Source organism: Pseudarthrobacter sp. AB1 (assembly GCF_014926485.1).
GTDB lineage: Bacteria > Actinomycetota > Actinomycetes > Actinomycetales > Micrococcaceae > Arthrobacter.
Genome location: NZ_PZKO01000013.1, coordinates 57,025 through 113,034, shown reverse-complemented (window position 1 = coordinate 113,034; position 56,010 = coordinate 57,025). Strand labels below are relative to the sequence as shown.

The 56,010-nt window shown below is 65.8% G+C and carries 54 protein-coding genes and 1 pseudogene (2 of these 55 cut by a window edge); 26 read left to right on the top strand and 29 right to left on the bottom strand.

All coding sequences use genetic code 11. The features are described 5' to 3' along the window. Positions 1–355, top strand: partial view of an McrB family protein gene (locus tag DAD99_RS04290; RefSeq protein WP_193340487.1) — the 3' portion only. It extends 1,892 nt beyond the left edge of the window; only the last 355 of its 2,247 coding nucleotides appear in the window; its start codon lies beyond the left edge, outside the window; the stop codon is at positions 353–355. Positions 356–476: 121 nt separating this feature from the next. Further along, a complete protein-coding gene (locus DAD99_RS04285; RefSeq protein WP_193340534.1) occupies positions 477–1,712 on the top strand; it encodes a restriction endonuclease in 1,236 nt (411 codons plus the stop codon). A 45-nt stretch (positions 1,713–1,757) separates the two neighbouring features. Here DAD99_RS04285 and DAD99_RS04280 read toward each other — a convergent pair whose 3' ends face one another. Beyond that, entirely contained in the window at positions 1,758–3,413 is a 1,656-nt protein-coding gene (locus DAD99_RS04280; RefSeq protein WP_193340486.1) for a cell wall metabolism sensor histidine kinase WalK, read from the bottom strand. Positions 3,414–3,514: 101 nt separating this feature from the next. Between DAD99_RS04280 and DAD99_RS04275 the strand changes: the two genes are divergently transcribed. After that, positions 3,515–4,288, top strand: coding sequence for a response regulator transcription factor (locus DAD99_RS04275; protein ID WP_193340485.1), 774 nt, complete (start codon positions 3,515–3,517; stop codon positions 4,286–4,288). Here the strand turns inward: DAD99_RS04275 and DAD99_RS04270 are convergent. The 3 genes from DAD99_RS04270 to DAD99_RS04260 form a co-directional block, all read right to left on the bottom strand. Then, positions 4,261–4,671: an Hpt domain-containing protein gene (locus DAD99_RS04270; protein WP_185262691.1), complete on the bottom strand. Its 411-nt coding sequence runs from the start codon at positions 4,669–4,671 to the stop codon at positions 4,261–4,263. The two genes, DAD99_RS04275 and DAD99_RS04270, sit on opposite strands and share 28 nt — an antisense overlap. A 205-nt stretch (positions 4,672–4,876) precedes the next feature. Further along, positions 4,877–5,383 (bottom strand): very short patch repair endonuclease, encoded by a 507-nt coding sequence (locus tag DAD99_RS04265; protein WP_193340484.1) that lies wholly within the window; start codon positions 5,381–5,383, stop codon positions 4,877–4,879. 19 nt (positions 5,384–5,402) lie between these two features. After that, positions 5,403–5,837 (bottom strand): pyridoxamine 5'-phosphate oxidase family protein, encoded by a 435-nt coding sequence (locus tag DAD99_RS04260; RefSeq protein ID WP_185262693.1) that lies wholly within the window; start codon positions 5,835–5,837, stop codon positions 5,403–5,405. A 232-nt stretch (positions 5,838–6,069) separates the two neighbouring features. Here DAD99_RS04260 and DAD99_RS04255 point away from each other — a divergent pair, with 232 nt between their 5' ends. The 3 genes from DAD99_RS04255 (at position 6,070) to DAD99_RS04245 (ending at position 8,911) form a co-directional block, all read left to right on the top strand. Continuing rightward, positions 6,070–6,729, top strand: a complete 660-nt coding sequence (locus DAD99_RS04255) for a DUF6318 family protein (protein ID WP_309233197.1) — start codon at positions 6,070–6,072, stop codon at positions 6,727–6,729. Between the two features lie 371 nt (positions 6,730–7,100). Then, positions 7,101–7,697 (top strand): PKD domain-containing protein, encoded by a 597-nt coding sequence (locus DAD99_RS04250; protein ID WP_227007637.1) that lies wholly within the window; start codon positions 7,101–7,103, stop codon positions 7,695–7,697. A gap of 143 nt (positions 7,698–7,840) precedes the next feature. Further along, positions 7,841–8,911 (top strand): alkene reductase, encoded by a 1,071-nt coding sequence (locus tag DAD99_RS04245; RefSeq protein ID WP_193340482.1) that lies wholly within the window; start codon positions 7,841–7,843, stop codon positions 8,909–8,911. A gap of 215 nt (positions 8,912–9,126) precedes the next feature. Here DAD99_RS04245 and DAD99_RS04240 read toward each other — a convergent pair whose 3' ends face one another. Further along, a complete protein-coding gene (locus DAD99_RS04240; RefSeq protein WP_104062760.1) occupies positions 9,127–9,423 on the bottom strand; it encodes a hypothetical protein in 297 nt (98 codons plus the stop codon). 137 nt (positions 9,424–9,560) lie between these two features. Here DAD99_RS04240 and DAD99_RS04235 point away from each other — a divergent pair, with 137 nt between their 5' ends. Beyond that, a complete protein-coding gene (locus tag DAD99_RS04235; protein ID WP_193340481.1) occupies positions 9,561–12,026 on the top strand; it encodes a Tex family protein in 2,466 nt (821 codons plus the stop codon). 55 nt (positions 12,027–12,081) lie between these two features. Here the strand turns inward: DAD99_RS04235 and DAD99_RS04230 are convergent, their stop codons facing one another. From DAD99_RS04230 to DAD99_RS04215, 4 genes are read right to left on the bottom strand one after another with little or no spacing between them, the layout of a single operon-like run. Continuing rightward, positions 12,082–12,822, bottom strand: coding sequence for a YqjF family protein (locus tag DAD99_RS04230; RefSeq protein WP_227007658.1), 741 nt, complete (start codon positions 12,820–12,822; stop codon positions 12,082–12,084). A 42-nt stretch (positions 12,823–12,864) separates the two neighbouring features. Further along, entirely contained in the window at positions 12,865–13,248 is a 384-nt protein-coding gene (locus DAD99_RS04225; RefSeq protein WP_193340480.1) for a DUF1622 domain-containing protein, read from the bottom strand. A 60-nt stretch (positions 13,249–13,308) separates the two neighbouring features. Next, entirely contained in the window at positions 13,309–14,169 is an 861-nt protein-coding gene (locus tag DAD99_RS04220) for an SDR family oxidoreductase (RefSeq protein WP_193340479.1), read from the bottom strand. 4 nt (positions 14,170–14,173) lie between these two features. After that, a complete protein-coding gene (locus tag DAD99_RS04215; protein ID WP_185262699.1) occupies positions 14,174–15,088 on the bottom strand; it encodes an MSMEG_6728 family protein in 915 nt (304 codons plus the stop codon). Between the two features lie 252 nt (positions 15,089–15,340). On the opposite strand from DAD99_RS04215, the gene DAD99_RS04210 reads away from it, so the two are divergent. Further along, positions 15,341–15,877 carry a hypothetical protein gene (locus DAD99_RS04210; RefSeq protein ID WP_375372173.1) on the top strand — a complete coding sequence of 179 codons (537 nt, stop codon included), beginning with the start codon at positions 15,341–15,343 and terminating at the stop codon, positions 15,875–15,877. Between the two features lie 198 nt (positions 15,878–16,075). On the opposite strand, the gene DAD99_RS04205 is transcribed toward DAD99_RS04210, so the two are convergent. Both DAD99_RS04205 and DAD99_RS04200 read right to left on the bottom strand, forming a co-directional pair. Next, complete coding sequence (locus tag DAD99_RS04205; RefSeq protein ID WP_193340477.1) at positions 16,076–16,723, bottom strand: transglycosylase family protein; 648 nt, start codon at positions 16,721–16,723, stop codon at positions 16,076–16,078. A 217-nt stretch (positions 16,724–16,940) separates the two neighbouring features. Next, positions 16,941–19,559 (bottom strand): excinuclease ABC subunit UvrA, encoded by a 2,619-nt coding sequence (locus tag DAD99_RS04200; RefSeq protein ID WP_193340476.1) that lies wholly within the window; start codon positions 19,557–19,559, stop codon positions 16,941–16,943. Between the two features lie 48 nt (positions 19,560–19,607). Here DAD99_RS04200 and DAD99_RS04195 point away from each other — a divergent pair, with 48 nt between their 5' ends. From DAD99_RS04195 to DAD99_RS04180, 4 genes are all read left to right on the top strand, one after another. Further along, positions 19,608–20,714: an adenosine deaminase gene (locus tag DAD99_RS04195; RefSeq protein WP_227007636.1), complete on the top strand. Its 1,107-nt coding sequence runs from the start codon at positions 19,608–19,610 to the stop codon at positions 20,712–20,714. A 240-nt stretch (positions 20,715–20,954) separates the two neighbouring features. Next, positions 20,955–21,848 (top strand): glycosidase, encoded by an 894-nt coding sequence (locus DAD99_RS04190; RefSeq protein WP_193340475.1) that lies wholly within the window; start codon positions 20,955–20,957, stop codon positions 21,846–21,848. 162 nt (positions 21,849–22,010) lie between these two features. Beyond that, positions 22,011–22,556, top strand: coding sequence for a YceI family protein (locus DAD99_RS04185; protein ID WP_193340474.1), 546 nt, complete (start codon positions 22,011–22,013; stop codon positions 22,554–22,556). Between the two features lie 5 nt (positions 22,557–22,561). Then, a complete protein-coding gene (locus tag DAD99_RS04180; RefSeq protein WP_193340473.1) occupies positions 22,562–22,906 on the top strand; it encodes an acylphosphatase in 345 nt (114 codons plus the stop codon). Here DAD99_RS04180 and DAD99_RS04175 read toward each other — a convergent pair. The 3 genes from DAD99_RS04175 to DAD99_RS04165 form a co-directional block, all read right to left on the bottom strand. After that, complete coding sequence (locus tag DAD99_RS04175; protein ID WP_193340472.1) at positions 22,893–24,098, bottom strand: MFS transporter; 1,206 nt, start codon at positions 24,096–24,098, stop codon at positions 22,893–22,895. The two genes, DAD99_RS04180 and DAD99_RS04175, sit on opposite strands and share 14 nt — an antisense overlap. Before the next feature lie 19 nt (positions 24,099–24,117). Then, positions 24,118–27,858 carry a TM0106 family RecB-like putative nuclease gene (locus DAD99_RS04170; RefSeq protein WP_193340530.1) on the bottom strand — a complete coding sequence of 1,247 codons (3,741 nt, stop codon included), beginning with the start codon at positions 27,856–27,858 and terminating at the stop codon, positions 24,118–24,120. 191 nt (positions 27,859–28,049) lie between these two features. Then, on the bottom strand, positions 28,050–29,246 hold the full coding sequence (locus DAD99_RS04165; RefSeq protein ID WP_193340471.1) for a TerC family protein: 1,197 nt from the start codon (positions 29,244–29,246) through the stop codon (positions 28,050–28,052). Positions 29,247–29,383: 137 nt separating this feature from the next. Here DAD99_RS04165 and DAD99_RS04160 point away from each other — a divergent pair, with 137 nt between their 5' ends. Next, positions 29,384–31,711 carry an FdhF/YdeP family oxidoreductase gene (locus tag DAD99_RS04160; protein WP_193340470.1) on the top strand — a complete coding sequence of 776 codons (2,328 nt, stop codon included), beginning with the start codon at positions 29,384–29,386 and terminating at the stop codon, positions 31,709–31,711. Between the two features lie 62 nt (positions 31,712–31,773). Here DAD99_RS04160 and DAD99_RS04155 read toward each other — a convergent pair whose 3' ends face one another. Then, positions 31,774–32,100 (bottom strand): DUF6457 domain-containing protein, encoded by a 327-nt coding sequence (locus DAD99_RS04155; RefSeq protein ID WP_185262709.1) that lies wholly within the window; start codon positions 32,098–32,100, stop codon positions 31,774–31,776. A 253-nt stretch (positions 32,101–32,353) separates the two neighbouring features. Between DAD99_RS04155 and DAD99_RS04150 the strand changes: the two genes are divergently transcribed. Both DAD99_RS04150 and fdhA read left to right on the top strand, forming a co-directional pair. Next, positions 32,354–32,701 carry a GNAT family N-acetyltransferase gene (locus DAD99_RS04150; protein WP_193340469.1) on the top strand — a complete coding sequence of 116 codons (348 nt, stop codon included), beginning with the start codon at positions 32,354–32,356 and terminating at the stop codon, positions 32,699–32,701. A gap of 264 nt (positions 32,702–32,965) precedes the next feature. Further along, on the top strand, positions 32,966–34,177 hold the full coding sequence (gene fdhA / locus DAD99_RS04145) for a formaldehyde dehydrogenase, glutathione-independent (protein WP_185262711.1): 1,212 nt from the start codon (positions 32,966–32,968) through the stop codon (positions 34,175–34,177). A gap of 126 nt (positions 34,178–34,303) precedes the next feature. On the opposite strand, the gene DAD99_RS04140 is transcribed toward fdhA, so the two are convergent. Then, entirely contained in the window at positions 34,304–35,488 is a 1,185-nt protein-coding gene (locus DAD99_RS04140) for a metallophosphoesterase family protein (RefSeq protein ID WP_193340468.1), read from the bottom strand. A 154-nt stretch (positions 35,489–35,642) separates the two neighbouring features. On the opposite strand from DAD99_RS04140, the gene DAD99_RS04135 reads away from it, so the two are divergent. Both DAD99_RS04135 and DAD99_RS04130 read left to right on the top strand, forming a co-directional pair. Continuing rightward, on the top strand, positions 35,643–36,110 hold the full coding sequence (locus DAD99_RS04135) for an SRPBCC family protein (RefSeq protein WP_193340467.1): 468 nt from the start codon (positions 35,643–35,645) through the stop codon (positions 36,108–36,110). Between the two features lie 279 nt (positions 36,111–36,389). Then, entirely contained in the window at positions 36,390–36,713 is a 324-nt protein-coding gene (locus DAD99_RS04130; protein ID WP_193340466.1) for a hypothetical protein, read from the top strand. A gap of 20 nt (positions 36,714–36,733) precedes the next feature. On the opposite strand, the gene DAD99_RS04125 is transcribed toward DAD99_RS04130, so the two are convergent. Further along, on the bottom strand, positions 36,734–37,051 hold the full coding sequence (locus DAD99_RS04125; protein ID WP_185262715.1) for a hypothetical protein: 318 nt from the start codon (positions 37,049–37,051) through the stop codon (positions 36,734–36,736). 114 nt (positions 37,052–37,165) lie between these two features. Next, on the bottom strand, positions 37,166–38,323 hold the full coding sequence (locus DAD99_RS04120; RefSeq protein WP_193340465.1) for a glutamate--cysteine ligase: 1,158 nt from the start codon (positions 38,321–38,323) through the stop codon (positions 37,166–37,168). 338 nt (positions 38,324–38,661) lie between these two features. Between DAD99_RS04120 and DAD99_RS04115 the strand changes: the two genes are divergently transcribed. Further along, positions 38,662–39,057, top strand: coding sequence for a VOC family protein (locus DAD99_RS04115; protein ID WP_193340464.1), 396 nt, complete (start codon positions 38,662–38,664; stop codon positions 39,055–39,057). A gap of 105 nt (positions 39,058–39,162) precedes the next feature. Beyond that, a pseudogene (locus tag DAD99_RS04110) lies at positions 39,163–39,498 on the top strand (iron chaperone); the annotation flags it as partial. Positions 39,499–39,671: 173 nt separating this feature from the next. On the opposite strand, the gene DAD99_RS04105 reads toward DAD99_RS04110, so the two are convergent. Further along, positions 39,672–39,851: a hypothetical protein gene (locus DAD99_RS04105; protein ID WP_193340462.1), complete on the bottom strand. Its 180-nt coding sequence runs from the start codon at positions 39,849–39,851 to the stop codon at positions 39,672–39,674. 168 nt (positions 39,852–40,019) lie between these two features. Between DAD99_RS04105 and DAD99_RS04100 the strand changes: the two genes are divergently transcribed. The 5 genes from DAD99_RS04100 (at position 40,020) to DAD99_RS04080 (ending at position 43,047) form a co-directional block, all read left to right on the top strand. Next, positions 40,020–40,523, top strand: coding sequence for a DinB family protein (locus DAD99_RS04100; RefSeq protein ID WP_193340461.1), 504 nt, complete (start codon positions 40,020–40,022; stop codon positions 40,521–40,523). An 11-nt stretch (positions 40,524–40,534) separates the two neighbouring features. After that, positions 40,535–41,398: an alpha/beta fold hydrolase gene (locus tag DAD99_RS04095; RefSeq protein ID WP_193340460.1), complete on the top strand. Its 864-nt coding sequence runs from the start codon at positions 40,535–40,537 to the stop codon at positions 41,396–41,398. Positions 41,399–41,418: 20 nt separating this feature from the next. Further along, positions 41,419–41,925 (top strand): GNAT family N-acetyltransferase, encoded by a 507-nt coding sequence (locus DAD99_RS04090; RefSeq protein WP_193340459.1) that lies wholly within the window; start codon positions 41,419–41,421, stop codon positions 41,923–41,925. A gap of 2 nt (positions 41,926–41,927) precedes the next feature. Continuing rightward, positions 41,928–42,647 carry a hypothetical protein gene (locus DAD99_RS04085; protein ID WP_193340458.1) on the top strand — a complete coding sequence of 240 codons (720 nt, stop codon included), beginning with the start codon at positions 41,928–41,930 and terminating at the stop codon, positions 42,645–42,647. Between the two features lie 64 nt (positions 42,648–42,711). Next, positions 42,712–43,047, top strand: a complete 336-nt coding sequence (locus tag DAD99_RS04080; RefSeq protein ID WP_193340457.1) for a cupin domain-containing protein — start codon at positions 42,712–42,714, stop codon at positions 43,045–43,047. A 113-nt stretch (positions 43,048–43,160) separates the two neighbouring features. Here DAD99_RS04080 and DAD99_RS04075 read toward each other — a convergent pair whose 3' ends face one another. The 6 genes from DAD99_RS04075 to DAD99_RS04050 all read right to left on the bottom strand — a co-directional run bounded on the left by DAD99_RS04075 (position 43,161) and on the right by DAD99_RS04050 (position 52,203). Next, on the bottom strand, positions 43,161–43,379 hold the full coding sequence (locus DAD99_RS04075) for a hypothetical protein (protein WP_193340456.1): 219 nt from the start codon (positions 43,377–43,379) through the stop codon (positions 43,161–43,163). An 84-nt stretch (positions 43,380–43,463) separates the two neighbouring features. Then, positions 43,464–45,329, bottom strand: a complete 1,866-nt coding sequence (gene atzF / locus DAD99_RS04070) for an allophanate hydrolase (protein WP_193340455.1) — start codon at positions 45,327–45,329, stop codon at positions 43,464–43,466. Then, positions 45,326–49,072: an urea carboxylase gene (gene uca / locus DAD99_RS04065; RefSeq protein WP_193340454.1), complete on the bottom strand. Its 3,747-nt coding sequence runs from the start codon at positions 49,070–49,072 to the stop codon at positions 45,326–45,328. The genes atzF and uca overlap by 4 nt, the downstream gene beginning before the upstream one ends. Next, positions 49,069–49,758 carry an urea amidolyase associated protein UAAP2 gene (locus DAD99_RS04060; protein WP_193340453.1) on the bottom strand — a complete coding sequence of 230 codons (690 nt, stop codon included), beginning with the start codon at positions 49,756–49,758 and terminating at the stop codon, positions 49,069–49,071. The genes uca and DAD99_RS04060 overlap by 4 nt, the downstream gene beginning before the upstream one ends. After that, a complete protein-coding gene (locus DAD99_RS04055; protein ID WP_193340452.1) occupies positions 49,755–50,630 on the bottom strand; it encodes an urea amidolyase associated protein UAAP1 in 876 nt (291 codons plus the stop codon). Before DAD99_RS04055 ends, DAD99_RS04060 begins: the two co-directional genes overlap by 4 nt. A 55-nt stretch (positions 50,631–50,685) precedes the next feature. Then, the gene (locus tag DAD99_RS04050) at positions 50,686–52,203 is read right to left on the bottom strand and encodes an amino acid permease (protein ID WP_193340451.1); all 1,518 of its coding nucleotides are present in this window, start codon (positions 52,201–52,203) and stop codon (positions 50,686–50,688) included. 227 nt (positions 52,204–52,430) lie between these two features. Between DAD99_RS04050 and DAD99_RS04045 the strand changes: the two genes are divergently transcribed. After that, positions 52,431–53,102: a TetR/AcrR family transcriptional regulator gene (locus DAD99_RS04045; protein ID WP_193340450.1), complete on the top strand. Its 672-nt coding sequence runs from the start codon at positions 52,431–52,433 to the stop codon at positions 53,100–53,102. 13 nt (positions 53,103–53,115) lie between these two features. Here DAD99_RS04045 and DAD99_RS04040 read toward each other — a convergent pair whose 3' ends face one another. The 3 genes from DAD99_RS04040 to DAD99_RS04030 all read right to left on the bottom strand — a co-directional run bounded on the left by DAD99_RS04040 (position 53,116) and on the right by DAD99_RS04030 (position 55,123). Continuing rightward, positions 53,116–53,325, bottom strand: coding sequence for an alpha/beta fold hydrolase (locus tag DAD99_RS04040; protein ID WP_193340449.1), 210 nt, complete (start codon positions 53,323–53,325; stop codon positions 53,116–53,118). Positions 53,326–53,420: 95 nt separating this feature from the next. Next, positions 53,421–53,942, bottom strand: coding sequence for a hypothetical protein (locus DAD99_RS04035; protein WP_185262731.1), 522 nt, complete (start codon positions 53,940–53,942; stop codon positions 53,421–53,423). Then, positions 53,939–55,123 (bottom strand): serine/threonine-protein kinase, encoded by a 1,185-nt coding sequence (locus tag DAD99_RS04030; RefSeq protein WP_193340448.1) that lies wholly within the window; start codon positions 55,121–55,123, stop codon positions 53,939–53,941. Before DAD99_RS04030 ends, DAD99_RS04035 begins: the two co-directional genes overlap by 4 nt. Positions 55,124–55,320: 197 nt before the next feature. Here DAD99_RS04030 and DAD99_RS04025 point away from each other — a divergent pair, with 197 nt between their 5' ends. Continuing rightward, complete coding sequence (locus tag DAD99_RS04025) at positions 55,321–55,602, top strand: hypothetical protein (RefSeq protein ID WP_193340447.1); 282 nt, start codon at positions 55,321–55,323, stop codon at positions 55,600–55,602. 69 nt (positions 55,603–55,671) lie between these two features. Here the strand turns inward: DAD99_RS04025 and DAD99_RS04020 are convergent, their stop codons facing one another. Next, positions 55,672–56,010, bottom strand: partial view of a hypothetical protein gene (locus tag DAD99_RS04020; protein WP_193340446.1) — the 3' portion only. Its footprint extends 2,100 nt past the window's final position; only the last 339 of its 2,439 coding nucleotides appear in the window; the start codon falls outside the window, past its right edge — the gene reads right to left on this strand; its stop codon occupies positions 55,672–55,674.

Here is a 56,010-nt window from a genome sequence, read left to right as displayed (position 1 = left end):
CGCCATGATGGATGCCGCCATCCGCCGCCGGTTTGCGTTCATCGAGCTGCATCCGCAGACGGAGCCGGTGCAGGGGTCGCTGCTGCGGTTCCTGCAGGCGCGGGACCTGGACACCACGCCGGCACTGCTGCTGGATGCGCTCAACGCCGCCATCGACGAGTGGGACCGGGACCTGATGATCGGCCCGTCGTACTTCATGAAGACCGCAGCCCAGACGCCGAAGGGGCTGCGCCGGATCTGGAAATACGAGCTGATGCCGCTGCTGGAAGAGCACTACCACGGCCAGCTGACGCGCGCGCAGCTGGAGGAGCGGTTCGGGCTGGAGCAGCTGTTGGGACGCCTTGTTACCAGCTAAGCCAGGCCACACTCCCGTGCACGGCGGCGCCGCGACAGGAGGGGCCGTGCAGGGTCGCGCAGCGCAGGGTCGCGCAGCGTTAGGCGGCGCAAAGTTGGGTGGCGCACCGTTGGGCGGCGCCCTGCAGCGTGGTGGCGGCTCCGCAGTGCGCCACCTGGTCCTCGACGAGCTGTCCAAAGGCACCGTGGAACGCCTCGATGCGGCCAGCGCGGCATTTATAAACGCCAGTGGACTAGCCAAGGCCTCCCCGATGGGCATGGGTTTGTACCGGATCGAGCCCGCGGACAAGGTGGGGTCGGTCCGCACGGCCACCCTGCAGCTGGATGTGCGCCCCAAAGACCGGCTGGGACTGAGCCGGCTGCTCTTCCTCCTCAGCTACGCCGGCAACCAGGGCTTCCGAGCCGACTCCGTGGCCGCAACCGAGGACCGTGAACTCTGGAGCGCCCTGGCCGAATCCCTGGCGCAAATGGCAGAGCGTGCCCTGGGGCGAGGGGTGCTGCAGGGCTACCTGACCGTTGATGAGTCCCTCCGCACGGTCAAGGGCCGTATCCGGATTTCCGACCAGATCTCCCGGCGCCCCGGAATGCTGGTGCCGCTGGAAGTGTCCTATGACGAGTTCACCGAGGACATCGCCGAAAACCGGATCCTGCGCGCAGCGCTGGAACGGATGGGCCAGGTGCCCCGGGTCCGCCCCGATGTGCTGAGCCGCCTGCGCCAGCTGAAGGGAAAGCTCGACGCCGTCACCCGCCTACCTGCCGGTGCGCCCCTGCCGCCGTGGACGCCGAGCCGGATGAACGTTCGCTACCAGCCAGTGCTGCGCCTTGCCGAGCTGATCCTGAAGAATGCGTCCGCCGAGGCGGGCGAGGGGAAGCAGCAGACGGCGTCGTTTGTGGTGGACATGGCCCAGGTGTTCGAGGATTTTGTGGGCACGGCGCTCCGCGAGGCCATGGCGGCGTATCCGGGGGAGATGCGGCGGCAGTTCAACGCACTCCTGAGCGAAGCTGTCCATGATGCCGACAGGCTGTCCGTGCGCCCGGACGCGGTACACCTGCTGGGCGGTCGGCCGGTGGTGGTCTACAACGCAAAGTACAAGGCCGGCACGGACCTGGGCGCCTCCCTGACCGCCGACCACTACCAGATGCTCGCCCACTGCACCGCCCTGGGTGTGCCCACTGCCTGGCTGGTCTATGCGGGGGTGGGCGAGATGAAGCTGCGGAGGATCCTCAACACTGACATCGACATTGTGGAGTTTCCGCTGGATCTGTCGATGCCGCCGTCGGACATTCTGGCAGCGGTGGCGGACCTTGCGCGGCAGTCCTGGGGTGAAGTGGTTCGTGCCGCCCGCGCGGTCCGGTGATCGAGCCCGTCTCCCGGTGATCGGGCCTGTCGAGATCCAGGAAACCTAGACCGGCATCCGGAACGTGAACGTGGTGCCCTGTCCCAGTTTGCTTTCCACTTGGATGGTTCCGCCGTGGGCTTCCACGATGGCCTTGCTGATGGGTAGGCCCAGGCCTACACCGGGAATAGCTGTCCGGCGGACGTTGCTGGTCCGGAAGAACTTGGCGAACACCTGGGCCTGGTCGTCGGCGCTCATGCCCATGCCCGTATCACTGACCCGGCAGGCGAGGTGGCCGTCGTCGTGCTCCAACGACACCACCACGTTCCCGCCGTCGGGCGAATATTTGATCGCGTTGGAGACCAGATTGTCCAGCACCTGGGATATGCGGGGGCCGTCCACATGGGCATCCAGCCGTCCTGGCGTGTCGGCTGTCAGCGCCACGCGGGAGGCGTCAGCCCTGGGCATCGCGGCGGACACGCTGGCGCGCACCAGTTCAGCGACGTCGACGGCGTGCGGGGTCACGATCAGTTGCCCGTTTCTGGTGGCGAGGAGGTCGGACACCAAGGTGAGGAGGCGTTCTGAATTGCGCTTGATGATGTTCAGCGGTTCCAGTTGGTCGTTGCCGGGATCGTCCTCCAGGAGGAGTTCCACGTAGCCCAGGATGGAGGTCAGGGGAGTCCTGAATTCGTGGGACACGCTGGCGACGAAATCATCCTTGGCGGCCAAGGCGTCCACCAGGTCTGTCACATCGCTGAATACGATCACCGAGCCGACGAACGTCCCGTCGGGGTCCGTCATGGGCCGGGCGCTGGTGGTGATGGCGCGCTGTGATTTGCCTGCGCCAAGCCAGACCAGGTAGTCGGTGAAGGTCTCGCCCAGGACGGCTCGTCTTACGGGACGCTCCTCCACCCGGACAGGGGTGGTACGGTCCGCCGCGAAGACCAGCAGTTGGGACTCGTTCGGATCGTCGAGGTCCTTCGGACGGGCCAGTTCGTGGTTGGCGCGCTGTTTCCGGTTCATCAGGATGTCGTGGCCGTCTGCGTCGACGGCGAGGACGCCCAAGTGCACAGTGTCCAGAACGGAGTTGAGCAAGGCTTCCTGCCTCCTGGTGCCGAGCAGGCTGGCTTGGAGCTGTTTGTCCTTCTCTTCCAGGATCCGCTGCTGCCGCGTCATGCTCAGGGTCAACACACTGACCGATACACCGATTCCGAGCATCATGACGGGAAGCAGGAGGGGCTTGACCAGGGTAGGGCCAGACACATCTCCGCGAATCAGCAACGGAACCCAGATGATGGCCAATGGCGCGAAGAAGGACAACCACAGGGAGACCCGGGGGTAATAGCCTGAGGCACATAGCCAGATGACGGGGAAGACTGCCAACAGACTGATCCCGGCCAGGCTCTCCTGTCCGCCCTCCCTGCCCACGCCGATGGAGGCGAAGTCCAACAGCGGGATAACCAGGAAGCTGGTGTACGGCAGGCGGTCCCACGGCACCACGTAGCACAGCACCATGAGGGCCAGCTGGGAAAAGAGGAACAACACGAACAGCGGGTTGTCCATGGTCCGGGGGAAAAACGCCGACACGAGTACCACGGCCAGCAGTGTGGTGATGAAAAGCGGCATTTGGCTGAGGGCAACTCTTTCCGTCAGCCGGTATTCGTGGAAGGGTTTCCGGAAAAACCTAAGGCGGCCCGCGGCCCACGTTGCGGGTTCACTCATGAACGGCGGCCTGAAGTGGGAGGATAGGGGGAATACATACCAGCAGGATATCGGCAGCGGGCTATACTTCTCACGTTGTCAAGCTGGGTGAGGGGACTGGTATGAGTGAAGCACGAGTTGGTCTGGTCATCGAAGACGATCAGGATATCCGGGAGTTGGTACGGGCGGTCCTGACGCAGGCGGGTTTTGACGTCACCGTGGCGGGCAGCGGATCCGAAGGGGTCAAGGCTGCCAGAACCTTGAATCCAGACGTCATAACACTTGATTTGGGACTGCCGGACATTGACGGATTCGAGGTCTCCCGCCAGATCCGCGAGTTTTCGGATGCCTACATCGTGATGCTCACGGCACGGGCTGAAGAACTGGATACTTTGATCGGCCTCGAGTCTGGGGCTGACGACTACCTCACCAAGCCCTTCCGCCCACGTGAGCTCCGCGCGCGGATCGCGGCGATGATGCGCCGCCCCCGGGCGCTTCCGGACGCGGGGGAGAGCGCCCCTCCAGTATCTGATCGCCCGGTCGTCGTCGGCACTGGCAGCGGAAACGGTCATTACAGCCACAATGGATTGGACCTGAGCTACGCCTCACGGTCTGTCGCTGTGGACGGCCAGGAGCTCAACCTGACGCGGACGGAGTTTGAACTCCTCTATGCCCTGCTCGAGGCGGGCCGGACTGTCCGGACCAAATCGGATTTGGTGCGCCGGCTCCGGGACGAGGATTACGACGTCGGAAGTTACATTAGCGAAGCGGACGAACGTTCCGTTGAGGTGCACATGGGCAACCTCCGGAAGAAGCTTGGTGATTCACCGCAGCAACCGCGCTGGCTGCAGACGGTCCGCGGCGTGGGTTACCGGTTGGCGCCTGAGGAACGTTGAGCCTGTAGCCTGTGCAGGGTCTGGCGGCAGCACTGGTTGATCGGCCGGAGGTAGTTGACGGCCAGTTGCGGCAGTGCAACGGATGGTTCCGCACGCGGTGACTCTTCCCGGATGGAACGTTCAAGATCCATGGCAAGCCCCGCCAGCCGTTCGGCGCCTACCATCTGGCTCGATGTTTTGAGGCTCAGGATCGCATCCACCGCCCCGTCCAGGTCTCCCGTGGTCAGAGCGAGCCGCAGCTTGCCGATCCGCAACGGCAGGCAGTCGATGAAGTTTCCCACGAAGACGCTGCAGTAGCCGTCATCTTCGTCGAGTTCGACGCGTAGCCGGTCAAGGACGGAGGGATCTACCAGGGGGCGCCCTGCGTCGTCGGATGGAGCCATTTCCGTCCTTTCCGCTCGCGACTGCCGCCCGGGTAGGGGGCTGTGACTTGGGTTTGTGTCCACTTTCAGCGTAAATCTGTTCCCTGGAGATGCAGCCGTCCGGGACAAGGACTGCGGGATTGCTGAGGAGAATGCGGGTTTTTCATAGGAGTTCATCTTTGCTGGTGCCGATCAATTCGGGAGGCGGCAAAGGCTCAAGATTGGCTCAACTTCCCGCTGGCGTTGCTTCCCTGCCGTGGGTTTGCCTGCTGTGGGTTTGACCGGCGCCCGTCTGCAGGGCGTCAGCTTGCCGGGCACCGAGGAACTCCACAAGGTGGGCTTCGAGGGCGGAGCCGTCCTTCAACTCGCACTCCCACACGGTGAGCACCTCCCAGCCGGCGGCCGTCAACTGTTGGCGCTGGTCGGCGTCGCGGGTTCTGGTGCGGGTGCGCTTGGTTTCCCAGAAGGCGGCATTCGCTTTGGGCGCGTGCTGGCCTACCCGGCAGTCGTGGAAGTGCCAGAAGCAGCCGTTGATGAAGATGACCTTTCGACGGCTTGCGAACACCAGGTCCGGACGACCGGGCAGTCGACTTTTGCCTGCCTTGCCGTGCAAGCGGTAGCGGTAGCCTTTGGCGTGGAGGAGGCGGCGCACCAGCAGTTCCGGCTTGGTGTTCTTGCCCCTGATGCGGGACATGTTCCAACTGCGCTGCTCGGGAGTGAGCCTGTCCGCCATGATTCCAGTCTAGGAGCTCCTAGATTTCGCGCTCCGGCTGATCGCCCAGTTCAAAATGGCGGCCGCTGACGGACGTCGGCACGATTTCCACGTAGAAATCCTTCAGGGTCGGCACCCAGGATTTCAGTCCAAGCTCCTCGACGGCGGCGAGCTCTGTTGAGTTGGCCAGGACGCGCGCCGTGCCCCGGAGGACCACCGACCACGCCTCATCCGAGAGAATACCGTCCGTTTCGAGCAGCACTCGGGAGTTGATGGTGAGCTGCGCCAGCTTGTTGCCTGGCGCGGTGCGGAGGTAGATTTTCCGGTCCGAGGTCAGGTAGTTGACGGGAAAGATATCCGGTTCACCGGCCACAGAGACCACCAGCCGGCCGTGCTTTGTTGCTTCCAGGAGTTTCCAGGACTGCTCGTCGTCGAGCTCAAGAACGGGGTTGCCATCTGCGTGCGTAAACATCATGCAAGCCATTCTTCTACGTTCGGTAGAAGAATTCTAGGGTTTTGGCGCGGAAATTCTGGGCCCGAGGGCCGGGAGGGCGATTGTCCGTGTGACTTTTTATTGGTCCTTGACGGTGGTAGAACCGATGGCGGGTGGCTGTGGATAACTTTCATCGCTCAAATGTGTCCTGGGCTACCCTTAAGGTCATTGTTCGGAGCGAAACGTCTTGAAACTAACGGGGGATTAGCTGCCCATGACATCGCACATCACTTCCACGGCCAGGCGTTTGCGCATGCACTTTGTTGCTGCTGTTGCCGTGTCCGCTTTGCTTTTGACCGGATGTAACCCGGGTGGCGATCCCAACAGTGGTGGTACATCGTCCGAGGCTCCGACTGCGAGCTCCACGGCCAGCCCCAGCCCCACTCCGACGGCGACTCCTGTCTATGTGCCGGCTTCGGCTAGCGGCCGGGCTCAGAATGTGCCGGTGCCGGTGCTGCCCGAGGTCGCCAAGACGGAGACGAAAGAGGGGCTCGAGGCGTTCGCCCGCTATTGGTTTCAACTGTTGAGCTATGGCTACGAGACCGGCGACGCAGCCCAGATTTCCGCGATCACAAGTACCGACTGCACTATGTGTGAACGCGCCAAGGAAGTCCAGCAGGGGTGGCACAGTGATGGCAGGTGGCTTGAGGGCGGCCGAGTAAGCACACCCGCCGTCACCACAAATTTTCGCGTTTCGGCCGACGGGAACTACCAAGTTGCCGTGCAGGTTTCTCAGGAAGCCATGTCGTACCACAATGTAGATGCTTCTGTGGATAGCTCAGATCCGAAAACGGCGGACTCCGGAAGCCTTATGCTCGTGGTCTTCAAGAATGGATCATGGTTCGTGAACACCATCGAGCCGATCGTCGGCTGACAGTGGCCCACTTACTGTGTCGCCTTGGGCTAGGGGTCCTCGCCGCGTTCCTTTTGACGAATGCTTCAGTCTCGGTTGCGCTAGCAGCCGGTCCAAGTGGTTTCGCGCCCGCGGCCGCTGAAAAGCCGCCACCCGTCAAGGGGCAATGGGGATCGGATGCGGCGGAACTAAATGGGTGGGTTTTGGATCCGGCAAGCGGAAACTTCGCCAGGCCTGAGCCCGGGGTCCCAATTTTGGATCCCAACAACTACAAGTACGAACTGCAGTGCCATCTTGGCGGGGGTGACTTCGACTCAGTTTGCATACGGAATCAGATTGAATGCACGAACGGGCCGGACGGCGAAGACGGGATCCCGGTCATCTGGTATTCCATGCCGAGAGGCGTTCCTGGGGCCGTTTGGGCCATCCACTCCGGACCCACTTGCCTCTACGACGCCAAACCCGAGGACCTCCTGCCACGAATAGCCGCCCAGATTCAACAGCAGTTTGAGAGCCTCCCGATCAGCGCCGGATCGGTTGTCGCGCAGCCCAGCCCCAACACGCTCCGCGGTGCTGAGACGAACTTCTACGCCGACGCGTCTGAGCAACAGTTCGACGTGACGATGTTCGGGCAGAAGGTGCACGTTGTCGCGACGCCGGTTCAGTACACCTGGAACTACGGCGACGGAACCGTCTTCGGACCGCAGCCTTCCATGGGTGGGCCGCTGCCACAGGACCGCTGGGGTGAAAAGACCCGAACAAGCCACGTCTACGCAGACACGGGCGACTTCCAGGTTTCCCTCACTACGTCCTTCCATGGCACATATTCCGTGAACAACGGACCGCCGCTGCCCATACCTGGCCAGGGGCAGTTCAGTGCACCGCCGCAGACAATCAGCGTCTGGCGGTCCATCACCCGGAACTACGCGGACGACTGCAACCAGAACCCGCAGGGTCAGGGTTGCCCTGGCGTCGCATCGCCCCGCTAGGAAGCCGCGTATGTGACGGCAGGCGCGCCTGGACTCCAGGCCAAGCCACCCCGTCCGAGAGTGATCCGCGCCTCCATCGGAATACTTGCACGCGCCGCGCAGTTGGGCACAGCAGTACCAATTCACCTCGAAAGGAACTGCGCATGCTGTTTTCCCCCTTAACTCTTGGCGAGCTTGAACTGCCCAACCGCCTGGTCATGGCGCCCCTGACGCGCCTTCGCTCAGGCGAGGATGGTGTTCCGGGTGCCCTGGTCGTGGAGCATTACAGGCAGCGGGCATCACTGGGACTCATCGTCAGCGAGGGCACGTACCCGAGCCCCGCAGGACGCTCCTATCCGGGTCAGCCGGGTCTGGTCACCACGGAGCAGATTGCTGCCTGGAAGAAGGTCACGGACGCGGTGCACGCTGAAGGCGGCCGGATTTTCGCGCAGATCATGCACGGCGGGCGGGTTTCCCATGCGGACATCACCGGCGGCCACACCATTGTGGGTCCGAGTGCCGTGGCCATTGAGGGTGAGGTCCGCACACCGGCCGGCAAGCAGCCATACCCCGTCCCGCACGCACTGACCACCGACGAGTTGCCCGTTGTCATGCAGGAAATCGTTGCCGGCTCGGTCAACGCCATCGAAGCGGGATTCGACGGCGTGGAGCTGCACTCGGCCAACGGCTACCTTCTCCACGAATTCCTGGCCCCGAACTCCAATGTCCGGGACGACAGCTACGGCGGTTCGCCGGAAAAGCGAGCCCGCTTTGTGATTGAAACGGTCAACGCCGTGGTGGCCGCGGTGGGTGCGAACCGCGTGGGTATCCGCCTCTCGCCGGAGCACAGCGTCCAGGGCATCGCCGAAACGGATGCGGCCGATGTCCGCGCCACGTACGAGGTGCTGGTGGACAGCATTGCGCCGCTCAACCTCGCCTACGTCAGCATCCTGCACCACGAGCCCACCAGTGAGCTGGTCCAGGATCTCCGGGCGCGCTTCAACGGCACATTCCTGGTGAACTCCGGCTTCGGCACCATAACCACCCGTGAGGAAGCAGCCGCGCTGGTGGCCGACGGACATGCGGACGCGGTGGTGGTGGGGCGCCCCGCCATTGCCAACCCGGACCTCGCGCGTCGCTGGAAGGATAGCCTTCCGCTGAACGAGCCGGACCCGTCCACCTTCTATGCTGACGGCTCCGTAGGCTACACGGATTACCCGGCGTATTCGGCTTAGCGGTCAATTCTCGCCTTGACCGGAGCTTAACGACGACGGCGGCACCCGGCTTGGGTGCCGCCGTCGTTGGCTGCTCGGTGTGCTGTCCCGGCAGCCCGCGCCAATAAGCCATCCGACGGCTGTTTTGGCTCATTTTCAACATTGGGTCGCCCAGATTCACAAGTGCTGAGCGGTAACTCCAGAATACTCAAGCGAATGGATTATTGCTAGGAAAACTACAGGTATGCCTCCCGGCCCGTCCCTTCGCGCATCACCAGCTTGTCATCCTGAATGGAGACGAGCAGGCTTTTGGGCTTTCCGCTGACTTTGGTAATGGCTTTCAGGCCCCGGTTGGTGACTTCCACACCTACCTGCGCCCCTTTCGCGGGAAGCTCCACGGACGCTTCGTAGGCTTCCCCCAGCAGCGGGTTGGTGGACACCCCCATATCGCGGCGGACCTCCTTGCCATTGACCATAACGGTGATGTTGGCCTCGTCGAATCCTTCCTGAAAGACGATGAGCAGTTCCCGCATGGTGGCCTCTTCCTCGAAATGATTGCCTGTGACGGCATATCAACTACAGCACTTCGCGGCCCGGAGCGGAATACCCCGGCCGGCTGCCCGGCAGTGCGTCACTGGAGACCATCAGGCCCGTAGGGCAAAATGTTCAGGTGACCCAACTCCCGCACGTCCCGTCCGCCCCCACGTCTGCCTCAACTCCGGACAGCGCCATCCATGCCCAGATCGCCGCCGAGCTTGGCGTGAAGACCTGGCAGGTCAAGGCTGCAGTGGACCTGCTCGACGGCGGGTCCACCGTTCCGTTCATCGCCCGGTACCGCAAGGAAGTCACCGGGACGCTGGATGACACGCAGCTGCGCGAGCTCGACGAGCGCCTGCGCTACCTCCGCGAACTCGAGGACCGCCGTCGTACTGTCCTCGAAGCGATCGCCGCCCAGGGGCAGCTGACGCCCGAACTGCAGACAGCGATCCTTGCCGCGGACACCAAGTCACGGTTGGAGGACATCTACCTTCCGTTCAAATCCAAACGCCGCACCAAGGCCCAGATCGCCCGTGAAGCCGGGCTGGAGCCGCTCGCTGATGCCCTACTGAAGCGGCCCGACCTGAACCCGGAACGCGAGGCTGCCAGGTACCTGAACGCCGAACACTCCATTGGTGACGCGGCCGCCGCGCTCGCCGGCGCCCGTTCCATCCTGGTTGAGCGGGTTGCGCAGGATCCGGACCTCGCGGCGACCCTGCGCGAGCGGCTGTGGACGCAGGGGCGGATGGTGTCGCGGGTCAAGAAGGGCAAGGAGTCCGACGGGCAGAAATTCGCCGACTACTTTGACTTCGTCCAGGCGCCCACCGGAATGCCCTCGCACCGCGTGCTTGCGCTGTTGCGCGGCGAGAAGGACGGCGTCCTGGAGCTGGAACTCGCCGAAGCGGATCCGAACGACGACGACGCCCTGGCCGCTGCGCGTGCCCGCTACGAATCCGCCGTGGCCAGGTGCCTCGGGGTCGCAGACCGCGGCCGGCCCGCTGACGCGTGGCTGATCCAGACCGCGCAGCTCGCCTGGCGCTCGCGGGTACTGGCCCGGCTGACTGCCGACCTCCGGGGAAGGCTGTTCACGGCCGCCGAGGACGAAGCTGTCCGCGTATTCGCCGCGAACCTGCGCGACGTACTCCTGGCGGCACCCGCTGGAAACCGCGCCACTCTTGGGCTGGACCCCGGACTGCGGACCGGCGTGAAAGTGGCCGTTGTGGATGGCACGGGCAAGGTGGTGGCCACCGACACCGTCTACCCGCACGCGCCTGCCCGGAAGTGGGACGAGGCCCTCGCAACCCTGGTGCGGCTCGCCCAGAAGCACAAGGTAGAGCTGGTGGCCATCGGCAACGGCACAGCGTCCCGGGAGACTGACAAGCTGGCCGCGGAACTGATCAAGCTGCTGCCGGCCGCGGATGCGAAACCGCAGAAACTGGTGGTTTCCGAGGCTGGGGCGTCGGTGTACTCCGCGTCGGCGCTCGCATCGGCGGAGCTGCCGGGCATGGATGTTTCCCTGCGCGGAGCCGTCTCCATCGCGCGGAGGCTGCAGGACCCGCTGGCGGAATTGGTGAAGATCGATCCCAAGTCCATCGGCGTGGGGCAGTACCAGCACGACGTCACTGCAGCGAAGCTGGACCGCAGCCTGGACGCGGTGGTCGAGGACTGCGTGAACGCTGTCGGCGTTGACGTGAACACGGCGTCGCCCGCGCTGCTGAGCCGTGTGGCCGGCGTCGGGCCGTTGCTGAGCGAGAACATTGTGGCGTACCGGAACGAACACGGGCCGTTTGCCAAGCGCAGCGAACTGAAGAAGGTGCCCCGCCTGGGTGCGAAGGCGTTTGAGCAGTGCGCTGGCTTCCTGCGGATCACCGGAGGAGCAGAACCGCTGGACGCATCGAGCGTGCACCCCGAGGCGTATCCGATTGCCCGGAAAATCCTGGTGGCCGCGGGCTCGGCGCCGGCATCGTCCCTGGATCCCCGCGCTTTCGTTGACGGCACCTTTGGTTTGCCCACGGTCCAGGACATCCTGGCCGAACTGGACAAGCCGGGCCGGGATCCACGGCCTGCCTTTGCAGCGGCGACGTTTTCGGAGGGCATCGAGAAGATCTCCGACCTCAGGCCCGGCATGGTGCTGGAGGGGACCGTCACCAATGTGGCCGCGTTCGGTGCGTTTGTGGACGTGGGAGTGCACCAGGACGGCCTGGTTCACGTATCTGCGCTGGCCAACCGCTTTGTCTCCGATCCCCGCGAGGTAGTGAAGTCCGGGCAGGTTGTCCGTGTGAAGGTGCTGGAGGCCGATCCGGAGCGGAAACGGATTTCGCTCACGCTACGGCTCGACGACGAGCCGTCGACTTCGGGTGGCAACCAGCGGGGAAACGAGGGCCATCGTGGCGGGCGGAACGCAGGCGACCGTGACAGCGGCTCCGGAGGCGCGCGACGGCCCGGCGCCTCCGGTGAACCCCGCCCCCGCAGCCAGAACGTTGAACCGGGACGGGGATCGTCCGGCAAACGTCCCGACAATCGGCCTCAGGCCAGCATGCCGGCTCCTGTCGATACAGCCATGGCTGAGGCGCTTCGCAAGGCCGGCCTCGGCAAGTAACCTGTCATGCTGGCTGGACGCCTAGCACCGGTAGAGACGGGGCCAGCCAACGCTGCTAAGGAAGCAGCACGCGGGGGCGCCCGAACTGGGTCCGAACTCCGGGGGAGAAGAGGACAGAGTCAGGGGGACCGGACACGTTGATTCCGGCGGCGCTGATCAATTCGTCGTCGAGTCTTGTCACCTTGGCCCGGTGCAGGGGCCACGCCGCATGCGTGTTGGGGACGTACAGCGTGCGGCGCCCGATGGTGGTGTGGAGGCCGAACCTCGCTGTCAGGTGAACGGACAGCGGATCGGCAGCGACGGTGTCCAAATCGGGTACGGCGCCGAAGTCGCTCCGGGCCCCGTCCCTGAACCGGCGGACAGTGAAGCCGATGGAGTCAGCTATCGCCGACCGACGGAAGCCCGCGCGGGACCAGACGTAGGGGATTCCCGCCGCCCGGGCCGCCAAGACCACAGCGAGCCGGTTGGCGTCCAGGCTCAGGAACACCACGCCTCGGGTGCCATCCGGTTCTCGGGAGTAAAGACGGACATTGATCTCATTGAAGTCCCCGAAGAAAGGTATCGCGGGACCGCTGCCGAGCCCGGCCTTCCGCATGCGGAAACCTATTAGGCCCACCCAGGACGAGCGGTCGAAGACGTCAGGTACCACCCCGGGAGGCATGAAGTGCGCTGCCTCGGCTTCAGGCAGACGCCAGTGCAGGAACAAGGCATCAGTCCAACGCTGGTCCATGATGATGGGCCGCGGTAGTTGGGGCGCATCCGGCCAAGGATCCAGCTCCTTCGCGTGGGAAATCATCACTACTGCTGTCCTCCTTACTGCCTCTCCGCTGGTGGGGGCTTAAGCGTCCGTTCGCGCCGTACCCGCGGGTGCTTTCTGCCACGGCCATCGTCCCGTGATTTCCAGCTCCAGCGAGAAGCTCAGGAACGTACGGATGAGGACGATGATGGCCAACACCCCGACGCTCTCGAAGGTGGGCGTCACGGCTACCGTCCGGATGATGTCGGCGGCCACCAGGAGCTCCAGTCCCAGCAGGATGGACCTCCCCAGCAGTTGCCGATAAGCGCGGTATACCGTCAGCTTCTCGGCCCCGGCCGGCAGTTTTCGCGGCTGATAACCGCGCAGGGCCATCGGAATGGACACCACAGCGCCGATAACCATCACGGATACCCCCGCCAAGTCCATGAATTTACCCACGGTCTCGATGATCTGCTGGAAATCCACCCTGCTCCTCGTGTGTAACGTGCTTGCCGCCCCTTGGAAGAGGTGCCTTACGACAGCAGCCTAGGGGTGGCGGACTCCAGTTCCGGCAAAGACCTCGCGGTAGCCCTCACGGAAGGTTGGATAGGCGAACTGGAAACCCGTGGACCGGAGCAGCTCATTGCTACAGCGTTTGTTGCCCCCGCGGGCCTCGCCTGCCGGACCAACTGGCGGTTCCGGATAGCCCATTTCGGCGGCCAGGAACCGCAGCACATCCCCGAGGTCAGCGGGAGAGTTGTCCACACCGACATATACCGGCGCGGGCATAGCTTCCATGCAGGCCAGGCGCACCATTGCAGCAGCGGCGTCGTCCCGGTGGATCCGGTTGGTAAAGCGCGGCTCGTCGGGGACCACGGCAGTCCCGCCGCGGACCTGATCAATCAGACGGGTCCGGCCCGGACCGTAGATCCCGCCAAGCCGCAGCACAACGGGCGAGGTGCCAGTGCCGCGCAACCGCGAAACCACGAGTTCCTCCGCTTCGAGGAGGATGCGTCCCGAGAAACTGCCGGCTGCCGCCGTCGTACTCTCATCAACCCAGCCACCGGCGGCGTCGCCGTAAACAGCGGTGGAGGACACAAAAAGTACCCGGCGTGGCGTCACACCGTCGCGCTCCAGGGCGTCCAGGACGTGCGTCAGCCCGTCCACATAGGCGGCCCGGTAGGCCGCTTCCGTGGGTGAGTCGGCCGCAACGGCTACGACGACGGCCGTGGTGTCCGGCGGGACAGTGGGCAGGTCCGTGGAGCCCAGGTCCGCCGCTACACCTTCGATCGCAAAAGGCAGTTTCTCGGGCGAACGGCGCCAGCCCACCACCCGGTGTCCGGCCGCGGCGAAGCGCAGGCCCGCTTCGGTGCCCAGGTCGCCGCAGCCGGCTATGAGGATGGTCACGGACTCAGGGAGCGGGAACCGGGAAGAACACCCGGGGGTCCTGCAGGAGTGCCGGGTAATCGAACGCGGCCCGGTCGATTACCTCGGTGACGCTGAATGTGCGGCCGAACCGGCCGTCGTCGAGCGTGATGGGACGGCCCAGCACCTGCCCGACGGCGAACTTGGTGCCGTCCTCAAATGAAACGGCAACGGTGGTCTTGCCGGGGAGGGTGGCGAACGCTTCCTCCTGAGCCTGGCGCTTGCGGGTGGGCTTCTTCACGAGCTGCTTGGGCGGCAGCTTGCGCGGCTGCTTGGACGGGCGGCGGGAGCCGTCGTCGACGTATACGGGGGAATAGCCATCCTCTGGTGCGGCGGGTGCAGCAGCGCCGCCGCGGCGGATCGGAGGCAGGGCCACGGTATCCAGCGTCTGCGGATCGATTTCTGTGTGCGGGTCGCGGAGGATCCAGAGGATGTCGCCCTCGGGTTCTGCCGGGTAGAACTCGTGCTTGGGCTCAGGCCAAATGAAGTCCAGGTCCAGGTCGGCGTCAGGAAACACCGTCTTGTAGAACTTCGGTTCCTTGCGGAGCAGCTTCGCGCGGTGGCTCAGGTGGAAATCAGGATTTCCGAGCCACTCCGGCAACGGGATCCTGGCCGCGTAGTCCGGATGGGCTGCCTGGGGCGCGAACTCGGTGATGTTGGCGCGGGTATTGTCCTCATGGCCGCGGGAGGTCCATTCGTCCACCATCGCCAGGCCGTACATGGTGAGCGCCGGAACGTGGCCCATCCACATGCGGACGGCGGGGTGGTCCAGCCAGCCGTACTCGGGAATCACCAGAGCCCGCAGGGTCTGCAGCGCCTCAACACGCTGCTTGCCAAGCCTGGCGGTGTCCAGTGCTGCGGCACTCTGCCGGAAATCGGGATACGGAAGGAAGGTTTGCATCCCTTCAGTCTGACGGCATGCGGCGGATGTGCCAATTGCAGTGCCCGGCGCCACACGCGCGGGATCCGGTGGCGGGGTCCCTCAATCACAACAGCGCCATAAATAGTTCACATAGTGGACCGATACATACAACGGGTAACGCTAACCACTAAGATCGCCGAAACGCCCCACCGTCCCGGAAGCCCCCCAATGACAATTTCTCCTGTTGCGCCCACCGGTTCAACGCAGTTGTTTGTGCCCAAGTTCGGGCAGATGCTGGATCCGGAGGCCAAGGGCATCCTGGTCCTTGATGAATTTACCCTCGACCCGGCTGCTGCGCGGACCGAGCAGCACGGTTTTCGTGCCGCCATGGCCGCCGTTGCCCTGACCCTTCGCCGGATCGTTGCTCTGCGGATCGTGATTGCGCTCGTGGCCATCGGCAACCTGCCTCTGTTCCTGATGTCCAGCGGCTGGTGGATCTACGCCGTTTCCCTCGCCCTGGTGGTTGGTGTACACCTTGCCGTCTCCTGGCTCAACAAGCACGAGCCCAAAGTGCGCCAGCGCCAGATGCTGGAACTTCACCTGCACCGCGAGAAGAGTGCCAACTACCGCAAGGTCCGCGACGCTGTGAAGTACATAATCGACACCCCCAGCCGCATGAACGAGCAGCTCTACCTCGAATTGCTGGCGGCCAAGCGTGTGGCACTGAACCTCGCCCACGGCACGGTGGCCCTGCTGGACACCACGGACGACGCCGCGTGGAAGGTCCGCATCATCCGCGAGATTCCGGCCGCCAAGGCAGCAGCCTAAGCGAGCAGGACCGCGGATAGCCGGGCGGGAATATCAGGCGCCTGCCCGCCATTCAGAACACAACGGACGACGCCGGAGCTCCCCAGCGAGGGGCGCTCCGGCGTCGTTGTTTCCCGGCGTTGTTGCTGCCGGGTTTTGTTGTTTCCGCGGACCGTCATTCTTGGGGAAAGGGGCGGTTCCCGCGGAAAGTGTTGAAGCTTAGGCGGGAAGCTGCAGGACCTGCCCGGAGAATACAAGGTCCGGGTTGGCAATGGTGTCCAGGTTGGCGTCCGCCAGGCTCTGCCAGCCGCCCTCAACGCCCAGCTTGTCGGCGACCGTACTCAGGGTGTCGCCGGGCTCGAGCGTGTAGGTCTCGCCGCTCAGTTCCACGGGCGCGGCGTGCTGCGGAGCGGTCGCGGCATCCGTCGCGGCTGGCAGGGCTGGTGCCTGCTCCACGGGTGTCTGGACTGGCACGCTCTCGACCGGCACGCTCTGGGGGGTCACCGCCGTCGTGCCCCCTCCGCCGCTCAGGCCGAGTTCCGCGGCGCAGGACGGCCACGCTCCCCAGCCCTGCGATGCCTGGACCTGTTCGGCCACTGCGATCTGCTGTTCACGGCTGGCATCGGCCGCGGAACCGGTGCCGCCGTAGGCAGCCCATGTGGTGGCGCTGAACTGCAGGCCGCCGGAGTAGCCGTTGCCGGTATTTGTGGCCCAGTTTCCGCCGCTCTCACACTGCGCCAGGGAATCCCAGGTTGCGCCGTCGGTGGCCGCGTTGGCTGCCGTGACGGAGAGTGCAAGGCCTGCCGCGGAAATGGCGGCGACGGCTACTCCACGGCGTGCGGCAGTACGAATGGTGGTGTTGTTCATAGTGTGATGCTCCTGAAGGCCACCAGCGCTCGGTCCGTCCCCGGAGGTTATTGCGCCACTGCCCGCCCCTGACGATATAGAGGTCAATTTTCGGTGTCTGCCGGCCGGGCAGTTCTGGTGGAGGCAGCACCGGGCATTCATGTCGCCCGAAGAACGGGCTTGCATTTCACGCTAGGACATCGCCGGCCCGTTATCAAACCGAGATGATTTCTGGTGGTCAGCTGGTGACCGGCTGGGGAAGCGCGGCGGCCAGGTAGGGCGCGGTGCGGCTGGCGGTGGAACCCGCGACGTCGGCGGCGGTGCCGGTGGCGACAATCCGGCCGCCGGCGTCCCCGCCGGAGGGGCCAAGGTCAATGACCCAGTCCGCCGCCGCCACAACGGCCATTTCGTGCTCGACCACCACCACGGTGTTGCCGCTGTCCACCAGGCCGTGGAGCTGGGCCATCAGGAGTTCGACGTCGGCGGGGTGGAGCCCGGTGGTGGGCTCGTCCAGGAGGTAGAGAGTATGTCCCCGCTGGGCTCGCTGAAGCTCGGTGGCCAGCTTAATGCGCTGGGCCTCGCCGCCGGAAAGCTCCGTGGCGGGCTGGCCCAGACGGAGATAGCCCAGGCCCACATCCCCGAGGCTCTTCAGGCTGCGGGCCGCGGCCGGAATGTCGGCCAGGAACGCGGTGGCCGCATCCACCGTCAGGCGCAGCACTTCCGCCACATTCTTGCCCCGATACGTCACCTCCAGGGTCTCGGGGTTGTAGCGGGACCCGTCGCACTCAGGGCAAGGCCCGTAGCTGCCCGGGAGGAAGAGCAGTTCAACCGCCACAAAGCCTTCGCCCTGGCAGGTTTCGCAGCGGCCTCCGGCCACGTTGAACGAGAACCGCCCGGCGCCGAACCCGCGTGCCCTCGCCTGCTCCGTCGCCGCGAATTCCTTGCGCACCGCGTCGAACAGGCCGGTGTAGGTGGCGAGGTTGGAGCGGGGGGTTCGCCCGATGGGTTTCTGGTCCACAGTGACCAGCCTGTCGATCCGTTCCGCGCCGCTGACCGGTCCCACGGACAACGCCGTGGCCGGGCCCGCATCATCAGGTTCGGACAGCTGCGGCGCCTGGTGATTCTTCAGCCCGGATCCCACGACTTCCCCCAGGACATGCGTCACCAGGGTGGACTTGCCGGAGCCGGACACCCCTGTGACTGCGGTCAGAACGCCCAGCGGGAACCGCGCGGCCAGGTCCTTGAGGTTGTGCCGGGTAATCCCGGCGAGTTCCAGCCAGCCGTCGGGCTCCCGGGCGCCGCCGGCATGGGGCACGGTGCCGGCATGTGGCGCGGTGCCTGCACGAGGTGCCGTGCCGCCGTCGGAAGCTCCTCGGAGCCCTCCGTTGCCGCGCGCCACGCCGTCGTTGAACAGGAAGGGCCGCGTGACTGACGCTTCGATGGCCGCGAGCCCGGCAACCGGCCCGCTGTAAAGCACCTCGCCGCCGCCTTCCCCGGCGCGGGGACCAACGTCCACCAGCCAGTCGGCCCGGCGGACCACGTCCATGTTGTGCTCCACCACAAACACCGAGTTGCCGGAAGCCTTGAGCTGGTCCAGGACCGCCAGGAGCGGTTCGGCATCGGCCGGATGGAGGCCGGCGGACGGTTCGTCGAGCACGTAGATCACGCCGAACAGTCCAGACCTGAGCTGGGTGGCGATCCGGAGCCGCTGCATCTCGCCAGGGGAGAGAGTGGGGGTGACGCGGCCCAGCGCCAGGTATCCGAGGCCCAGATCCAGGAGCACGGTGATGCGCTGCAGGAGATCGGCGGTGATGGCCACTGCCACCTCGTTTTCCTCGCCGGAGGACTGCCGGCGTGACGCGGTACCGGCTTCCTTGAGCCCGGCGGTGGGGCGGATGATTTCGGCGAGCTCCGCCATCGGCGTGGCGTTGAGGTCGGCGATATTGCGGCCGCCGAACGAGACCGCGAGGGCTTCGGGCCGGAGCCCGGTGCCGCCGCAGCGCGGACACGGGCCGGACTCCATAAACGCCAGGACGCGCTCGCGCATGGAGGCGCTCTGGGAGTCCGCCAGGGTGTGCAGGACGTAGCTTTTGGCGCTCCAGAAGCGACCCTTGTATGGCTTGGCCACGCGGTCCCGCTCGGGCGTGACTTCCACGACGGGCTGCTCGTCCGTGAACAGGATCCAGTCGCGCTGCTTCCTGGGCAGCTGCCGCCAGGGCACGTCCACGTCGTAGCCCAGGTGGCTGAGGATGTCGCGGAGGTTCTTGCCCTGCCAGGCGCCGGGCCACGCCGCGATGGCCCCTTCCCGGATGGTCAGGTTGGCGTCCGGGACCAGGGATTCCTCGCTGACGGTGTGCGCCACCCCTAGCCCGTGGCATTCAGGGCAGGCGCCGGCCGCGGTGTTCGGCGAAAACGCGTCGGAGTCCAGTAGCTCGGCACCGGCCGGGTAAGTGCCCGCCCGGGAAAACAGCATGCGGAGCGAATTGGAGAGCGTGGTCACCGTGCCCACGGTGGAGCGGCTGCTGGGGGCGCCGCGGCGCTGTTGAAGTGCGACGGCGGGTGGCAGCCCGGAGATCATCTCCACTTTGGGATTGTGGCCCTGCTGGATAAGGCGGCGTGCGTACGGAGCCACGGATTCGAAGTAGCGGCGCTGGGCTTCGGCGTAGATGGTGCCGAAAGCGAGGGAGGACTTTCCCGAGCCGGAGACCCCGGTAAAAGCCACAATGGAGTCGCGGGGCACATCCACGTCCACGTTCCGCAGGTTGTTCTCCCGCGCGCCCCGGACCCGGACGAAGCCGTCCGCCAGATGGCCAGGAGTGGGAAGGGAAACATCGTCAGCCTGTTTAAGGTTCCGCATCGATCCGACTCTAGCCGCGAACCGGCCGGCGGGCGATATCCTGACCCGATGGACAACAACCGGGACACCGCCGCCGATACGCTGCCACAGACGGGACCACCAGCCACGGAAGTGCCCGGGACGGAACTTCCAGGGACAGAACCTTCGGAGACGGACCTGCCGGAGACCGAGGCGGCGCAGCTCCTGCCCGTCGCGGAACTGCACCTGCACATTGAGGGCACTCTGCAGCCGGAGCTGATCCTCGAACTGGCCGGGCGCAACGGCATCACCCTGCCGTACTCCGGCCTGGAAGAGCTCCGCGGACTGTACGAGTTCACTGACCTGCAGTCCTTCCTGAACCTGTACTACGCCAACATGGCAGTGCTGCAGACCGAACAGGACTTCGCCGACATGACCCGCGCCTACCTGGCCCGCGCCGCCGCTGCAGGGGTCCGGCACGCGGAGATCATGATGGACCCGCAGGCCCACCTCTCCCGCGGTGTCAGCCTTGAAACCTGCGTCAACGGCGTGGCGTCGGCCCTGGCCACCTCCCAGGAAGACTTCGGCATATCCACCCTCCTGATCGCCGCATTCCTGCGGGACCTGTCCGAGGAATCCGCGCTGGAAGTCCTGGACGGCCTGCTTGCCATGAACGCCCCCATCGCGGCCATCGGTCTGGATTCCGCCGAGGTGGGCAATCCGCCGGCAAAATTCGAGCGGCTGTTCGCCAAAGCCCGCGAAGCGGGCCTGCGGCTGACCGCCCACGCAGGCGAGGAGGGGCCGCCGTCGTACATCATCGACGCTCTGGACGTCCTCGGAGTGGAACGGATTGATCACGGCATCCGCTGCATGGAGGACCCCGAACTGGTGGAGCGGCTGGTGGCGGACCGGATTCCGCTGACGGTCTGCCCGCTCTCGAATGTCCGGCTGCGTGCCGTGGACACCCTGGCGGACCATCCGTTGCCGGCCATGCTCGCCGCCGGGCTCAACGTCTCCGTGAACTCGGACGATCCGGCGTACTTCGGTGGGTACGTGGACGACAACTTCTCCCAGCTGAAGGCCGTTTTTGACCTTTCAGACTTTGACAGGGCACGGTTGGCGGCCAATTCCATCCATTCGTCGTTCGCCTCCGAGGAGCGCAAAGCCGAGCTCCTGGACGAGCTGAACGCCGGCTAGCTCCGGTCCGCCCTGCTCGATACACTGGTGCGCGAGCGCGGCCGGAAAGAGTCCGGCGATACCCGGAATTTGTGCTCCAGGGTTGAGTAAACAGCCCCCTAGCCGAGACTCCTGCCTCACTTCTGCTGTAATCCGCGTCATAGTCGGTCACGACACGCAGAGTTAACCAATTCAAGTCGCGCGATTTAACAGGGACTTGGCAGGATGCCTAGTGACAGATCGCATTATGCAAGGGGAAAAATGGCCAAGTCCATCGCAGATAACACCGACCTCCGACTCAAGACCGTGCTGCACGTGCTGACGGAAGGCGTCTGGTCCGGCGGTTCACTCAACGCTGGCGAGGTTCTGGCGGAAGCCACTGCGCGCGTGCCGTTCAGTGAACACGAGGCCACGCTGCTCAGCGGCGGCATCCCGCGTGGACACAAGACGCTCACCTCCGCCACGGCCAAGCTGGTCAAGGCCGGCTGGCTGGTCAAGGGCCGTTCCGGCTGGACCATCACCGATGACGGCATGCGCGCCACGGTGGCCTTCCCCGATGCGGATTCGTTCGCCACGGCGCTCGACGCCGGCACTCCGGTTCCTGCCGACGTCGCCATTCCGCCGGCCCCGGCACCTGCGCCGGCAGCGAAGGCGGCTCCCGCCAAAAAGGCCCCGGCGAAGCGGACTCCCGCCAAGAAGGCCGCCGACGCCGTCGGGAAGGCCGCCAAGGCAATCGAAGACGCCATTGAGGACGCCGTGGAGCCTGTGGTCAAGGCCGTCCGCTCACGCAAGGCAGCACCCAAAACTGCGGCTAAGGCTGCGCCCAAGGCCGAAGCTCCAGCTGTGGAGACTTTCCCGCAGCCCGAGGCCGTAGCGGTTGCCGGCGACTTCAACACCATCCTGGGCGCGCCGGAGAACTGGGCCCCGCAGTACGACGAAGCCCAGCTGACGCTCGATGCCCTGGACCAGCTGTGGAAGATCAGCGCCGACCTGCCCGCCGGCTCTTACACCTTCAAAATCGCACTGAACCGTTCGTGGGACGAGAACTACGGCGCATTCGGCACGTTCGATGGCCCCAACCACGAACTGCACCACGACGGCGGCACGGTCACCATCCGCTACGATCACCGCACGCGGGACATCACCATCAACTGACCGGACGCGCCCCCTCCTCCCACCGAGTTTTTGGGCATGTATCCGCGTCTGCGGGCGGATTTTGGGTCAGTATCTGGACAAAAACTCCGGAGTGAAGCAGTGTGGAAACCGGCCGTCCTGGCCGGTTTCCACCCCACTGTTTCCCACCAAGGAGATGCAAAAGTGACCCTACCTTCAGGCCTTACCTCGGGCGTCTGGACCCTGGACATGTCGCACAGCGAGATCGGCTTCACTGTCCGGCACGCGGGCATCAGCAAGGTCCGCGGACGTTTCACGGACGCCTCGGCCGAAGCCCGCGTTGGTTCATCCCTGGCCGAGGCTTCGCTTCACGCCACGGTCAAAACGGCCAGCTTCGATTCCGGCGACGCCAACCGCGACGGACACGTGAAGGGGGCGGACTTCTTCGATGTGGCGGAGTACCCAGAAATGACGTTCCGTGCCACCTCGGTAGAGGGCGACGGCGAGGATTACACGCTCACGGGCGATCTCACCATCCGCGGAATCACCAAGCCGGTGGAGATGGAGGTTGAGTTCACCGGGGTAGCCGTGGACCCGTTCGGTGCCACCCGCGCAGGGTTCTCCGCGGAGTGCGAGATCAGCCGCAAGGAGTTCGGTCTGACCTGGAACGCTGCCCTGGAAGCCGGCGGCCTGCTGGTCAGCGACAAGGTAAAGATCAACGTCGAAGCGGCGCTGGTCAAGCAGTCCTGACAGCCATGGGCTTTTCCTGGCGCCGCGACGACTCTGGCCGGGATAACCCTGGCGGGGATATCCCCGGCCGGGAGTACGGCGACATCCGGCTCTCTGCCCGCGTCTATGGCGTGGTGCAGGGGGTCGGGTTCCGTTTCTGGACGATGGGAAAAGCCGACGAGCTGGGGCTTAAGGGCGTGGTGAGGAACCTCGACGACGGCTCGGTGTCCATCGAGGCCGAAGGGCCGGAGCAGCAGGTCCACAAGCTCCTGGACTGGCTGAGATCGGAGAACGCCCCCGGCCGGGTGGAACGGGTGGAGGAGTCCATCTCCGCCGCCGACGGATCGTTCCGGGATTTCACGGCACGCTGACGCGCTCTTTTGGCCCCGGCGGGTAGGAGTGCCGCCGTCCCGTGAGGATCAGCGCAAACGCGACGACGGCGGGAATTGCAGCGGCGATCGGGACCAGGAGCGGCCCCGCAATGGTGAGGGCAGCGGCGCCGAACATCGCGCCGATCATGATCCCGACCTGGATGGTCAGTACCGTCAGTCCATTGGCGGCGTCCCTGTACTCGCCCCCGGCCCGGAGGATGGCGGACTGGTTGTAAATCCCCATCGCGCCAATGCCTGTGCCCCAGACCAGCATCAGGGCCAGCGTGACCGGCAGCGCCAGGGACGGCACGACGCTTCCCACCAGCGGGAGCAGTGCCACGGAAATTACAACGCCGGCGACAGTGATCAGAAGCCAGCGCCGGGGCCGGGAGTCCACGGTGACGCCGGCGATCCAGATGCCCACCAGCCCGGCAACACCGAGGACACTGATGGACAGCGGGATGCTGAAGTCAGGCAGCCGGACCTCGCGCAGGAACGGCGCAATGTAGGTGAACAAGGCGAAGTGGGCCATAAGCATCAGCGGCCAGGCAACGGCGACAGTCTTCACTCCCGGCTGGCCGATTGCCTTGCGGATTGATGGGTGCGGAGCATCGGGGATACGCCGCACCGGGGGAAGCAGCCACACGGCAAGGAGCGCCAGCACCACCCCGGAGGCGGCCAGGACCAGGAACGCCGCGCGCCAGCCGACGATGTTGCCCAGGGCGGTGCCTACCGGGGCGCCGATGGCCAGTCCCAGGCTGTTGCCGCTGAAGACGATGGCCAGCGCCTTGCCCACTTTGTGGGCCGGGACGATCCGCGCCACAAACGGGGCCATGGCGGACCACAGCAGGCCGTGGGCAATACCGCCCACCACCCGTGAACCCATGGCGGCACCGAAATCGGAGACGATGGCCACCAGTGCGTTGCTGGCCGCGAAGAACAGGATCAGCGCGATGAGCAGGTAGTGCCGGGGGACCCGCGCCAGCAGCAGCGACAACGGGATCACGGTGACCACGATGATGGCGGCATAGCCCGCCGTCAGATACCCGGCGGTGGCCTCGGAGACGCGGAAGTCGGCGCTGATCTGGGGCAGCAGGCCGGAGGGCAGGAGTTCGGTGGTGATGGCGGTAAAGCCGATGGCGGCAAGGACGATCAGGGCGCCAACTGGCAACCTGTTGCTCTGGGAAGTCACTTCATGAACTTACCGTGATTCAGCGGTAAGAACACGGTTTCTCAGGGTGTTGCGCGGGCCGTGAGTACCAAGGGCCATGGACACCCGCGCTGAGGCCGATGAAGGCGCCGAGCTCCTCCAGTACCGCCGGTTTGGCCGGCATGTAGTTCGTGAGCTCGGGGGAGCGGATGATCACGGCACGCCACTGGCCCCGCGACACGGCCACGTTGATCCGGTTCCGGTTCAGCAGGAATTCGACCCCGCGCGGAGCTTCGGCAACGGCGGAGCAGGCCATGGACACCAGGACCACCGGCGCCTCCTGGCCCTGGAACTTGTCTACCGTGCCCACACGGACACCGGGCAGGCCGGCGTCGTGCAGGGCCTGCCGGATCAGCTGGACCTGGGCGTTGTAGGCGGCCACCACCAGGATGTCCTCCGGGTTCAGTGGCCTGGCCGGTTTGTCGTCGCCAGGAAGCCATTTAAGCCCGATGTGCCGCTGGGCCTGACGGACCACCTCGGCAGCTTCTTCTGCGGAGGACTTGGTGTTCCCGCTGTGGTCCACAAAGACTGTTTCCACTCCGGCCGGCAGCTCCGCGAGGCTGCGGAGGGACGCTGCCGGCGCAGCTTCCAGCTTTCCGTCGTAGCTGAGGACGGACACGGCCCGGCACAGGTCCGGGTGCATCCGCCAGCTGTCCGCCAGGAAATAGCCCAGTTCGCCGGGGAGCGTGGCGTGCCCGGCAGCAAGCCAGCCCAAGGCGGACTCGTCCACGGGCTCCGGGTGCGAGCCCTGCGTGACCTGAGGCAGCTGCTGCGGGTCACCGAGGAGCAGGAGGCGCTTGGCGGCGCGGGCCACGGCCAGTGTGTTGGCCAGCGAGAACTGGCCGGCCTCGTCGATGACCAACAGGTCCAAGGATCCTGCTGGCACGGACTTGCCCGTCATGGTCCACGCGGTGCCGCCCACCAGGCAGCCGCCGGGGGCGCCGAGCAGCGCCGCGACGTCGTCGTCGGAGGTTCGGTGCCACAGCACCGGATGCGGGGCGGCCAGCTTCTTCGCCACCCGCGCCGGATCCACACCCGCGGTTTCGATCGCCGTGCAGAGCATGTTCTCCACCACCGCGTGGGACTGCCCCACCACCCCGATCTTCCAGCCCTGTTCCACCAGCCGGGCAATGACGTGGGAGCCGACGTAGGTCTTGCCCGTGCCGGGAGGGCCCTGTACGGCAAGGTATGAGTGATCGAGGTCCAGCAGCGTGGCGGTGATCGCCGTGACGTAGTCCGCTGCACCGGCGGCGTCCGTGCCGACGGCTGCGGGACCTGGCATCGACTGGAAGCGCGGGGGCACCTTGCGCAGGATGTCGACGCCGGGATGTTCCGGAAGCGAGGGGACCGAGGCGCCAACACCCTGGGCCAGTTCGGCCAGGGCGGCCTCGATGCTGGCGGTGCGGATGGGCTGGTCCTCGGTGAGCGCCACCGGAATGTGCGGGTACGCGGGGACTTTCCCTGTTTCCCGTTCCTCGATGGTGATCATGGCCTGGCCGGCAACCCGCGGGTGGTCCTCCACCGCGGTCACGAGCGTGCCGAAGGTGAACCCGCGGCCCGTGGCGGTGCCCAGGGGATCCTCCAGGCCAGCGGGGACCGGTGAATCGTAGAGCCGGCACCAGGTGCTCCCGGGTTTGAACTCAGACCCTTCGCTCATGATCCCCGTCAGCCTCAGCGTGCGGGTACGCATCCGGGCCGTAGGCTTTGCGAACTCCCAGTCCGTCAGTATTTCCGCGGTATCCACCACAAACACGTTGCGGTGCTCAGACCAGTGGTCGATCTCGGACTCGGTGCGGTCGAAGTGTTCCCACCAGAACTGCTTGCGCTCGCGGCGGTGGTATCCGGTGGCTGCGGCCACCATTGCGATGGCCCGTTCGTCGTTGGTCCAGGGCCGGTTGTCCGGCAGGCTGGACAGATACTCCTGGAGACGGCGCTCCTCGGGTGTTGGCTCGGGTTCCGGTAGCGGTGGCGAGGCCGCAACAGCGGACGTCGACGACAACAACGCCGGCTGCCCACCGTCGTCGGAAGTTCCGGTTGTCGCCGTGCGTGAGGCAGCCGTCCGTCGCAGACCCAGCAGCCAGTCGCGGAGGCACAGGGTGGAGAGGCAGTCGTACTCGTTGTAGTCGGAGATGGAGGCCAGGATATGGGCGGCCGTGGCGGCGTCGTCGTCGTCCCGCGCAGCACAGTAACCGGCATATGCCACCACGGAGGCTCCGGCGTCCTTCACGTCCCCGGAGCGGAGGTTGTCTCCCATGTACAGGGGTTCAAGCTTCTTGATGGAGTAGGACGGCTCGGAGATCCGGAGCGAATGCCGGGCGGTGGCGTAGAGGTCCACAAGGAGGCCGTCGCGGAGCCAGTTGTCCACAATGTCTTCGCCGGCGAGGTGCGTGACGGACAGGTTCCGCAGCGCCGATTTCTCGTAGGCGGCGTAGTGGTAAACGTGCATGTCCGGGTACCTGGCGCGCCGCTCTTCCACATAGGCGAGGAAGTCCAGGAATGCCTGCCGCTCCTCGTTGCGCGAATGCGCCCAGAAGGGCCGGAAGACGGGTTTGTTATCCACGACGGGCGTGCCCGCTGCGTGGGCGTCCGCAGCGTCACCGTCAAACACCGGCGCCTCGATCACCCCGAACAGGTACTCCAGCCCCCATTTGCTGGTGGCGGGGTCCTGCCAGAGGGGATCGCCCTCGAAGTCGAAGAAGATGTCGCCGGGACTGGGCTCCGGAATCGCTGCCAAGGCATTCTCCGGCAGCACCTTGAACGTGACGGTGTGCTCCTCGCCGTCCTTGAAGTAGGTGCGGGAACCGTCCGGAACGTCCCGGCCCAGCTGCATACGGGCCTGGTCGCGGAGCCGGACCAGCGAACCCGTGGCCTTGCCCGGCGGGAGATCGGCCAGCTCGTCGATGGTGGTGATGTGGTCGGTTATGAGTTTCCTCCGCCGGAGGGTGGTCATGCCGCCCACCAGCAGGAGGTCGCGGTGGGACCGGACCTGCTCGGCGCAGTAGTTGCACCGACCGCAGTACGCGACGCCGGGCTGTTGCCACTGCACCGCTGAACCGGCCTCGCGGTGGGCGGCGGTCAGGGCGCGGAACCGGTCGCGGCGCTCGCGGAACACCGGCAGCAGGTCCGGCAGGGAGTGGCGGCTGCGGAGGTAGTCGCCGTCAACCACGGCGCCCAGCACCAGTGTGACCCGGGGCGAAGGCTCCAGTCCCATGCCGATGAGCTGGTCGCCGTAGGCGGCGAGCTGCAGCAGCGCGCCCACCTTGGCGTGCCGGGCGAGCTTGGTGTCCCAGACCTCGTAACGGCCAGGATTTCCGGTTCCGGCGGCCTCGTTGACGATGAAGTCCGCGTAGCCCAGGAACTCGCCGTCGAAAAAGGTTGCCTGGAAAACGACGTCGGCCCCGGCACGGAGCGCGAGTTCCGTCTCAGCGTGCCGTGCCAGCAGCTCGCCTCGGATGTTCTCCCCGCGCTCGATCGAGTACACCCCGGCGCCGCGGCCGGCGTCCCAAGCGCCGTACTGCGCAATCAGGCCGGCCAGGACCTTGGCCTCGTGCTTGTCGCCGAGCGCCCCGGCGCGGCGCTGCATTTCGTCGTCGGGAAACTGCGCTTTGGGGGACCGGCCCAGTTTCTCGTCCAGGATACGGAGTGTGCGGTATTCGCATTCGCTGGCGGCCACCAGGTCGCTAGCGGAAAACACCAGGTCCTGCGGCGCGCGGGGGCCGGAATCAGCGGTACTGGAATCCACACTGCGGGGATCAACGCTGGCTGGATCGAGCAGAAACACGGGGTCTCCTCATTGATGTGCCTGGTGACTTGCCTGGCCGGTGGACGGTTCCCCTGGCGCTGGTTTGAATCTAGCAACAGCCACTGACAACGCGGGGTCGCTTAAGGCCCATCACGGGCCTCTGGATGGGCGGTAAGTGACCCCGCGTTGCTTTAGGGGTTCGCTGCCCTGACCTGGGCCTCATCGTGCTCGGTGTGGGCCTTGCGGAGGAGGTCCATGAATTCTGTTTCGTTTCGGATGAGCCGTTTGTACTTCTCCGGCAGGCTGCGGAGCTGGTCTTCCTCCCGGACCATCCGGGCGAACAGCTTGCCCCGCTCCGCCATGTCCGTTTCGTAGTTGAGGTCCAGGTATTCGGTGGCATGCCGTTTGGCGCCGGACACCGCGTTTTTGGCTTTGCCCTTGGGGCTGAAGATCGAGGCCAGCACGGTGACCACCAGGACGCCCAGGATCACGGTCAGGGAAATATTGGTGCTGACCTCCACCACATTGACGGGCTCGCCGTCGTTGATGAACGGCAAGTTGTTCTCGTGCAGGGCATGCAGGATGAGCTTGACGCCGATGAAGCCGAGGATGGCGGCGAGGCCGTAGGCAAGGAAAATCAGCCGGTCCAGCAGCCCATCGATGAGGAAGAAGAGCTGGCGCAGGCCCATCAGCGAGAACGCCGTGGCCGTGAAGACGATGAAGACGTTCTGGGTGAGGCCGAAGATGGCGGGGATGGAGTCCAGCGCAAACAGGATGTCGGTGCCGCCGATGGCCACCATCACCAGGAGCATTGGGGTGAGGACGCGCTTGCCGTTCTCCATCGTGAACAGTTTGTCGCCGTCGTAATGTTCCGACGCCGGGAGGTACTTTTTGGCGAGCCGTACCACCAAGCCCTCGGAGTCGTCGTCGTGATTGTCCGGCTTGAGCAGGTTCCCTGCGGTGATCAGCAGGATCAGGCCGAAGATGTAGAACACCCACGCGAAGCTGTTGATCAGGGCGGCGCCGAGAAAAATGAACGCGGTCCGGGCGATCAGCGAGAAGACGATGCCGAATAGCAGAACCTTCTGCTGGTCTGCGCGGGGGACCTTGAAGCTGGCCATGATGATGAGGAACACAAAGAGGTTGTCGACTGAGAGGGCCTTCTCCGTGACGTACCCGGCGAAGTATTCGGTGCCCATGGGGGTGCCGCCGAACAGCAGCACCCCCAGGCCGAAGAGGAGGGCGATCCCCACATAGATGGAGGACCAGATGGCCGATTCCTTGAGTGTGGGTGTGTGGGCCTTCCGCACATGGAAGAAGAAATCGAAAGCCAGCAGGCCCACGATTCCCGCGATGGTCAGGGTCCAGACAAGGGGAGGGACGTCCATCTGTCCACCCTACCTAGGCGTTTGCCGTTAGTCCTTCTTGACTTGGATGAACCCCTCGATAGGGTGGACTGGGACCGTCGCACTGCAGAAAACCGGTGCGTTAACGGCGAGAGAGCTTGAACCAAGGAGAGTGCAACGTGGCACGCAAGAACCCGCGCGTGGAAGAGGCCAACGAGGCTGACATCGAGGTCAGCGGCCACCCGAAGACGTGGGCCGCCGGCGTCCCGGGTGTCTATCACTCGTTGGAGCCGGCCGTACAGCATATGGGGGCGGTCAGGACCGCGAAAACCCTGCTGGCACTGAACCAGAAGGATGGCTTCGACTGCATGAGCTGCGCCTGGCCGGACCCCGGGCACCGCAAGACATTTGAGTTCTGCGAAAACGGCGCGAAAGCTGTCACCTGGGAGGCCACCCCGGTGGTGATCGGCTCCGAATTCTGGGCCGAGAACTCTGTGAGTGAGCTGCGGCAGCGGTCCGAGTACTGGCTGGGGATGCAGGGACGCCTCACCGAGCCGGTGCACAAGCCCGCGGGCGAGGACCGCTACCGTCCCGTCAGCTGGGAGCAGGCCTTCACCATCGTCGCGGACAAGCTCAAGGGACTGCCGAGCCCGGACCAGGCCGCTTTCTACACCAGCGGCCGGACCTCCAACGAGGCCGCGTTCCTCTACCAGCTGTTTGTCCGCGCCTACGGGACCAACAACCTGCCGGACTGCTCCAACATGTGCCACGAATCCTCGGGCTGGGCCATGGGCCAGACCATCGGCATCGGCAAGGCTACCGTCTCCGCCGACGACTACGCCAAAGCGGACCTGATCATCGTCATGGGCCAGAACCCGGGCACCAACCACCCCCGGATGCTGACTGCCCTGGAGGAGGCCAAGGAGGCCGGTGCCAGCATTGTTGCCGTGAATCCGCTACCGGAAGCGGGCCTGATGCGGTACAAGAACCCGCAGAAGGTCAAGGGAATCATTGGCCGCGGCACGGAGATTGCCGATCAGTTCCTACAGGTCCGCATCGGTGGGGACATGGCCTTGCTCCAGGCAGTTTCCAAGCGGGTCCTCGACGCCGAGGCCGCGAATCCGGGGACCGTGCTGGACCACGCATTCCTCGCCGAACACTGCCAAGGTCTGGAGGAGCTCCGCGAGCACCTTTCCCAGCTGGACGAAGCTGCCGTATTGGAGGCTACCGGGCTGCGGACCGAGGAAATCGATGAACTGGCAGACCGCTATCTGAGGGCGGAGAAGGTGATCATCACCTGGGCCATGGGTATCACCCAACAAAAGAAGGGTGTGGCCGCCATCAAGGAGATCATCAACCTCCTGCTGCTCCGTGGCAACATCGGCAAGCCCGGCGCAGGCGCGTCTCCCATCCGCGGGCACAGCAACGTCCAGGGCGACCGCACCATGGGCATCTGGGAGCAGATGCCGCCGGCCTTTATGGACGCCCTGGGCAAGGAGTTCAGGTTTGAACCGCCCCGTGAACACGGCATCGACGCCGTGGAAACCATCAGGCAAATGCGCGACGGCGGCATCAAGGTTTTCGTGGCCATGGGCGGGAACTTCGTGGGCGCCATTTCGGACACCCACGCCGCTTTCGCGGCGATGGAAAACACCGAACTGTCGGTCCAGATTTCCACCAAACTCAACCGTTCGCACACCGTCACCGGGGGAGAAGCCCTGATCCTGCCCACAATGGGCCGCACGGAGATTGATATGCAGGAATCCGGTCCGCAGTTTGTGTCCGTGGAGGACACCGTCTGCGCGGTCCACGCCTCGCACGGAACAGTTAAACCGGTGGCGCCGGGCCTGCTGTCCGAGGTTGCCATCGTCAGCAGGCTGGCGCAAAAGGTGGCGGGTGACTCGGTGCAGGCGGACTGGGCCGGGTTCGAGAATAACTACGACCTCATCCGGGACCACATCTCGCACGTGGTCAGCGGCTGCGAGGACTACAACAGGAAGATCCGGCAGGACGGCGGCTTTGTGCTGCCGAACGGGCCACGGGATTCGCGGACGTTCACCACCCCTACCGGCAAGGCCATGCTCACGGTCAACGATCTCGAGCATGTGGAACGGCCGGCCGGAACGCTGATCCTGCAGAGCATGCGCTCGCACGATCAGTTCAACACCACCATCTACGGCAACAACGACCGCTACCGGGGCATCAAGAAGGGCCGTGAAGTGGTGTTTGTCAGCCCCGGGGACCTCGCCGAACTGGGGCTCAGCGACGGGCAGCACGTGGACATCCACGGCGTGTACCAGGACAACGTGGAGCGCGTGCTGCGCAACTTCCGGGTGGTCTCGTACCCCACGGCGGCCGGCTGCGCGGCGGCCTACTACCCCGAGGCCAACGTGCTGGTGCCGCTGGAAAGCGTGGCCGAGGGCAGCCAGACGCCGGCGTCCAAGGCCGTGATCGTCAGGCTGGAGCCCGTGGCCGTGCTGGTAGGTGAACCGACCGCCGCAGGATAGGGACTGTCGGCGGTTGAGGCGGCATAGTCGGGCCCGAACCGCTGATGGAGACCCGGGACCCGCTACTGACCGGTGTCTGCCCAGCCCCCAGCCGCGGGGCCGCCGTCGTGCCCGTCCTCGCACAGCCGGAAGGCGACGTCGGCCGCTTGGGTGACTGCCGCCGTCGACTCTGCCTTGGACCCGGCGCCGTTTCCGGCGGCGAGCCCGGCGGCGTAGCCCACCAGGAACGTGGTGACCGGGGCGGCCGCATGGATCACCGAGCCGGCGGACTTTCTGGCCAGGTCAAGGAGGAGTTCCTGATCCACGGCCAGGTCCAGGATCTGCAGTGCCTGGGCCAGCCGGTGGGTCCATTGCTCCAGGGCCTGGGCTTCGTTCTCGTCAACAGCCATGTTCGCTCCTAGGTTTCCGGTTCGCTGCTAGTGGGCGGCAGGGGAGTCCTTGCCCATTGCCCACGACACTACAAGGCCTGGGCCGCTGCGTCACCGACATGCCGCAGCGTCGCGGTTGGTTTCGATGACCGGCGGTCGCTCGAGATGGCCGAAGTATCGGTGGCTGCGCTCGATCTGGCTTTCTGGAGGGCGACGAACTAACGGCGGGGGTGCCGGGGTTAAGCTGAAGCGAAAGCCGAACCGAGGAGATCCCATGCAGGATGTCACCATCCGCCACAACCCGGAGCGGCAGCGCTTCGAAGTGCTGACCGGCGGGAACGTTATTGGTAAAGCCGTGTACAAGGAGTACGACGCCGGCGGCTCACCGCAGCGGATTTTCTACCACACGGTGATCAACGAGGAATACGGCGGTCAGGGGCTCGCGGGCAAGCTCGTCAAGGCGGCGCTCGGTGAAACGGTTGACGAGGGCCGAGCCATCGTCCCGGTCTGCCCGTTCATCAAGAAGTACCTCCGCAAGCATCCGGAGTATGCGGCTGCCGCGGTGGCTACTACGCTGGCGCACCTGGAATTCCTGGACGCCGCTTCGGCTGCCCGGGCCTGATCCGGGCGCGGCGGTGGCGCAACCCCCGCCCGGCACTGAACCGGCCCTCGCGTGACCCCGGTCTGGCCGGCGCAGAAAACATTAGGGCTCGTGACCCTAGACCCGGCGGAGCAGCCGTGCCTAGACTGACCGGACCCCCGACGTCAGGAAAACATCCAACTGCTCAAGCCACGGGCAGGCCCTGCACGTAGGGGATCCATTGCAACACTTCACAGCTCACGGCTGCCTCACGAAGGCACGCCGTGCCGACGCGAGGAGAGCATGATGACAGGGAACAAAGCCGTTGCCTACAAGGAACCCGGCAAGGTCGAGCTGATCGACATCGACTATCCAACCTTCGAACTGAAAGACGGACCGGGCGTGAACCCCGCGAACGTGGGGCGGGCGGTCAACCACGGGGTAATCCTGAAGACCGTGGCCACCAACATCTGCGGATCGGACCAGCACATGGTCCGTGGGCGTACCACTGCCCCGGCCAACCTGGTGCTCGGGCACGAGATTACCGGCGAGGTAGTGGAGGTGGGCCGCGACGTCGAGTTCATTAAAGTCGGAGACCTCTGTTCGGTTCCATTTAATATCGCCTGCGGCCGGTGCCGGAACTGCAAGGAACGCAAGACAGGCATCTGCCTGAACGTGAACCCGGACCGCCCGGGCAGCGCCTACGGGTACGTGGACATGGGTGGCTGGGTGGGTGGCCAGGCGAATTACGTGCTGGTGCCGTACGCCGACTGGAACCTGCTGAAGTTCCCGGACAAGGACCGGGCCATGGAGAAAATCCTTGACCTGGCCATGCTGTCGGACATTTTCCCCACCGGCTTCCACGGGGCCGTTTCCGCCGGGGTAGGCGTCGGTTCCACGGTGTATGTGGCCGGCGCGGGTCCTGTTGGCCTCGCAGCGGCTACCAGCGCGCATCTGCTCGGTGCCGCCGTCGTGATTGTGGGGGACCTGAACGAGGACCGGTTGGCGAGGGCACGCAGCTTTGGCTGTGAAACGGTGGATCTGACCAAGGGAGACCCGGCGGAGCAGATCGAACAGATCCTGGGTGTGCCGGAGGTGGACTGTGGCGTGGACGCCGTGGGCTTTGAGGCGCGCGGTCACGGCCACGACGCCAAGGAGGCGCCCGCCACGGTGCTGAATTCGCTGATGGACATCACCGCCGCCGGTGGTGCCCTGGGCATCCCGGGCCTGTACGTCACCGGCGATCCGGGCGGAATTGACGAGGCTGCCAAGACTGGTTCGCTCAGCCTCAGCCTGGGTACCGGATGGGCGAAGTCGCTCAGCTTCACTACCGGCCAGTGCCCGGTGATGAAGTACAACCGCCAGTTGATGATGGCCATCCTGAACGACAAGGTGAACATCGCCAAGAACGTCAACGCCAAGGCGATCACCCTTGAAGAGGCGCCCAAGGGCTACGCCGAGTTCGACGCCGGCGCGGCCACGAAGTACGTCCTCAACCCGAACGGATACCTCAGCTGAGCCCCTGCCGGGTTTGACGCGGCGGCGGTGCGGCTGCGCCGGGTGACCTGGCGGCGGGCAATCCACTGCAACGGCGGTGCCTCCACCTCAAATGGAGGCACCGCCGCTACCATGTGCAGGTCAGCGCTAGAGTTGCCGCGGATCCAGCGGCTGCGGAACGATCGGCTGGTCGTTGGCCGTCAGGTCTAGACCCAGGTCCTTTGCGAAGACCAGCCGGGTCTCCTTGTAGATTCCCTGGTGGTTCTCATCCAGCTCGAAGACCCGTGCCCCGCGCAAGCGGTTCCGTTCGGCGCCAGCGAGCCCGTAGGCGCCGAATCCGGTGCCGGGCGAGTAACCGAGCTGCACACCGTAGTAGTTGCCCACGTACGTGTTGACGTGGTCGTGGCCCACAAAATAGCCCAGGACGTCCCCCCGCTCCAGGAAGGCATTGAACAGGCCGGAGTTGATGGGACCGGGGCACTCGTCCTCGTTCCGTTCACCGATGATGTTGTGCTTCGTGAGGGCCCGGGCGTGATCCGCGTCTGTCCGCGAGTCGAGGCTGGCGAACCACATGTTGCGATGCTCGTGGAGCGCAATGTGTCCCCACATCAGGGAGGGAACCGTCTTACCGTACTTTTGCTGGGTAGCGATCGACAGATTGCGGTACCAGGTGACCTGGTCCATGCGTACCCAGTCCCAGTCCGGGTATCCTTCGAAGTCCTGTCCGCTGATGGCGTCCGGGGCATAGCGGCCGGTGTCCATGAGCCACAGACCGAAGGCCGGCGCCTTGGACTTGGCGGACTGAACGAGCAGCAGCGAGTTTGACGTCCCGGTCAGGCCCGGCGTGGAGTCGCCGTTCATATTGAAGTCGTAGGTTTGGAGGAACTGCAGCATCCTGGCCTCGGTCATGCCGGTCCGTGCCACGGAATCCTCGTCGTGGTTGCCGAACGTGACGGCCCACGGGATCTGCCGGCGCTCCATGGGCTGGACCACGTGGTTGAGTGCCTGCTTGACCTCCAGCTCGGAGTCGCAGCCGCCGTTGATCACATCGCCGTTGATCACGACGAAGTCCGGCTTCTCCGCGTCCAGGGTCTTGTCCATGAGCTCGATCGTGCGGCGGTCCGTCTGCTCGTCGTCCTGGGTGTCGTTGAACTGGACCACCTTGAAACCGCCGTCTGGCCGGAATGCGAGGGTGGGCTTGGGTGCCTGCGCACCCGGCGCTGCGCTGCTTCCGGCCGCTGCCGCCACTGCAAGTCCCAGTGCGCCAAGAGTCCCGGCGGCCGTCAGCGCGGCCCTCCGGCTGAGGTTGTGCTGGTGGAGTCCGGTGGTCATCGTTGCCTCTTTCACTGGTGCGGCCGCACTTCCGGCCGTGGATCCTGCGACTGTAGGCCGGCCAGGTAGCGGGCGCCGGAACAGGTGGTGAACACAAGAACTGTTGCCCTCCGGGGCTGGCGGATTCACCCGCCCTTCCGCCTATGATTGCGGCATGTCAACTTACGAAGTCACTCGCAGTGCCCTTATTCCTGCGCCTGCGGACAACGTGTTTCCGCTGGTCAACAGCTTTCTCGAGTGGACCAAATGGTCGCCGTGGGAGAACGTGGATCCGGAATTGAACCGTTCGTATTCGGGCAGTGACGCCGGTGTGGGGGCCAAGTATGCCTGGAGCGGCAACCGCAAAGCAGGCAGCGGCAATATGGAGATTGTCGAGTCTGAGTTCCCCCGGAGTATCAAGGTCCGCCTTGAGTTCACAAAGCCGTTCAAGGCTGTGAATCCCACTACGTTTACGTTCACACCGGCAGACGGCGGCACCCAGGTCACGTGGCGGATGACCGGCGAGAACATGGGCCTCGCGAAGGTTTTTGCCCTGTTTATGAACATGGACAAGATGGTCGGCGGCGATTTCGAGCGTGGGCTGGCTGCACTCTCGGCCGCAGCGACGGCCAACAAGGCCTGACCCGGGCCTGACCCGAGCTCGACCTGGCGGGGCTGGCCCCGGTGCCCTGCAGCCCGTGCCCTGCAGCCCGTGCCCTGCAGCCGGTGCGCTGGCGCCGGCGGTGGCCGCGGAGCGGCGACGGCGTCCCGGTCCGTGAGGATGAACGACTCGTCCGGTGTGGCCGGGGCACCCCGACGTATTGCAAGGGCACGGCCCCGCGGCAATGCGGCTCCCGGAGGAGGGCCCGACGTCGGCCGCTCACCCATGGTGATCGCCCCGGCCCACGCCTATGGTGAGGGTATGTCTGACTCCTTTTCGTCCTTTGTGGACACCTTCAAAAACATCGGCGTCACCAAGGCGTATGGCCCAGCTGTCCAGGTGGGCGGGGAGGAAATCGTCCCGGTTGCCCTGGTGTCGTTCGGGTTCGGGGGAGGCGGCGAAGCTGGCGACGGTGCCTCCGGCGGGGGTGGCGGCGGGATGGTGCTGCCGTTGGGGGTGTACCGGAGCGTGGGCGGCCGGGCGTCGTTCCGTCCCAACACTGTGGTCACCCTGCTGTGCTTGGTCCCGGTAATCCAGGCGGCCGGTGCAGCCGCGGGCCGGGCCATCCGCGCCGCGCGGTCATAGCGGCACCCGCCGCTAAGTCACTAGCCGGACGCGCGCCGGTTGCGAGCCTGGCGCGCCAGCCGGATGAACCCGTACACAAAGACGGCCTCGATCAGCGCCATCAGCCCGAGCAGCAGCCACTGGCCCTGGGCGATGAAGACCACGGCGCCGGTGAGGACCAGAGTTGTGCCGAGCGCCAGCGCGTACACGGCGAAGCCGAGGGCCACTTTGGCGCTGCGCACACCCGTCCGAAAGCCAAAACCCACGGGTTCGCCGCCGGGATGACCGGCCACGCGGTCCGGGACTGCGGGCTTGAGCCGGTCGAATTCCGCCCAGGGGTCCGGGTCCTGATTGCTCATGCTTCCATTATCCCGCGGTTCCCGGACCACCCGCGCCCGGTTCCCGGACCACCTGCGCCCGGTTCCCGGACCACCTGCGCCCGGTTCCCGGGTTTGCTCTATCAGGTTTGGTGGCTAACCCACCGTGTTGGGGACCAAAAGTGATAGGTCATCCGGGGTGCTCGGCTCGTAGAAGGCCGGCTCCTGGTGGGTAACTACGACGGCGTCGCTCACCACGTCAGCCAGCCTGCCGTGGCGGGCGTAGGCCTGCCGCTGCAGTTTGGCGCCGGTTCCGTTGCTGAAGATCCGGTGCAGGGATGCCTCGACGTAGGCTTCGTCGCCCGCCTCCACCAGGGCGTCGCGGACATGGTTATGGAGCGCGGCGATGACCTTGCGTGCGGACTCCGGCTTGTGGGTCAGCGGGTTCAGCAGGTCTCCCTGGATTCCCCACCGGCTCGCCAGCCAGGAACCCTGGCGCAGGATGATGGCCGAAACCGTGTCCGGCCCCTGGCCGGATTTCCATTCCCGGGCCGCGGTCTCCACCAGACCCCGGACCAGGGCGGCGATCAGGACGGTGTCGCGAGGGTCGAGGCTGACATCGGATACCCGGATCTCTACGGTGGGGTGGCGGGCGGAGAGGCGGGCGTCAAAATCAGGGTTGTTGATTACTCCCGTGCCGGCCAGGTCCGCCACGCGCTGGTGGTAGGCCTGGGCCGAGCCGAAGATTTCAGTCGGGCCGGCTGAGGACCACCGGTTCCAGGCCTGGGTGCGGTAGCTGGCATAGCCGCTGTCAGCGCCGTCCCAGAACGGGGAGTTGGCGGTCAACGCCATCAGTGGCGGCAGCCAGGACCTGATGCGGTCCAGGATCGCGACGCCTTCCTCGTCAGAGTCAACGGAGACATGGATGTGGCAGCCGCAGGTCAGCTGTTTACGGGCAGTTACAGCAAACTTTTCCAGCAGCGCGTCATAGCGGGTGTTGCTGGTGGAATGGGGTGTCACCGCCAGCGGGGACGTGGCGAGGGCGGCAATCCGGGCGCCGGCTTTCCGGGCAAGCGAGTCCGCGAGGGCTCGGCCGGACAGGATCTCGGCGGAGAGCCCGCTCAGGGTGCTGTGCGGGTGGGTGATCACTTCGATCTGTTCCTGGTGAAGCTCGACGGCGAGCATCGGGTGCGTGGAAAGGTCCCCAGGTTCGCCCGGGTCCTGGAGACGCAGCAGGTCTGCGGCCAGGGGCAGGGGACTGCCGTTGGAGGGATCAACGATCAAAAATTCTTCTTCTACACCAAAAGTACGCACTAACTAAGTGTGCGGCACTAAAAGCAGCCCCAGATCCACACTTGCTCGCGGCATCCGTGGGGGCATCCGTGAGGGCACAGCGGGGCATCCGGGAGGGCCGCCTGAAGCAGTTGAAATCCCCTATATCCGCGGGTGCCCTTTCAGTTCCATAATGGCCACATAAGCTTCGGGGACCCTCGTGCCGATGATGGCTGGCGCGGCTCAGGAGAGTCCCAGGTGGCCGCTCCGGCACTTGGCGCAACGGGCGGCCACGCGGCACCGGACAACGATGTTCCGGAGCCGCCCCCGGGGGGAGAGCATCGCCACCAACGCGAAAGCACGGCACAAAGGAAATCATCATGCTCAAGGATTCAACCATCATGGCTGTCCTCGCTGCCAAGGACATCAACAGGGCGAAGGATTTCTATCGGGACAAGCTGGGCCTGGAACCGTCCGATTCCATGGAGGACGGCAGCGTGTATTACAGCGCCGGCAACGGAACCGGTTTCCTGATCTACCAGACAGAGAATGCCGGGACGGCCAAGAACACCCAGATGGGCTGGGAAACGGACAACCTCGAAGGCGAGATGGAGGAGCTGCGGGGCCGCGGCGTCGTCTTTGAAGACTACGATTTCCCCGGCCTGAAGACGGAGAACGGCGTTGCCGACAATGACTGGGGGAAGTCCGCCTGGTTCCTCGACAGCGAAGGGAACATTCTCAACATCTCCCAGCGCACGTCGCCAGCGGCAGGCTGATTGGCGCAGGGCTGATTGGCGCGCAAGGGCCGCACCTGCCGCGAAGGTACGTGCCGCCCCTGGCACGCCACGCTCAGGAATCGACGCGCCACGCTCAGGAATAAAATGGGCACCGTTGACGATTCCTTGGCCGATTTGCCTGAGCCGGATCGCGGCTGCTTGCAACATGTGATCGACATTGCAAGGGCCGTTGCGCCGGAGGCTGTGGAGGGGATCAGCTACGGGATGCCGGCCCTGAAATTCGAGGGAAAGCCACTCGTGGGCGTCGTCCGGGCAGCCAAGCACCTCTCCGCCTTCCCGTTTTCCCCGGCGGTGTTTGACGCCGTCGCGCGCCGGCTGGAAGGGTACTTCCTGTCCAAGGGGACCATCCGGTTCACGCCGGAGCACCCCCTCCCCGACGACGTGCTGGAGGATATCGTCCGGCTGCGCCGTGCAGAGATCCCGCTGCCCAGTATGGCGATGTCCGGCCCCGGCTCCTTTTTGAGGGTGGCCACGGCCTTTGCTGCATCGCCCTGGAGCAGTGTTGAGTTCTTCCAGGGCAGTGGTTCGGTCAGCGTCCTAGAGGCGACGTATTTCCGGATGTTGTCCAGGACCTCGGTGAAGGGGTTGTCCTTTTAGTGCGGCCAGAAGCCGGCGAAGTCCTGGTAGGTGCGACGCCCCAGCAAGAGGGCACCTGTTTGCGCCATCCCCTCACCCATCACACGTCCCATGACGGGGTCGTTGCAGGGCAACGCCCAGCCGCCACGCTGGAATCCTCCGCGGGTGTCCTCGTCGGGACGGCCCGGCGCCTGCATAACACCGTCCAGCGACAGGTTAAGGGTGACGCTTACTTTTTCTCATGGTGGTTTCCTTGAGTACGCCAGCGCGGATGGCTAAGGGTTCTATTTATCCCGTGCTATCCGGTGGTGGGGCGAGCGTGTAAGCATGGGGCTCAGTGAAAATGGCACGTCGAGGAGGACCTGATGAAATCCAACGAACTGCTGCTGGACACCTTCGGCCGGATCAGGGAGACGGTGGAGGCCACTCTTGAAGGGCTCGACGACGGTTCGCTGGCCAAGCGGCCGGCGGGAACCGGCAACTCGATTGCGTGGTTGGTCTGGCATCTCGCCCGCGTGGAGGACGCCCAGGTGGCCTCCGCCGCTGGCCTGGACCAGGTTTGGACGGCACAGGATTTTGCGGGTCGTTTTGGGCTGCCGCTGACAGACCGTGACACCGGGTACGGTCACTCGACCCACCAGGTCGACGCGGTGCGGGCCCGGCCGGAACTTCTCCTTGAGTATTACGACGCCGTCCACCGGCAGACCAGGGATTTCCTGGAGACTCTCACCGATGAGGACTTGGACCGTATCGTTGACAAACGTTGGAATCCGCCCGTTACCCTCGGCGTGCGGCTTGTCAGCACCATTGCCGATTGCCTCCAGCACGTGGGGCAGGCCGCGTACGCCAAAGGGTTGAACGCCGAGTAGGGGAGAACCGCATGGACACAGACACAGTTGAGGCAGTTCTCCATGACGGCTCAACCATCCAAGTCACCCTCCAGGGAGACGGACCCGCCGTTCTCCTGCCGGTCAGCCTGGCCCTGCACACGACGGCGGAGGCGGAGACCCTGCGCCAATGGGGCGGGGATCCGGACCTTGGCCCGAACCTCATCAACGGGCTGTCACCAACCAACCGGGTGATCGCAACAGACTACGAAGCACACCGTATGGTCCGCCCGGCGCCGCAGTCGCTCACCCCGGGGAACATCGCGAAGGATCTGCTGGCAATTGCCGATGCCGCCGGCGTCGACCGTTTTGCCTACTACGGCTACTCCTGGCTGGCGCTGAGCGGCCTGCAGCTCGCACTCCGCACCGACCGTCTGCGGGCCCTCGCCATGGGCGGGTTCCCGCCGCTCGAGGGTCCGTACCGGAGCATGCTGGCGGTCACCCGGGCGGCGCATGCGACGTCCGTGCAGACGGCCGACGAACCCGCCGGCCCGGTTGCCGCACCGGAGCCGGGTGACTGGGATTCAGTGTCAGTCCAGACCACCGAGGCGCAGACGCTGCAGTTCGTCACCCTGTACGAAGCGCTGCAGGACTTTGACGATTCCGCCGCAGGGCTCCCGGTGGACCTGGCCAAACTCGCGTTCGCCGGCGCCGAGGACCAGATCGACTACAAACCGGTCTGGGGCGGCGTACAGGTGGCCATCGGGGAGCCGCTGGCGAGGCATCAGGCAACCTTGACCAGGGCTGGGTGGGACGTCCGTGTCCTGCCGGGCCTGGATCATATGGGCGCGATGCAGAGCGCCGTAGCTCTGCCCATCCTGACCGACTGGCTGCAGAAAACGGGCTGGGTCAAGTAGCAAGTGGCTACGCTGGCGCCATGGACTTTCTTATCCGGCAGGCCACTCCCGACGACGCTGAAGCGGTGGTGCACATGCACACCCGGGCCCACGAGGAGACTTACGGGGACCGGCTGTCAGCCGAGTTCTTCCGCGCCCGGCGGGCCGGCATTCCCGAACGTGTCGAACGTCGTCGACCATATCTGGCCAGCAGTGACCCGCGGATCATCGCCGTGGACGCCAACAACGAGATGGTGGGTCTCGCCGATTCGGGTCCCGGACGGAATGAGGACGGCCCGGAGGCGCTGGAACTGTATTCGCTGTACACGCTCCGGCGGACGCACGGCAGCGGGCTGGGGGCTGCGTTGCTGAGTGCGGCCATCGGCGAGAGCCCGGCTTATCTCTGGGTGCTGGAGAACAATCCCCGGGCGCTCGCCTTCTACCTCAAACACGGCTTTCGGTTTGACGGAGGGCGCGGGCAGCTGCCACCCGAGTGGGAGGAGTTGCCCGAGATCCGCATGGTCCGTTCGGGGCCGCGCGGGTGGTGATCATGCGGATAGGGTCGTTGCCGGATAAGGGGTCACTACCGCGCTGGGCCAGGATCGCCGTCGCCGTCTATCTGTCTTTGACGGTTGCCATAATTGGCGTTGCCCTTGTCACCGGCTCCCTCGACCTGGCTCTGGATGAGACGGTCCGGGAGTGGCTGATGCGGTCCTTGGTGGTCCTGGCGCTTCCCGTTTCGACAGCGTATTTCGCCGTGGGCTTTCTCTTTGATTCCTCGGGTCCGCCGGCGTCGGGCGGGTTGCGGCCGACGGCGGTCCTCTACTATCTGGGGCACCTCGCCCTTGCGGTGGTCAACGCAGCGATCTTCCGGTGGATGGTCCTGAGCATCCGGAGGCCCGTTCCGGCCGCCGCAACAGCAGTTGCGCCTTCCGCTGTGCCTCAGGTTCCGGTGGTGACATTTCACGGGGTCACCCGGAACGTCCGGAACCTCTGGTGGACGGTGCCCCTCGCCGTCCTACTGAGCCTTCCGCAGTGGTTCGTGGCGGGATCTGCCTGGTGCGGGATCAGCGGCTGCAGCGGCGGAGGTTTCGGGGTGTCCACCGGGGCCGAATGGTTGGCGGTCACGATGACCGTTGTGAACGGGTTCATTTTCGCGGTGGCCGTGTTCGCAGTCCGCTGGCTGTATCCCACAGGGAGGCGCGCCCTCATTGCCTTGGCGACCGGAGCGCTGTTCGGGCTTTTGGGTGCTGCGGTCACGCACGGCTGAGCACCGCCGAAACGAAGGATGAACGGCACTCGGCAAGGCCGGGAATCGTAGGTACGGTTGCGTCATGCAAAAGATATCGATTGAGGCTTTGGCCCGCCAGCAGATCGCTGCCGCCGTCGCGGCTCCCAGCGGGCGGGCAGCCGACACAGCGTTCGGCGGACATGAGAAGAAACTGCGCCAGACCGTCATGGCCTTCCGTGCCGGCACGCAGCTCAGCGAGCACCAGAACCCCGGCGAGGCCACGGTCTACGTGGTGAAGGGGTCGGTCTGGCTGAGGGCGGGCGGGGAGTCGTGGCAGGGCAAGGCCGGGGATCTCCTGATCGTGCCGGACGGGCTGCACAGCCTGGAAGCGGAAGAGGACTCGGCGGTGCTGTTCACAGTGGTCAAGACGGACCGCTAGAGAACTCTCGCGGGAGGCTGGAGCTGGCCTGCGAGGGAACGGCCCACCGTGGGGCCGGTGGAGTGCGCAGCGTCCTGTCGCTTAGGTCCGGGCAAATCTCCGCACCGCAGCAATCAGCCGGCGTTGGACGAACCGACGGCCGGAGACTGATTCACCTCGCCCTCTAATTGGGCATTTTCCGGCATCGCGTACGCGGCGTCACCGGGGAGCAGCCACCAATATTGGCGCTCCGCATCGCCTGCCGCGTTCGTTGGATCAGTCACCGGACGACTAAGGCAAGAACTGAAACAAATTTTCGGCCACCAGCTGGTTATCTTCTTCTGATCGTTCATTCCACTCCTGTCAGAGCCGGGGAATCTGAATATGGGTTTGTGATCTGTGGGCCAGCCTGGAGGGTTCCTGTAATCCGAGCATTGCTACCCGCGTATGGTGTTTGGCTGGCGACCCCGGGTGAACCCGGTCAGGAGCGAGTCCCGGAGGCTTTCGCGGGCGTCTTGCCCCGGGACCTCCAATCCGGTCGCATCGGCCGCCATTGCGGCGCTCCAGTCGCCGTGGCTTGTGATGTCCCGGCCAGTGGCGGCAGCCACAGCGTCGCAGGCGAAGCCGACAGCGCGAGTACCGTCTGCCAGACGGACGGAACCCAGGAGCATTGGCTCGGGCAGCGCGGCCAGGAACCGTCCCAGCGCCGCTTCCGGCAGCAGCCAGCGCTCTGCCATGAGCTCCGCCCCGTCCTCTGACCGGTATACCCCGGGTTTCGGTGGCTGGGTGTCCAGGGCAACCATGCGGTAGCAGGCGGCCGTGCGCACATTCCCGTCCCAGGCGGCACCTAAGGATTCGAGTTCGTGGGACAGGGGCTGCCCCCGTCGATGTGCCCCAACCACAACGAGCGGCTCAGCGGAGGCGCCCGCCCGCACCGGCCAAGGTTTCCGGGGGCCGGCCAGGGGTGCCTGGACGGCTCCGGCCGCGAACAGGGCCGGTGGGGCAGGCGTTGTTTCGATTCTGCGGGCGATGTCAGCGGCAACCGCATCCTCGAACGTTCGCCCCACAACGGTGAGTCCGAACTGGAAGCCGTCCAATTCCCCAGCCGGTATGGCGACAGCGCACAGGTCGAAGAGATTGCAGAAGTTGGTGTAAGTCCCCATCTTCGAGTTCACTCCGACAGGGTCGCGGGCGACGTCCGAGAGGCTCGGGTGGAAAGGTGCTGTGGGGACGATCAGTGCATCGAAGCCCCGCAAGTGCGCCATGGCCTGGTTCTTGAGGTCGTTGAGCCTGCCGGTATCCGAAACGTACCGGTGGGCAGGGACCTCGCCGGCCCGGAGGACAATTCCGGCCACGGTGGGATCCAACCCGTCAGAATTGCCGGAGTCCGCGGTAGCCGAGGCAACAAATGCTCCGATGGCGGCATAGCGCTCAGCCACCAGACCGCCGTCATACAGCAGGCGCGCTGCCTCAAGGAAGTCGTTGAACTCGATTGGCTCCGCATCCACTCCCGAAGCCTGAATCCTGGCAATCTGGCGGCCGAATTCATCAGCCCAATCTTGCGGAAGTTCCGGCAAGGCCGATGGATAGGCAACTCGTGGCCGGGCCGGTGCGGCAAGCTTGGCGTCCGACGGCCAGGTTCGTGCGTTCCCCGCCATGATTCCCATGGCCAGTTCGGCTGTCGCCAGGTCCCGGGCGAACACGGTGACGGCGTCCCACGAGCGGCACGCCGGAACTACTCCGGCGGTGGAAACCACGTTGAGTGTGGCCTTGATGCCCACAATCCCCTGAAGTCCGGCGGGTACCCGTCCCGAGCCTGCGGTGTCCGTGCCGATCGCAACATCGGCGAGCCCCAGGGCCACTGCAACGGCGGAGCCTGAACTGGAACCGCCGGAAATATGGTCGGGCCGGCGGGAATCGCGGACGGCTCCGTGTGGGCTTCGCGTCCCTACCAGCCCGGTGGCGAACTGGTCCAGGTTGGTGGCGCCGAGAACCACGGCCCCGGCCGCCCGCAGCCGGGCTACGGCCTCGGCGTCCTGCTCCGGCATGTAGGCGAACCCGGGACACGCCGCCGTGGTGCTGATCCCCGCCACGTCAACGTTGTTCTTCACGGCAAGGAGCATTCCGGCCAGGGGGAGGTCCGCGCCGGCGGCCACTGCAGTGTCGATACGGCCGGCCTCCGCCAGGAGCTGATCCGCCGGGCGCAGGGCAATCCAAATTTCCGGCCGATCGACGGCGTCAATGGCGGCCAGTGCTGCTCTCACACGCTCGGTGGCGCATCGGCTTGCGGGTACGGTGCTCATGCTGCAGCCTCTTCCAGTTCGTCGCTGTCCACATCGGAGTGCCCGGTTGCGTTCTGGTCCACCGGTGGAGCAATGACCACGAGAGCCTCGCCTTGCACTACCTGGGAACCTGCCACAGGCAGTACCTGCTGGACCACGCCGTCGCACGGGGCAACCAGCACCGTTTCCATTTTCATGGCCTCCAGCGAAACCAGCGGCTGGTCTTTGGAGACCCGGTCACCGGGGGCCACGTCCACCTTCCACACGCTCGCGGCGAAAGGCGAGGCAACCAGCGTTCCTCCCTCGGGAACCACCAGCTCTTCAGCGACCGGAACTATGGCGGCTGCTGCGTCGGCGCGGTCAAACTCACCGGCGTCGGCCCACGCTTGGCGTTCGACGGCGAACGCTGCCGCCTGCTTCGCGCGGAACGCGTCGATCGAGTCGCTGTTCCGGGCAAGGAAGTCCTCATGGTCCGCCAAGGAGAAGGTGCCCTCTTCGATCTCCACTCCGCGGCCCCGGCCCGCGGCCATGTCGGCCCGCAGGTCCAACAGTTCTTCGGGGCTGACCGGGTACCAGGAGATGCGGTCAAAGAACCGCAGCAGCCAGGGCGAACCGGCCTCGAACGGCGCGGAATCGGCGTAACGGGACCAGACCTGGGTGGTCCGGCCGACGAATTGGTAGCCCCCGGGACCTTCCATGCCGTAGATGCACATGTAGGCTCCACCGATTCCCACGGCGTTTTCCGGTGTCCAGGTCCGGGCGGGGTTGTACTTGGTGGTCACCAGACGGTGGCGGGGGTCCAGCGGTGTAGCTACCGGGGCGCCAAGATAGACATCGCCAAGGCCGAGGACCAGGTATTCGGCGTTGAAGACCGTGTCAAAGACCTCGTTCACAGAGTCCAGGCCGTTGATGCGCCTGATGAATTCGATGTTCCACGGGCACCAGGGGGCGTCGTCCCGGACACCGGCCATGTAGCGCTGGATGGCTTCGCGCGTGGCCGGGTCATCCCAGGACAGCGGAAGACGGACGGTGCGGCTGGGCACCACCAGCTCTGAACTTGCCGGCAGGGCAGCCTCGACTTCCTGCATCAGGCCCAACAGCTTCGGGGTCGGAAGCACCGAAGGGTCGGCCTTGATCTGCAGGGAACGGATGCCGGGGGTGAGGTCAACGATCCCAGGCAAGCGGAGCCCTGCAATGTGCTGGTGCAGGGCATGCACACGGGCTCTCAGGCTGAGATCAAGGACCATGTCACCATATTCGACCAGCAGGTTGTCGTCCCCCGAGCGGCGATACGTGACAGCAGGCCGGCCAGGGGCCTGGGGCACCCGTCCCAGCACGCCGTCGTCGCCATCTCCTCGACGGAGACCGGGGGCTGACACCGCCCCGGATGCCCAGCCGTGATCGCCGGGCAGCACCAACTGCCGGGCGGGACCCAGATCCTTGGCCGACGGCGCCCGGTTGGCTTCTACCGGCACGAAGCGGACGGAGTCGCCGGGGCGGAGCTGGCCCAGCTTCCAGCGGTCGGCCGTCACCACGGTCACAGGGCAGACGAAGCCGCCCAGGCTGGGACCGTCCGGTCCCAGCAGGATCGGAGTGTCACCGGTGAAGTCCAGGGCACCTACCGAATAGGCAGTGTCGTGAATATTTGACGGGTGCAGTCCCGCCTCGCCGCCGTCGGTGCGGGCCCACCGCGGTTTGGGGCCGATGAGGCGGACCCCGGTGCGGGCTGAGTTGAAGTGCACTTCGTAGCTGGCGGCGTAAAGATCCTCGATGTCCTCGCGCTGGAAGAACTCGGGTGCGCCGTGCGGGCCTTCCACCACCGTCAACTCCCACTCGGACGTCAATACCGGCCTGCTGTCCAGGGGAACCGGGCCGGCCGGGGCCTCTACCGGCCGGCCAGCCGGCAACGAACCTTCGACGGTCCCGGGTGTCCCGGCCCGCAGCACGTCACCGGACCTGAGTACGCGCCCGCCGTGTCCGCCGAACTGGCCCAGGGTGAAGGTGGACGCGCTGCCCAGGTATTGCGGAACATCGAGTCCGCCCTGGAACAGGATGTAGCCGCGGAGGCCGGACCCGTCAGCGGTGCCGACGTCGAGGGTGCCACCCGCGGGCACTGTCACCGGTTCCCAGGCGGGAACTTTTGCTCCGTCCACGGTGAGCATGGTGGGGGCGCCTGCGACGCACACCGTTGTGGCATGCGTGAACGTCAGGGTGGGCCCCGTCATGGTGAACTCGAGCCCGGGTGCGCCTTCGGCGTTGCCGAGTGCCCGGTTGCCGAGCCGGAAGGACAGATCATCCATCGGGCCGCTGGGCGGAACGCCTACCTGCCACAACCCTGCACGGCCCGGCCAGTCCTGCACCGAGGTCTGCAGCCCGGGCCGTCCCACGGTGATCCGCGGTTCCGGATCGCCCAGGTCGTTCAGGGTGCCGGTGGAGTGGGCCGCGTCGCGGACCACGTCCAGGGCCGTGACGGCCCTGAGCATCCCGAGGTTAGTCTCGATGCCGTCGATCCGGGTGGCCTTCAGCGCCGCGCCGAGCCGGTCGAAGGCCTGGTTCCGGTCCGTGCCGGTGGTGATGATTTTGGCCAGGAGAGGATCGTAGTTGGTGGACACCTCGCTGCCGGTTTCCACCCAGGCGTCCACGCGCACGCCATCTGTGACGGGGTAGACGGCGTTGGTCACCGTTCCGGAACTCGGCTGGAAGTTGCGTGCCGGGTCCTCGGCATAAAGGCGGGCTTCGACGGCGTACCCGGATACCGGGATGCTGTCCGGGCGCCCGGCCAGCAGACCGGCTGCCTCCTCGCCGCCCTGGGCCAGCCGAAGCATCCATGCCACCAGGTCCACGCCCGTGACAGCCTCTGTCACGGGGTGTTCAACCTGGAGCCGGGCGTTGACCTCAAGGAATGAGGCCTCCTTCCGGACGGGGTCGTAGACGAACTCCACGGTCCCGGCCGAGCGGTAGTCCAGCGACCCGCAGAGTGCCCGCGAACTGCGGTGCAGTTCATCCCGGAGGGCCTCGGGCAGATCGGGTGCGGGCGCTTCCTCCAGCACCTTTTGGTGGCGGCGCTGAAGTGAGCAGTCCCGGTCACCCAGGCTCACCACCCGGCCATCGCCGTCACCGAAGATCTGTACTTCCACATGCCGGGCATGTTCAACGTATCGTTCGGCGAAAACGCCGGCGGTGCTGAAGCTCGCGCCGGCCAGGCGGGCCACGCGTGGGAAGCTTTCGGCGAGCTCGTCCTCGGTGCGGCATACCGTCATCCCGATGCCGCCGCCACCGCCTGTGGCTTTGAGCATAAGCGGGAATCCGATCTCCCGTGAGGCCAGCACGGCAGCGTCCACGTCCGGAAGCAGGCCGGATCCGGCGATCATCGGCACGCCGGCGGCCCTGGCGGCGTCGCGCGCGGTGTGCTTGGTGCCGAAGATCCGGAGCTGGTCCGGTGTGGGCCCCACGAAAACCAGCCCGGCGGCCTCCACAGCTTCGGCGAAGCCGGCGTCCTCCGAGAGGAATCCGTAGCCGGGGTGGATGGCCCCGGCCCCTGTTGCCGCGGCCGCATCCAGCAGGGCCTCGACTTCAAGGTAGGAATCCTTGGCCGGCGCCGGGCCCAAAAGCACGGCCTCATCCGCCAGCCTGACGTGGCGGGCGCCCCGGTCCGCCTCGGAGAACACGGCCACGGTGCGCAAGCCGATCTTCCGGGCGGATTCGATGATGCGGCAGGCGATTTCGCCGCGGTTGGCGATCAGCAGGGTGTCGAAGCGGTTCACAGGGCAGCGTCCGGGCGGGTGACGATCATGCGGACCGGCGTGGGATTGAACCCGTTGCACGGATTGTTGATCTGAGGGCAGTTGGAAACCAGCACCAGGGTGTCCACTTCAGCCCGGAGGGCCACCCGTTTCCCCGGGGCGGAGAGACCGTCCACGATCCCGAGGGCTCCGTCCGGATCAACGGGAACGTTCATGAACCAGTTGATGTTGGAGACCAGGTCACGCTTACCGAGTCCCCAGCGCGAACCTTCGATCAGGAAGTTCTCCACGCAGGCATGCTGTTCACGGGTGTGCTGCCCGTAGCGCAGCGTGTTGGATTCCTGCGAGCAGGCCCCGCCGATGGTGTCGTGCAGGCCAACTTCATCCGCCACCACCGTCATCATCGGCAGGCCGGCGTCGGACCGGAGCACCGAGCCAGTGGTCAGCACGATGGAGCGCTGCGCGGCGAGGGTGACAGACGCGGAGTAGCGCACCTCCGTGTCGTCTGCCGCGTAGAGCAGGCAGTCCACCGCCTGGTTGCCTTCCAGGTCCACGATGGTCAGGACGTCCCCGGCGGCCACGACGGCGGACCAGGGTCCGCGTGCTTCGACGTATTCATCCAGGATGACTGCGCCGTCCGCGAGCGCCGTTTCCCTGGCAGTCGCGGCGGCGGTCGGGGGTGTCAGGGTTTCAGTGGCGGTGTTCATCGGGCGTTCCTTGCAGTGAGGTCGTGTTCGGTGTTATTCAGGGCCTGACGGTGTTCGGGGGTCAGCGGCCCGGTCAGGAGCCCTTCCGCAAGCAGTCCGAGGTCTTCCGGGGCGTGCCAGGCGAGGACGTCCACCGCCGTTCCGGTGAAGGCCGGCCGCGGATCCAGCGGGTGGGAGGTATTCGCCAGGAGCACCACGGCGTCCATGTGCAGCAGAATTTCGACGGCGGCACCGGAGCCGGCGGCCCCCGTGAACTGGATGCTGCCGTCCGGGTCAACCCGGATGCCCTTGAACAGGGAGAGCGACGGCGCCACATCCCGTGCGCCCAGCCCCTGCTTCAGCGCGGCGAGGGTCAGCAGTTCCCGCCCGGCAGGCGAGCTGCTGTGCACCGTCCCGGCGCCGTAGCGGGAAGTGTTCCCCGCCAGCGTGGTGGTACCGGTCAGGGCGTCGTGGCGGGCGGAGGTGTCGGCCACGATCGTGCCCATCAGCCGGCCGGAGTCGGACAGTAGCGGGTGTCCCGCGGTGGGGTAGGCCTGCCACGGAACCTTGACGGTGTCCGCCACATTGAGCCGTTCATGCAGTGCCCCGCCCCGGTAGAGCAGGACGTGGACGCAGGCATCGCCGTCGGTGTCGGTAAGCCGTATGCGGGTGCCCCGGGCCAACGGCAGCGCCGTATAGCGTCCGAAGGCCACGGACTCGGCCCAGCTCAGGCCTTCCTTGGCGGTCCCGGACAGGTTTCCTGTCAGCGATGCCGGGGCGGAGACGGCCGGGACGTGCCGCATGGTGTGGGCCGTGCGGCCGTGCTGCTCCCGGGCGTGCGCGCGGGCTCCAGCGGTGGTGGCCGTGGCTGGTGTTTCGGTGGTCTGCGTCATGTCAATCCTAGAGGGGGCGTGGGTCTGCACGGGCGTGTGGTCAAGCGGCGGAGGGTCAGGCTGCGGTGCGGCTGGCCCGGCGGGCGGCTGAGCGCCGGATCCAGAGTCCGAGGACGAGCACGATGCCAACCATCAACGGCGCGGAGTAGAGGAGGATGCCGTTTTCGCCGGTGGGGTCGTAGACCTCGGGCCGCGGCCAGGCGAGATTGACCACCATCACGGCGCCGTAGATCACAGCGAGGATGTTGATGGGCAGGCCCCAGCGTCCCAGTGAGAACAGCCCGGCCGGCATGGTCTGGCCCACCTGATCCCAGTCGCCGCGGAGCCGGTTGAGGAGCTGCGGCACGGTGACCAGGAGGTAGGCGACGTACACCATGACGATGCAGACACTGGTGAGGGTGGTGAAGAGGGCGGCGTTGCCGACGTTGATGGCGAGCACGCCGACGGCCAGGGCTCCGATGGCGATGGAGGGCCACATCGGGGTGCCGCGGGTGGGGTGGACGGAGGAGAGCAGTGCGGAGGCGGGGAGTTTGCCGTCCCGCGCCATGGAGAACACCAGGCGCGATCCGGCCGTCTGGATGGCGAGGGTGCAGACGAAGATGGCCACGGCCACGTCCACCAGGAGCACTTTGCCCCAGAAGGTGCCGAGGACGGCGGTCAGCACGTAGGGCAGGCCCTCGGTGGCTAGCCGGCCGTCGTCGAGGCTGGGGGCGGCCATCAGCGCAGTCACGATCATCAGCGCCCCGCCGATGCCGGAGATGATCAGGGCCGAGAGGATGGTGCGGGGTGCTGTGCGCCGGGGGGACTTTGTCTCCTCGGAGAGCTCGCCCGCGGAGTTGAAGCCCACCATGACGTAGGCGGCCATCAGGCCCGAGACCATAAACGCGCCCACAGCGCCGAGGTCGGATCCCGCCATGACGGTGGTGTCCATCACGACGTCGGGTCCGCGCTGGGCGGCGGTGATAAGCGCCAGGATCACGGCGACGACGCCGACGATTTCGCAGGTCACGCCCACCGAGTTCACGTGGGCCATCAGTTTGACGCCCAGGGAGTTGATCACGGTGGTGACCACCAGCAGTACGGCTCCGAGGACGACGGCGTTCGCCGCGCCGGTGGTGGTATTCAGTGCGGGGTCGCCGCCGACCAGTTGGAATCCGTCCCAGAGCTGGGGCAGTACCACCTGCATGGCGATGGCCGCTGCGGCGGCGGTGACCACCTGCGCCAGGGCCATGAACCAGCCGGCGAACCAGCCCACCGTCTCGCCGCCCACCCGCCGGGCCCACTGGTAGACCGCCCCGGAGAGCGGGTAGCGTGCGGCGAGCTCCGCGAAGTTCAGGGCCACCAACAGCTGGCCGAGCAGCACCACCGGCCAGGTCCAGAAGAACGCCGGACCGGCAAAGGAGTACCCGAACGCGAAGAGTTGGAAGATGGTGGTCAGGATGGAAACGAAGGAGAAGCCTGCCGCGAAGGAGGCATACCGGCCCAGCTTGCGGTGCAGGGACGGCTCGTAGCCAAGCGACGTAAGATCGGCATCATCGGTCTGGGCGGATGAGGGAAGAACAGTGGATGTCATCGGAATCTCCGGGGCTGGGACGGCGTTAGGGGTTGATCCGTTCCGGCACATGCAGCGCTGGGACCAACGCTGCGGAATACCGGTCACTTGATAGTTTTCCAGCCGCAGATCCCGGTTTCGTGTCGCCCGTGTAAAAGGTGGATTACGGACTATTTCCGTTGCGTTTCGCCGATCTCACCGCGCCGCGGCGGCAGCGCCGGGTCCCGCCGGGGTGCAAGAATGATGCCGTGACAACCACCGGCCCGGGGCGCCCCCGCAAGCAGCAGCCGTCCCGTCCGGGGGCCAATGCCCGAGAGGAAATCCTCGACGCCGCCGCCGAGCTGTTCACCACGCAGGGTTATGCCAACACCTCAACCCGCTCCATCGCAGAGGCCGTGGGGATCCGCCAGTCATCGCTCTACCACCACTTCGGCACCAAGGACGACATTCTTGAGGTGCTGCTGGCGGCCACGGTGGCCAGCGGCCTCGATTTTGCCCGTATCGTCAGTGCGGCGAATGACGGCGAGCCCATATCTGCTGGGGCCCGGCTGCACGCCGTCGCACTGTTCGACGGCACCCAGTTGTGTAACGCCCGGTGGAACCTCGGCGTGCTCTATAACTTGCCGGAGGCGCGCAGCGAAAGGTTCAGCAGCTTCATTCGGGACAGAACGGAGCTCCGGGCACTGTATCAACGCCTCGGCGCGGCGCTCCCCGAGAACGGCTGGACCGCCACCGGCCAGAACGGAGATCTGGCCTTTCGACTTGTGGAGACCCTCGTCAACCTCCGCGCAGACGGACTATCCACACCGGAATCCCCCCTCCAGGCCGCCGACGCCGGCATTGTCCTCAGCGGCCTGGGCACCCACTTAGCCGCAATCCGGGCACGGAGCGCGGCGCTCATCGCGGATTTCAAAGCCTAGAAAAAGGCCGCACTCACCCGAGCGAGGCGAGGAACGCCGTCGTATCTTCTGCCACCTGCTCCGGACACTCCCACAGCACCAGGTGCGCCACCTCGGGGTAGACCTTCAGAATGGAACCGGGGATCCGGGCGGCCAGGGTTTCCTGATCGGCGCGTGGCAGCATGCCGTCCCCGGCGCCCCACAGGATCAGGGAGATGAACTCGGCTTCCCGCTGCAACATCATCCCGCTGCCCTCGCTCGTTTGCCTCGTTTCCCCATACCCTTCATGTTTCCGCGGTGTTCTACCGCACGCAAGGAACCGTGACGGACGGCAAATACTCAGCCGTTCTTATTTTTGCCTTTGCCCTCGCCTTTTGCCGGTGCGGGTGCAGGGGCTGGTACAGGTGCCGGCACGACGGGCGCCGTGTATTCCTGGGCGGCCTGCGCGGCGGCTTCCGCGTCGGCCTTGGTCTTCGCCGCTTCTGCCGCGGCAGCCGCTGCTTCGTCAGCTGCTTTCGCTGCCGCTGCGGCGGCTTCTGCAGCGGCTTGGAGGTCGGCCCTGACAGCGCTGATGCTGGTCACGATGCTCCGGCGCCGTTCCTCGGAAACCTGACCGCTGCCGGCTGCGGACGCCACGTCCGTTTCCAGGCTGTCCAGCGACTTGAGCGCGGCCGTGTAATCGGTTGCAGCCGCTGCCTGGCTCACGCCGAGCACGAGTTCCTGGAGCTTTTGGGCGGTGTCGCGCTGCAGGCCGGTACCGGCCGGGCCGCAGCCAGCGAGCGACGCCGCCAGCATCACGGTGGCGGCAAGTCCGGCGCCCCGGGCTCCGGCGCGCCTGCCCCTGGAATGGAGGCGGGTCATGGTTCCACACTCTTCTGCAGTTCCAGGAGGTGGTCGCCCAGCGTGCCACTCACGGCAGGGTAAGTCACGACGCCGGATGTGGTCTCTGGCGCCTGGCCCGCTGTCAGTGCCGCGGCCCCGCCCGCCAGCGCGAGAACAACCGGGATGGCCACTACCCAGAGCCGCGCCTTCTGTCCGGAACGGAACGACTTCCGCCGGCGAGTTCCCCGAGGGCCGCCGCGCTGATCGGCACCCGGCGCGGGCCTTGTCTGGGCTGTGACGGACGGCGTCCTGAACGGCATGGCCGGCAGCACACGCGTGGTTTCCGGTGCTAGTTCGCCGGGAGTGGACGTCGGCGAGACGAGGGCCTGCCGCAGCACCGTCTCGACGTCCGCTGCTGTAGGACGTTCCAATGGCTCGATTGCCGTCATGGCGCGGATCAGGTCGGCCCACTCGGCGGGGAGATCCGTGGGGATGCCGGGCGCGCGGTGCAGCCTGGCCACGGCGGATTCCACAGCGCTGCCGGGGAATTCCATCGTCTGTTTGATGCATTCGAGCAGGACCAGCCCCAGGGAATAGATGTCTGTGGCAGGGGTGAGGGGGGAGCCCACGGCCTGTTCGGGGCTGAGGTACGCCGCGGTGCCCACCATTGCTCCAGTTGCGGTCAGGCGGGTTGCGTCGGCGATTCGTGCTAAGCCGAAGTCGGCCACCTTGGCCCGCAGTGGCTCCCCGGGCCGGGTCTGCACCAAGAGGATGTTTCCCGGCTTGATATCGCGGTGGAGGATGCCAAGGCCGTGGACATAGGCGAGTGCGTCAGCGATGCCGGCGCCTATGACGGCGAGCTCGTCCAGTGGGATCCCGCTGTGCCTGATCCGGCTGCGCAGATCCTGTCCCTCCACCAGTTCCATCGTCAGGAAGGGGCGGGGCTCATCCGGGATGCGTGCGTCAACGCCGACATCGAACAATGTCACGAGGCTGGGATGGTTCAGCGTTGCCAGCAGCGTGATCTCAGCTTGCTGGCGTTTCAACTCGTCTGCGTCCGGGGCCTGGGGTGCGAATAGCTTCAACGCCACGTCCCGGCCCAGATTCTCGTCCCGCGCGCAATAGACGGACGACATACCGCCGCGGCCGATCACCTCGCCCAGCCGATAACGTCCGCCCAGCACTTCAGTCCTGCTGGAGCTGCGCGATTCCGCCACCATATCCGTTCCTCCCGGTGCGCTGCGGCACTATTACCTAAAATCATAAGGCAACTTACTATGTTCGGAGCTTCTTCAAATCACGGCAGCCCGCAGACGACCAATCCTTTGCGAACGTGGCTACGAATCGCATCGGAAGCGATGTATCCCGCCCGGGTGAGGCGCTGTCAAAAACGATTCCGGTAGGCGAAAGGTTCCCGATGACTGACTTGAAGTACACCCGCTTCCTTGCCGAATGCATCACCGTCGAGGCGGACGATGCTTCCGGGCTGACCGAAGACGAAATGTACGGTGTCTACGTCAGCTGGTGCTTCCTGAACGGGCTCAATCCCGGTGTGCAGCGTGTGTTCTGGGCCGCGATGGCGCAGGGCGGGCACCATCAGCGCCGGCTCCGCGCAGGCCGCTACTTCAGGCCGGGGCTGGGCATGACCGGCCCGGCGGCCGTGGATTACATCCTGTCGAGCCAGCCGAGCCTGGTCTGACCGTCCTGTCGAAGGGCCGCGTTGTGAGGTGCGCCGTGAGGTGCACCTGTCCTGCCGGTCCAGCCTGTTTCAGCCCGAGGTTGTGGTCGGAACCGGCGTGGGGGCGACCGGTGCTGGTTGGGTCGGCTCAGTGGTGGGAGCTATTTGCGCGGGGCTGCTTTCCGGTGCCGCCCCGCCGGTGGCAGGCGCCGGGGGAGGTGGCGCCGCCGTCGTCGTTCCGGTCGGCACTGATGCCGGGGCGGTGGCTCCCGACGTGGGCGCGGCGCTTGATCCGGCGGTTGAGCCGGGTGAGGGGGTGGCTGTTGTGGGCGGCGTCGTGGAGGTGCCGGTTCCCTTTGTGGCGCTGGGGTCGCTTTGGATGATCTCCTTGATCTGTTCCTTGAACGCGGTAAGGCGCCCCTGGATTTC

Bases quoted from the DNA above. Each gene is read 5' to 3' on its own strand.
- DAD99_RS04280 (WP_193340486.1), bottom strand. From the start codon at position 3,413: ATGAGTGAACCCGCAACGTGGGCCGCGGGCCGCCTTAGGTTTTTCCGG.
- DAD99_RS04275 (WP_193340485.1), top strand. From the start codon at position 3,515: ATGAGTGAAGCACGAGTTGGTCTGGTCATCGAAGACGATCAGGATATC.
- DAD99_RS04270 (WP_185262691.1), bottom strand. From the start codon at position 4,671: ATGGCTCCATCCGACGACGCAGGGCGCCCCCTGGTAGATCCCTCCGTC.
- DAD99_RS04265 (WP_193340484.1), bottom strand. From the start codon at position 5,383: ATGGCGGACAGGCTCACTCCCGAGCAGCGCAGTTGGAACATGTCCCGC.
- DAD99_RS04260 (WP_185262693.1), bottom strand. From the start codon at position 5,837: ATGATGTTTACGCACGCAGATGGCAACCCCGTTCTTGAGCTCGACGAC.
- DAD99_RS04255 (WP_309233197.1), top strand. From the start codon at position 6,070: ATGACATCGCACATCACTTCCACGGCCAGGCGTTTGCGCATGCACTTT.
- DAD99_RS04250 (WP_227007637.1), top strand. From the start codon at position 7,101: ATGCCGAGAGGCGTTCCTGGGGCCGTTTGGGCCATCCACTCCGGACCC.
- DAD99_RS04245 (WP_193340482.1), top strand. From the start codon at position 7,841: ATGCTGTTTTCCCCCTTAACTCTTGGCGAGCTTGAACTGCCCAACCGC.
- DAD99_RS04240 (WP_104062760.1), bottom strand. From the start codon at position 9,423: ATGCGGGAACTGCTCATCGTCTTTCAGGAAGGATTCGACGAGGCCAAC.
- DAD99_RS04230 (WP_227007658.1), bottom strand. From the start codon at position 12,822: ATGATTTCCCACGCGAAGGAGCTGGATCCTTGGCCGGATGCGCCCCAA.
- DAD99_RS04215 (WP_185262699.1), bottom strand. From the start codon at position 15,088: ATGCAAACCTTCCTTCCGTATCCCGATTTCCGGCAGAGTGCCGCAGCA.
- DAD99_RS04210 (WP_375372173.1), top strand. From the start codon at position 15,341: ATGCTGGATCCGGAGGCCAAGGGCATCCTGGTCCTTGATGAATTTACC.
- DAD99_RS04205 (WP_193340477.1), bottom strand. From the start codon at position 16,723: ATGAACAACACCACCATTCGTACTGCCGCACGCCGTGGAGTAGCCGTC.
- DAD99_RS04200 (WP_193340476.1), bottom strand. From the start codon at position 19,559: ATGCGGAACCTTAAACAGGCTGACGATGTTTCCCTTCCCACTCCTGGC.
- DAD99_RS04195 (WP_227007636.1), top strand. From the start codon at position 19,608: ATGGACAACAACCGGGACACCGCCGCCGATACGCTGCCACAGACGGGA.
- DAD99_RS04190 (WP_193340475.1), top strand. From the start codon at position 20,955: ATGGCCAAGTCCATCGCAGATAACACCGACCTCCGACTCAAGACCGTG.
- DAD99_RS04180 (WP_193340473.1), top strand. From the start codon at position 22,562: ATGGGCTTTTCCTGGCGCCGCGACGACTCTGGCCGGGATAACCCTGGC.
- DAD99_RS04165 (WP_193340471.1), bottom strand. From the start codon at position 29,246: ATGGACGTCCCTCCCCTTGTCTGGACCCTGACCATCGCGGGAATCGTG.
- DAD99_RS04155 (WP_185262709.1), bottom strand. From the start codon at position 32,100: ATGGCTGTTGACGAGAACGAAGCCCAGGCCCTGGAGCAATGGACCCAC.
- DAD99_RS04150 (WP_193340469.1), top strand. From the start codon at position 32,354: ATGCAGGATGTCACCATCCGCCACAACCCGGAGCGGCAGCGCTTCGAA.
- fdhA (WP_185262711.1), top strand. From the start codon at position 32,966: ATGACAGGGAACAAAGCCGTTGCCTACAAGGAACCCGGCAAGGTCGAG.
- DAD99_RS04140 (WP_193340468.1), bottom strand. From the start codon at position 35,488: ATGACCACCGGACTCCACCAGCACAACCTCAGCCGGAGGGCCGCGCTG.
- DAD99_RS04135 (WP_193340467.1), top strand. From the start codon at position 35,643: ATGTCAACTTACGAAGTCACTCGCAGTGCCCTTATTCCTGCGCCTGCG.
- DAD99_RS04130 (WP_193340466.1), top strand. From the start codon at position 36,390: ATGTCTGACTCCTTTTCGTCCTTTGTGGACACCTTCAAAAACATCGGC.
- DAD99_RS04125 (WP_185262715.1), bottom strand. From the start codon at position 37,051: ATGAGCAATCAGGACCCGGACCCCTGGGCGGAATTCGACCGGCTCAAG.
- DAD99_RS04115 (WP_193340464.1), top strand. From the start codon at position 38,662: ATGCTCAAGGATTCAACCATCATGGCTGTCCTCGCTGCCAAGGACATC.
- DAD99_RS04105 (WP_193340462.1), bottom strand. From the start codon at position 39,851: ATGCAGGCGCCGGGCCGTCCCGACGAGGACACCCGCGGAGGATTCCAG.
- DAD99_RS04100 (WP_193340461.1), top strand. From the start codon at position 40,020: ATGAAATCCAACGAACTGCTGCTGGACACCTTCGGCCGGATCAGGGAG.
- DAD99_RS04095 (WP_193340460.1), top strand. From the start codon at position 40,535: ATGGACACAGACACAGTTGAGGCAGTTCTCCATGACGGCTCAACCATC.
- DAD99_RS04090 (WP_193340459.1), top strand. From the start codon at position 41,419: ATGGACTTTCTTATCCGGCAGGCCACTCCCGACGACGCTGAAGCGGTG.
- DAD99_RS04085 (WP_193340458.1), top strand. From the start codon at position 41,928: ATGCGGATAGGGTCGTTGCCGGATAAGGGGTCACTACCGCGCTGGGCC.
- DAD99_RS04080 (WP_193340457.1), top strand. From the start codon at position 42,712: ATGCAAAAGATATCGATTGAGGCTTTGGCCCGCCAGCAGATCGCTGCC.
- DAD99_RS04075 (WP_193340456.1), bottom strand. From the start codon at position 43,379: ATGAACGATCAGAAGAAGATAACCAGCTGGTGGCCGAAAATTTGTTTC.
- atzF (WP_193340455.1), bottom strand. From the start codon at position 45,329: ATGAGCACCGTACCCGCAAGCCGATGCGCCACCGAGCGTGTGAGAGCA.
- DAD99_RS04060 (WP_193340453.1), bottom strand. From the start codon at position 49,758: ATGAACACCGCCACTGAAACCCTGACACCCCCGACCGCCGCCGCGACT.
- DAD99_RS04055 (WP_193340452.1), bottom strand. From the start codon at position 50,630: ATGACGCAGACCACCGAAACACCAGCCACGGCCACCACCGCTGGAGCC.
- DAD99_RS04050 (WP_193340451.1), bottom strand. From the start codon at position 52,203: ATGACATCCACTGTTCTTCCCTCATCCGCCCAGACCGATGATGCCGAT.
- DAD99_RS04040 (WP_193340449.1), bottom strand. From the start codon at position 53,325: ATGATGTTGCAGCGGGAAGCCGAGTTCATCTCCCTGATCCTGTGGGGC.
- DAD99_RS04035 (WP_185262731.1), bottom strand. From the start codon at position 53,942: ATGACCCGCCTCCATTCCAGGGGCAGGCGCGCCGGAGCCCGGGGCGCC.
- DAD99_RS04030 (WP_193340448.1), bottom strand. From the start codon at position 55,123: ATGGTGGCGGAATCGCGCAGCTCCAGCAGGACTGAAGTGCTGGGCGGA.
- DAD99_RS04025 (WP_193340447.1), top strand. From the start codon at position 55,321: ATGACTGACTTGAAGTACACCCGCTTCCTTGCCGAATGCATCACCGTC.